Raw genomic sequence first — 57,671 nt, forward strand, 5'->3', positions numbered from 1 at the left:
ACCGATCTGGGCATGAACTGATCCAAGCCCGGTCTCAGGTGCCATCACCTACGCATCCAACAACCTGTCCCACATGTGGGTAGACATCAGATGTCCCACATGTGTCGAGACTGGACAGAGTCTCTGGACTCCTAAAAGACTCACGAGGGGGTGCGGACTTACGCGGGTTAGGACTCGGAGTGCCGACCGCTCTGGATGGCGAATTCGTCGGCAACCATTGCCGCGAGCTCGAGGAAGGCGCGCTTGGTCGGCTTGCCGACCAGTTCGAGGTCGATCTCAGCGCCCTCGGCGAGATGGTCGTCGTACGGCACGACCTGAACGGCCCGGGTGCGGTCGAGGAAAAGCCTGCGCAACTGGTCGATGTCGACCGACGATGCACCTTTCCGGGAGGCGTTCACCACGACGACCGTGCGCTCGACGAGATTGCCGTGACCGTGATGCTCGAGCCAATCCAACGTGGCCGACGCGCTGCGGGCGCCGTCGATCGCGGGTGAGGTGACCAGGACCAGCGAGCTGGCCATGTCGAGGACGCCGCTCATCGCGGAATGCATCAGTCCTGTGCCGCAGTCGGTCAGGATGATGTTGTAGTACGACTGCAGGACCCCGATGGCCGAGCGGTAATCCGCTTCGCTGAACGCTTCCGACACTGCCGGATCTTGCTCGCTGGCAAGGACTTCCAGTCGGCTCGGCGCCTGAGACGTGTGCGCTCGGACGTCGCTGTAGCGGTGGATGTTCGGGTCGTCGAGGAGGTTGCGTACGGTCGAGCGAGTCTGCTTCGGGACGCGGTGGGCGAGCGTGCCCAGGTCCGGGTTGGCGTCGATGGCGACGACGCGATCGCCGCGGAGCGACGCGAACGTCGAGCCGAGCCCGACCGTCGTCGTTGTCTTGCCGACGCCGCCTTTCAGCGACAGGATCGCGATGCGGTAATCGCCGCGGACCGGCTGATTCACGCGGTCGACGAGCTCGCGGTACGCAATATCTGCGTGCGACTCACCGGGGTTGATGTTGCCGCCGGACGCCTTGTGCAGAGCCAGTCGCCATCCGCTGCGCGGTGGCCGCTTCGCTCGTCTGAGCAAGCTCAGATCGTTGACCGATTGCGGCGGCTGCTGTTGGTGCTGCTGCGGGGCGCCCTGCCATTGGCCTTGGTATTGCGGCTGTTGCTGCGGTGGGGGTGCCCACCCGTAGACGGGACCGTTGGGCGGAATATCGGGCGGCGCTTGGTAGCGGGCCGCGACCTGGTCCTCGTGGACCGGCACCCGACGGACCGTTCCATCCGATGCGATCTCCGACTTCTCACGCGAGTAGTGGTCGTTGTCGTAGCCGTCCGGCTGCTGCGGTGTGTAGCTCGACGGAGGGAACGAGCCCTGCGCAACCGCCCATGGGTTCGCGGCCTGTGGTTCCGACCGGGGGGCCTCTTGGGGCACCTGCTGATGCTGCGGCTCGACGTTGTCCGGTCGTCGCCCGACCTGATGCGCTCGCGCAGGAGCCGCGGGTTCCTCGGATTGCTGCGGCTGCAGCCATGGTGGCGTGGCGGGACTGTATTCGTTGTTCACGGCTTTCCCCCCAGGACATTCACGGACGTTTCACTGCGCGCTAGCGGCAATCACGCTAGCATCTTCGCCTCGTTCGTCGCGCTCTCGAAGTGACCGCGCAACGCGGTCGCAACCATCTGGCTAACCAGCGTCGATGTGCCGGAAACGACCTATGAAAGCACGAATGTGATCGTCGTCCACGCCCCGACGTGCACACGGTCGCCGCTGCGCAACGGCGTCGCTACATTGGGAGGTAGGAGGTCGTCACTCGCGTTGAGGCTGGTGCCGTTCGTCGACCCTACGTCGGTCAGCTCCAGTCCGTCCCCGACGATCCGCACGACCGCATGAACTCGGGAAACGCCCGCGTCGGCAGGCGGCACGCTCAGGTCGATCACGGGCGTCACCCCCTGCGAGCGACTGTGCTTGCCGATGAGGAATTCCTCACCTTGCAAGGTGATTCGGCGCTGTGGGAAGTAACTGGGGAAAGCAACGGTATCGGCGTCCGGGCCCTCACGTGCCTGCACTCGGTCGTAGTAGGCGCGATCGGCGTCGATCACCGCAGTCCATTGCACAGTGCTCGCCGACGGACCGCTCGGCGGTGCAGGCAACGCAGAATCATGACCGCAGTCTTCGCAGAATCGACCGACGACTGGGGCGCCGCAAGCTGGACACTCCTTCGCTGCGGTCGGGGCTGGAACGACCGCGGTCGGCTCGGCGACCGGCGTGCTGACCGGCCGGGCAGACATCGGGGTGCCGCACACATCGCAGTAGTCCGTTGCGGCCGAAATGTGGCCTTCCACACAGGTCACCATTACGACTCCTTCGGTTGTGACCGCACTCGCGCCGTCTTGGTCGATCGTGCATCGAGTGCCATCTCGTCTGCGGCCGCAACCTGCCGTCGCAGCCTCACCGTGCCGGTGCGCTCGTCGACCTCGACGACCTTTGCGAGAAGCTTCGCGGTGCCTTCGTTGCCCGACTCCTCGGCGAGTTGCATCGCCCGGCGCAGTTTCGCGGTCGCGGTGTCGTCGTCACCGCTCTTGCGTGCTGCCAAACCCTCTTGGACGACCTGCGCAAGTTCGGCCTGGCCCGTGTAGTGCGCGACGCGGCGACTGATTTTCGCCGACAACTCGGTATCCGCGGTCCACACCGCTTTGATCAGTCCCTCGCCGACCACCTCGTCGCCTGCGACCACGCTGACCCGGGCAGCGAGCTTCTCGCGGCCCGCCGCGGCAGGTTCGACCTCGATCTGAATGTGATAGTCACGATCCTCGGTACCCCAGGCACCGAGCGGGTAGTCGCCGCGCTGAGTTCCGGATTCCGTGCGCCGGGCGGTGAGATCCTCGACCGTCGGCGCGACTTGCTTGACGAAATGAATGCGAGCGCCGACCGGCGTCCAGAGCCGTAGCGTCAAGTCGGGGATCGTCTTGGTCATAGCGACCCGCATCATCGACGCGAAGTCGGCGGCCAGTCCGGCTGGATCGGCGACGATGTCGACCGTGCCGAGCAGCGCGGATGCGATCGGGCGCAGTTCGTCCACGCGCCAGTCGGTACCGACGCCGCGGCAATCGCAGGAGAACTTGCCGGTGGCGAGTTGGATCTGTCGAGCCAGTGCCTCCGGCGTTTCGTGTTCGTTCTTGCCGTCGGTCAGCAGGATCGCATGGGCGAGGGCACCGGGGTGGCGCTCGACGAGCCGACGAGTCAGCTCCAGCCAAGTCCCCATGGCGGTGCCGCCTTTGGGGCGCAGACCGTCGACAGCTCGCAGCGCCTCCGCCTTCGTTGCCCGCGACGCCCGGACCGGGCTGCCACCGATCGGGAAGACCAAGCGCGCCACTTCCGTGCCCGCGATGATGGCGAAGAACGTTCCGTCGGTCAGTTCGTCGATGGCGGCGGCGGTGGCGCGTTTTGCTCCCTCGAACTTTGCGAACGGCGCTTGCATGGAACCGGAGCAGTCGATGGCGATCACCTCGATCCGGTCCGGCGTCGGACCGGCTGGGACCGCGTTCTCGCCACCGTCGATCGTCACGATGGCGTCGACGGTGCCGGTTCCTTCGGCGAGGTAGAAGTTCTGATCGACAGCGACTGAAAAACCTTGCTGCTGTGGGGAACTCATGCTGCCTCCGTATCTTTCGGTGGGATCGGCACGACCGCGACGGTGATGTTGTCTCTGCCGCCCGATGCGAGAGCGAATTCGACGAGAGTCCTTGCGGCAGTGTTCGCGTCGCCGACGGTCGCGATCGTGGCCAAGTCGGCGGCGTTGGGTAGGTAGTTCCACAGGCCGTCGCTACAGACGAGCACCACCCCCGGACCCGAGGTACTGAAGGATTTGACTGCGAAGCTCGGCAACGGCTCCGCACCGGCGTCGGCACCCAGCCATCGGGTGATCATGTGTGCGCGCGGATCGGCCATAGCGGCCTTTTCGTCCGCAACCCCGGCGGTGATCAGTTCCTGCGCCCACGAATCGTCGACCGTCAGCTGCTGTGACGGTTCTGCCGCTCCCTCGGCTGCCAGCCAGTACACGCGGCTGTCGCCGACGTTGCCGACCGTGACGTCGGTGCGGCCACCGCGGGTTGCCAGCGCTGCTGCAGTGAAGGTGCACGACGGCGCGTGTTCCTGATCGGGTGTCGCCACGGCGGTCGCCGCCTCGCCTGCCGCGGCTATCGCTGCGACCATCGCCTCTTCGGCATCTCGCCCGTCCGATAGCCAGGAGAGCAGCGTTTCGACGCCGGCACGTGCGGCTGCTCCGGACGCCGCCTGCGGGTTGTCGGTTGTCGAGACGCCGTCGCAGACGACGATCGCGATTGCCGCAGGTGGCCCGCCTTCCCCGTCGCCGTCCAAGAATCCCGCGGCCCCCGAGTCCTCGTTGCGCGGATGGACAAGGCCGCGGTCTGTGATGAGGGCAATCGGCCCGAGTTCGCGTTCGTCGCGATCGGTCGCGCCACGCAAATGACCGCACACGACGCAGTAGTCGTCGGAGTCGAACGATTCCCCGCCGCATTCTGCGCAGCTCGCACTCACCGGACCGAGCTGCGGAACCAGGACCTGGTGCACCGCCAGTTCCGCGCCGCAGTTTTCACAGAACCGGTCGCTCGTGTGCGCCGGCGTGCCGCACTGCACGCACGCGCGGGCGGTCACAACGTCGTCCGGGGGCGCATGGCGTTGGCACGGTCGACGAGGGTGAAGCGTTCCCAATAGTCCGGCGTTTCGCGCGCGAGGTCGCGGTAGCACCGTTCGATTCCGGTCCGCACTCCTGCTTCGGTCAGGTCGACTCCCAGCAGCCGAATGCCCTGCCTGTTCCTGCCGCCGGAGTGCAGCCACGCGAGCGCTGCGTCGAACACCTTCAACCGAATGGTTGCCCGTCGCCGCGTCGACTCCACGTTGAGTGCCTCGACGCGCGAGCCGGCTTCGCGCAGCAGGTCCTCGTTCAGTTGTTCAGGAGCCAAACCGTCCAGCTGTGTTTCGACGCCGGCGATCTGCGCTTCTGTGAACAGCGATGATGCGGACGGCACCTCGTCCAGGACCTGCGTCGCTCCGGCACGGTCGCCCGCTGCGGACCGTTGCCTGGCCAGACCGAACGCCGTGCTCACGAACGACCGATCGGTCCGCCACACCGCTTCGTAGTACTCGGTTGCCGTTGCTGCGTCGCCCCGAAGTTCGGCGACCGCGCCCAGCGCCATTTTCGGCGCAAGCTCGCCGGGCAGCGCGGTCAGGACGCCGTCGAATTCCTGCTGGGCCTGGTCGAATGCTCCGTTGAGCAGGTCCGCTTGCCCGCGGTACCACGCGATCCGCCAGTCGCCGGGAATGATCTGTTCGAGCCCGTCCAGGCGTGACCGTGCCTCGGCGTGATCGCCCGTTTCCAGCGCCGCCCGCACCAGGCGCAGGGGAATCTCGATCGATTCGACTTTGCCCATCGCGGTCGTGGCGCCACTCGCGGTTTCGAGGGCGTGCTCCAAGTGGGCCGGTTTCGTGCCGCTGGTGGTGGCCAGCAATGCCGCGCCACTGTCGGTGGGATCGACGAGCGGAACTGGGAGCGCGGCGATCACGTGCGCCGGGTCGATGCTCGCCTCAGCACCGGACCCGACGCCGAAGGCCGCACGCTGCGGACTGAAGTACGCGGACATCCCCGGCCGCGGCGTTCCGTCGTTGCGAGCCAAGATCTCCCGCAGGACGCCGGTGAGCTGGTCGGCCATTTCTTCGGTCGATGCAAAACGCGCACTCGGATCGGCGTTGGTCGCACGAAGGATGGCGCGGAACAGCGACGGATGTGTCGCGAACACGGGCACGGATTCGGGGCCGGGGAGTTGCTCGACGAAGTGACCGCGCTCTTGCGGGACTGCGGTCACGAGAACTGCGAGAGTGCGCCCCACCGTGTAGATCTCGGTGGCGACAGTGGGCCCGGTCTCTGCGATCTCGGGCGCTTGATAGCCGATCGTGCCGTAGATCGCGCTGTCCTCGTCGTCCATCGACACAACCGCGCCGAGGTCGATCAGCTTGAGTTGCTCGTCGGTTTGCATCACGTTGTCGGGCTTGAAATCGCAGTACGCGACGCCAAGGGTGTGCAAATAGCCCAGCGCAGGCAACATTTCGACGATGTAGGCCACAGCCTGCTCGGGCGGCAGGTACTCACCGGTCTCCTGGGTGTGGCGCTTGAGAATCTGCTTGAGCGAAGTACCGCCGACGTACTCCATCACGATGTAGCCGACCGCCACTCCGTCGGAACCCTTGTGCTCGACGAAGTTGTGGATCTTCACGATGCTGGGATGCTCGACCTCGGCAAGGAAGCGTCGCTCGGCGACCGCTGCTGCCATCGCATCGGCGTCGCCGGAGTTCAGCAGGCCTTTCAGTACCACCCAGCGGTTGTTGACGTTGCGATCGACGGCGAGGTAGATCCAGCCGAGACCGCCGTGCGCCAAGCAACCGCGCACCTCGTATTGGCCGCCGACGACATCGCCCGTAACAAGCTTCGGGGTGAACGAGAACTTGGTCCGGCAGTTGGCGCAGAAGCCCTCGCTCCGTCCCGGCCGACCGTCCCGCCCACGACCGACCGGGTTACCGCAGCTGCTGCAAAACCGTTTGTTCTCCGCCACTTGCGGATCGACCATCATCGCGGTGGTGGGGTCGACTCGCGGTGCGCGAGGGACATCGACCATCCCCGCACCCAGGTGGCCACGCGAACTCGATCTGGTCGACTTCGACCGGTTGGTTCGGACCGAACGCGACGAGGTGCGGGCCGTCGTCGAGTTGGCAGCCGTTGCCGTCGAGCGCGTCGACGCCTGGGCAGGTGCCGCCTGCGGTGCAGTTCCGCACACTTCGCAGTAGCCGTCGACGACAGTTCCGCCGCAGCCGGGTTCGGCGCAGGTCATCGTGGCCTCCTCATCGATTCTCTTCTCGCGCTGTAGCTTTCGCCGCGATGATGTCTCGCTGTGCGGTGATCGCGCGGGTCGCGGCCTGCAGATCGCATGGGCGACGGGCGAGCAAATCGGCGGCCGTACGGTCTGCGGCGAGGACATCACGGTCTTCGCCCACGCCGAGTCGTGCCGCCTTGGCTTGATATGCCGAATGGCGGCCACGAAGCTCGGCGTGCCGGTCCAGCAGGCCTTGCGCCAGATCTTCGTCGGCGGCCGCTTGGGTCAGTTCGGTCTCGACAGCCTCGCGCAAGCTCTTGATAGCCGCGACGCGTGCCTTCGGATTACCTCGTAACGCAGCAACTTCCGTCAGTCGTGAACGGAGCGATTCGGTGCGATCCGACGGAATCGGCAAGGGGGCGGTCACGATGGATCTGGCGACCTTGTCGCGCGCCTGCGCACCTCGCAACCGCGACTCGGCGATCTCGTTGACCTCGCTGCCGAGCTCGGCGATGGTGCTCGCCCAATGCGCGAGAACCTTTGCAATGCCGTCGAATTCGCTGCATACCCGGCCGACGCGGTCGGCGATGGTGGTGATCGCGGCCTCGACGCTCGGAACCGTCAGCGACAGCGGATCGTTCGCGGACGTATCGAGCAGGTTCGCGATGTCGCGGCTGACCGCCCGCAGCTCGGATGGCGCCGTCGAGCCGTCGGGGTCGACGGACAATGCCGCCGCGATCTTGTCGAGCCGCTTCTGCAACGGGGCAAGCTGGGAGAGCACGAACGAGTTGATCTCGTCGACTGCGCTGACCAATTCGGTGACCGCGGGATACGCGACCTTCATCCGTTCGACGATGTCGGCGATGCCGATGTGCAGAACGGTTTCGGTCGGCCCCATCAGCGACCGTTGCGCCAGCGGAACTGCGGTGCGCTCCAGCTCGAGTGGGCGGTCGCGGAGCAAATGGGTGAGCTCCACGCGGTCCGCGTCGTTCGGTTTCGACCGCCGAGCCCGTACGGTCCGTGCTGATTCGAGGATCGACTTCATTCGTCCGTAGTCATCCCACATCAGAGCCAATGACGCGGCGCAGGGCGCCCATTTCTTCGCCGTGTTTCCGGTCGGCGGATACAGCCGCAAATGGGCGAGCCCCGGGTGTTGATCGAGTTCGACGAGCGAGGCGATGATCCGCTCGAGTTCGGCATTGCGAGCGGACAAGTCGCTGTCGATCTCGATCGACGTCAGGATCGGGTGCACGGTCGTCAATCCTGATATCGCGGAATCGGCGGGCCGGGCGACGGGCCGAGGCTGCCGAGCCTCGCGTTGTAGATCCGGTCCCAAGTGCCGTCGGAACGCATGCGCTCGAGGACGCCGTTCACGAAACGGATTAGGTCTGTCCGCTCCTTCGGGACCCCGACAGCAAAGTTGTCGGTACCGAGCGATTCGCCGACGACGGCAAGGTTCGGATCCTGTGCAGCCAGCCCGAGCAAGATCGGAGTGTCGGTGCTGATCGCGTCGACCTGGCCTTGCTGCAGGAGGACGAGACAGTCGGTGTAGTTCGTCGCGCCGGTGACTTTCGGTGGCTGCGGCAGGCTCAGCAACACCGGTACGACCGTTGTGCCGACGACGACGCAGACCCGCTTGCCTGCAAGGTCCTTCGTCGACGAGATGCCCGACGACTTCGCCGCGAGTACGCGACGGTCGGTGCTGAAATACACCGCCGAGAAGCCGACTCGCTGCCGACGATCACAGGTGGCAGAGAACGTACGGACCACCATGTCGACCTTGCCGTCTTTCAGCGCGGTCTCACGATCGGCGGCGGACAGCGAGAGGAAGTCGATCTTGTCCGGGTCGCCGAGCAGGTCACGGGCCATTTCGCGGGCGAGGTCGATGTCGAAGCCTTCGAGCTGCCCGGTCACGGGGTTCCGGAAGCCGAACAGGTAGGTGTTCTGGTCGACCCCGACTCGCAGCCGGCCGCGGTTGGCGATCTCGGCCATCGTCGATCCCGCAGGCATGGCGCCAGGCGCGGGATTTCGGCCCGGCCGGAGACTGACGTCGGTGTCGCACGTGGAGTCGTCGAGAGTCGTTGGCACCGACGTGATCTCCTGTGCACCCACCGGAGTCGGATTGACCGGACCCACCGGTGGCAGTTCGGACGTCGACGACTCGCAACCGGTGACGACGAGCGCGGCCACGAGCAGCGCGAGCCATCCTGCGCGCCTCGTCATAAGAACTCCTTCAACCGCGGCCACAGCCCGGCAACGACCGCGACGGCAGCAACACCCAGCAACACGAGTATGGCTGTGGGACTCAATGCGAGCCTGCTCCCGGCAGCGTCGACCCGATCGCGCAACTCGGTCCGTGCGTGCGCGATTTCGCCCTGAATCGAGGAGTCCAGCTTGCCGAACTGCGCGGTCGAACCTTCTGGTTCGGCTCCGATCGCCTGCCGCACGGCACCGGCGTAATCGGCTTTGAGATACGCCTCGAGTTGCTTGGCATGCCCAGAGGTCCAGGTGTCGAAGCCATCGGCCGACGCTCCTGCTGCAGCCAACTGCTCGCGCAGCTTGCTGATGTGATCGGCGAACGACTTCTCGATCGGGCCGACGTCGCCCCGGGTGATGAGTTCGAGCGTTTCGTCGGTCCGCGCTTGCTGCGCCAGAATTCTGGCTTGGGCAAGATGGTCGAATTTCGTCGAGCCATCGGTCCGGCTGGCGTCGATGCTGTTGCTCGCCAAAGACATTGCGATGGTGATCCACAGCAGGGCGATCACCGTCGCGATCGCCGCGAGGACCAGCCCGGTGTTGTATCTGCGATTGGTGCGCGTGAACAACAGAAACGACGTTGCCGCCAACGCGACGAGCACGAGGAGTAGCAGAACGATCGTGCTCCACGGATTGGCGGCGATATCGGCTTGGCTGCGAGTGAGGTCCGCAAACTTTGCCGAGTAGAGCTTTTCGGCATTCGGTAGCAACGAGGTCTGCATGAGGGCAGACGCTTCGCGCAGGTATGCGGCGCCGACCGGGAAGCCCTGCCGATTGTTCGCCCTCGCGGATTCGATCAAGCCGGTGTAGGCCGGTAGCCCAGCGGCGATCTGTGCGACCGCGTTACGGGTCTCGTCGTCGCCGGAGCCTGAGGTGGCCGCCGCCAAGGCGGTGGCAGCGTCGGCCAGTGCCTGCTGATACTTGGACCTGACCTGGGGCGACTCGATGCCACCGGACAGAAACGCTGCTGCCGCCGTCGCGTCCGCGGTCGAGAGCGCGGCGTAGAGATTCTGCGCCGCGAATGCGAGCGGTTCGGTGGTGTCGAGAACGTGGGTGCGTTCGGCCTTCTTGTTGTTCAGCTGCGCGGACCCGACTATTCCGGTCACGACACACGCAATGACGAGGATGATGCCGACCCCGCCGATCATGCCCGGGGTGGTGGCCGCGAAACGCCGTAACCAGGCCACTGCGCGGTGCCGGCCCGTCCTCGTTTGCGATCGCGTCACTGTCCCCCTCCCCGAGTGGTCGGTCGTTCAGCCGCGATAGTAATGCGCTAACCCTCGTGAGTCTTTTCGGAGTCCAGGGACTCCGAAAAGACTCACGAGCAGTTCAGCTGGCGCGATTGACCGCCGAAACAACAGCGCGCAGGGAGGCGGTCGTGATCGAGGTTGCGATGCCCACGCCCCAGATCACCTTTTCGCCGATCGCACACTCGACGTAGGCCGCCGCTTGCGAGTCGACGCCGGACGTCATTGCGTGCTCGGAATAGTCGAGCACGCGCACGTCGATTCCGACGGTGGAGAGCGCGTCGACGAAGGCCGAGAGCGGTCCGTCGCCGGAGCCGGCGATCTCGTGCTCTTTGCCATCGATCTTCACGGTGGCCACGATCGAATCGGTCCCGCCGTCGACCTCGGCAGCCTTCACCTGCTGACGAATACGTTCCAGCGGCAGAATCGGGTGCAGGTACTCGTTGGCGAAGACGTCCCACATCGCCTTCGAACTGACCTCGCCGCCCTCACCCTCGGTGATCTGCTGAATGGCGCGCGAGAACTCGATCTGCAGGCGACGCGGCAGCGCCAGGCCATGATCGGCTTTCATGAGGTAGGCGACGCCACCCTTGCCGGACTGCGAGTTCACGCGAATGACGGCCTCGTAGGTGCGGCCGACGTCCTTCGGATCGATCGGCAGATACGGCACCTGCCAGAGCAGATCGGCGACATCGCTGTCTGCCGCGTCTGCGTCGAACTTCATCGCGTCCAGGCCCTTGTTGATCGCATCCTGGTGGCTGCCCGAGAAGGCGGTGTAAACGAGGTCGCCACCGTAGGGATGCCGTTCCGGGACGGGGAGCTGGTTGCAGTACTCGACGGTCCGGCGGATCTCGTCGATGTTGCTGAAGTCGATCTGCGGGTCGACCCCGCGGGAGAACAGATTCAGCCCCAGCGTCACCAGGCATACGTTGCCGGTGCGCTCGCCGTTGCCGAACAGGCAGCCCTCGATGCGGTCTGCGCCGGCTTGGTAGCCCAGTTCGGCTGCCGCAACAGCGGTTCCGCGGTCGTTGTGGGGATGCAGCGACAGCACGACCGAGTCGCGACGGGCCAGATTGCGGCTCATCCACTCGATCGAGTCGGCGTAGCTGTTCGGCGTCGTCATCTCGACCGTCGCGGGCAGGTTGATGATCATCGGGACCGCGGGAGTCGGGGCGATGATCGCGGTGACCGCGTCGCAGACGTCCTTGGCGTAGTCGAGTTCGGTGCCCGTGTAGGACTCGGGCGAGTACTCGTAACGCCATTCTGTGTCCGGGTACTTCGCGGCCTCTTCGAGGCACTTCACCGCGGCGTCGGTGGCGATCTTCTTCACGACCTCGCGGTCGGCGCGGAAGACGACGCGGCGCTGCAGGATCGACGTCGAGTTGTAGAAATGCACGATGACCTTGGGTGCGCCTGCGCAGGCGACGAAGGTCCGCTCGATCAGCTCAGGGCGACACTGGGTGAGTACCTGGATGGTGACGTCGTCGGGAATCGCGTTCTCTTCGATGATTTCGCGAACGAAGTCGAAGTCGGTCTGGCTCGCGGACGGGAACCCGACCTCGATTTCCTTGTAGCCCATCCGGACCAGCAGGTCGAACATGCGGCGCTTGCGCGCGGGGCTCATCGGGTCGATCAGCGCTTGGTTGCCGTCGCGAAGATCGACAGCGCACCACATCGGTGCGCGATCGATGATCTTGTCTGGCCAGGTCCGGTCGGGAAGACCGACCGGCTCGACTTCTTCGGCAAACGGTCGATAGCGATAGGTGGGCATCGACGAGTTGCGCTGGGTGTTCCACGCAGGCTGATCGGCAGGCGCGGGCCGGGTCGGCGCGGTGATCGTGCGCGAACCGGAAGTGAAAGCATCGGCGGGTGACATTGTTTCTCCGTGATGTCGGGCGGACGGGTCGGTCCTCAGAACAGGATATCGACCGGCGCGACAAGACCCCGCGACGGGAAGCCGGTCTGGTCAGACCCCGCCGCGGCGACCGAGGAGAAGCGCCCGCTGCATAGCTGAAAAGTCTACATGCTTGCCGAGGCCGCCCAAATGGATATTGAGACTCGCTTGAGTGAACGGCTGTACACTGGCTAGGTGACCACGAGGCAGGAAGTATTAGCCGCCGCGCGGGTGCGGCTCGACGGACGCGACCCGGCGGGCGTCGGGCTGCGCGAAATCGCTCGGGCGCTGGACATGTCGTCGACCTCGATCTATCGGTACTTCGATTCGATGCACGACCTGCGGACCGCGCTGGGAATGCAACAGCCCAAGCCTGAAGTCCCCGCCGGGTTCACCGACCAGTTCGTCGAGCGAGCCATGAGCCCCGACCGCATTCATTCCGTCATCGCGGATCTGCTCGGTACCTCGCTGGTCATCGGTCCGCTGGCGGTAGGGCCCGGTAAGCGTGGTCGAGCGGTCGCCCGCGGCGTCGTCGGGGATATCGCGACGACTCGTGCGGCAAGGGGATTGGCGGCGAAGATTCCGGTCGGTCTCGTCATCGATATCGAGGTCGGCCGGTTTCAGAAGCGAATCTGCGCGAAAGTCGTGGTCCCGATCGGGATCAGCGCGCGTGTGAAAGACGATCTCACCTTGGTCATCGACGTTGCGAGGCCACATCCGCGAGCAATTTCGGTCGACGTCGACGCGCTCGGTCTGTCGGCTGTCGTCGTCCGCAAGGTCGGCAAAGTCGACGACCTCGTTCGCGCCAACACCCTCGCGCACATCGACGCCGTGCTCGCCAGTCCCGAAGGTAAGGCGGCGACGACCATCGATATCGGCCAGATGATCGACGACGCGTGGGCGGCAGGTGTCGTGTTCGAGCGCCGCGCAATGTAGGTTGACCTCGCACGATTTACTTCAAGGCGAGGGAACCATTGGACAGACGGGCCTTCTTCAAGACCGCAGGCATCGCGGCCGCGTCTTTGGGCGTCGGTCTGAGTAGCCGCGCGGTCGCGCATGGCGACGGTCCGTGGGCGACGCTCTTCCGTGGTTGGGTGCCGGAAATCTTTGCGCCCCTTCCCGATCCGCCTGACCACACCGCTGCGATCGTCATCGGGTCCGGCTTCGGCGGCGCCATCTCGGCGCTGCGCCTCGCCGAGGCAGGCGTCGCGACGACTGTTCTCGAGCGCGGATCGCAGTGGCCGAACGACCCGTGGCGCGAAATCTTCACCGGCGACGATCTGCCGGACGGCCGTGGTTTCTGGCACCGGACGAGCTTCACCGGTGTGACGAAAGTGCCGGTGTTTTTCGAGGACTTCGGCGGCGTTCTCGATTGCACAGAATTCGGAAACATCGACGTGTGGCGCGCTGCCGCTGTCGGCGGCGGGTCCATCATCTTCACGGGCGCGATGGTCGAACCGGAGAAGCGGCATTTCGATTCTGTCTTCCGCGGAGTGGTGAGCTTCGACGAACTGCACAACACGTACTACCCCCGCGTTCGGCAGATGCTTCGCCTGTCGACGATGCCCGCTGACATCTACGGTTCGGACCCGTTCGCTCATTCGCGGGCGTGGGACGACCAGGCGCGGCGCGCTGGCTATCAGCCGCAGCCAGTGGAATCGATCTTCAACTGGGACGTCATCCGAAGCGAGTTGGCCGGTACGTCGCGTAAGTCGGCCACCGCGTCGCGCAGTAACCTCGGCAACTCGAACGGCGCGAAGTTCGACCTCAACCAGAACTACCTCCGGCTGGCGCGCGAAACTGGCAAGGCGGGGGTTTTCCCAGGGCACCGCGTCGATGCGATTGCCCAGGAGCCGGGCGGACGCTACAGCGTCTCGATCACGAAGATCGGCCCGACCGGCGATGTCCAGCGCACCCGCACTCTGACCTGCGACCGGCTCTTCCTCGGCGCAGGGTCGATCGGTACCTCGGAACTGCTGGTCCGTGCGCGGGCGACTGGCGCACTGCCCAACCTCAACGAACACATCGGCGAGGGGTGGGGGACCAACGGCGATGTCGGTCTTGCTCGTGGAGTGACGTCGTTCGGCGGTGGCACCGGCGGTGTGCCGTGCGCAAGCAAGATCACCGACGACCCCGGTCTGCCGACGACGTTGGAGAATTGGTTCATCCCCGGACTTCCAGTCGACGTGGGTGCGCTGGCCTCGCTCGGGATCGTGCTCGATTCGACGCGAGCGCGCTTCGGCTACGACCCGCGCACCGGCCGGGTCGGCCTGGATTGGCCGGCCAACGGTAACGACGCCGCGCTCGAGGCGACGCGCGTGATGAACGACCGGGTGCAGCAACGGTCCGGGTCGATGTTCGACTACAAGCCCATCGGCTACGACGCGAACGCGCGCTTCACCGCGCACCCGCTCGGCGGTGCAGTGCTCGGGTTGGCTACGGACGCATACGGCCGAGTGCACGGCCATCCGGGACTGTTCGTGATGGACGGCGCCGCGATTCCGGGTAGCACGGCAGCCGTGAATCCATCGTTGACCATTTCCGCGATTGCGGAGCGAAACATCGAGGCTATTCTGCGGAGCTGATCGCTACGCGGCGTTTTCCAGACCCTTGCCGGTTGCTTCGATGCGGGCGCGGTACCGCGGTGCCAGATTCGCGCGGGTGAGGTCGCCGTTGTAGTGGGCGCGGACTCGGGGGTTCATGATTGCGCGCCACAGCGGCGGGATCATCGCGTACACGATCATCGTGGCGTAGCCGGCCGGAAGCTGTGGCGCTTCGTCGCACGACCGCAACGTCTGGTAGCGGCGGCCCGGGTTGGCGTGGTGGTCGCTGTGCCGTTGCAGGTGGAACAGGAACACATTGGTGACCAGGCGATCGCTGTTCCAGGAGTGCCGTGGTGCTGTGCGTTCATAGCGACCGTTGGGCAATTGCTCACGCATCAGTCCGTAGTGCTCGACGTAGTTGACGGTTTCCAGCATGGTGAACGCAATGACGGCCTGTAGCAGCAGGTATGGCGCGATCTCGATGCCGAACACGGCGATCAGGGTGCCGAACAGTACGGCGCTCATCGCCCACGCTTGCAGGATGTTGTTCCGGATGCTGAACCACGGCTTGCCCTTACGGGCCAATTGTTCGGCTTCGAGTTTCAGCGCGGAGCGGAAACCGCCGCTGATGCTGCGAGGCAGGAACCGCCACAGGCTTTCGCCATAGCGCGAGGACGCGGGATCGGGTGGGGTGGCGACGCGGACGTGGTGGCCGCGGTTGTGTTCGACGAAGAAATGCCCGTAGCCGGATTGGGCGAGCGCGACTTTGGCGAGCCAACGTTCGTGCTTCTCGGCGCGGTGGCCCAATTCGTGGGCCGCGTTGATGCCGATGCCGGAGATGAGGCCGACGGTGACCGCGAGGCCGATCTTGTCGAGAACAGACAAACCGGTGCCTGCCCAGAGATAGCTGGAGACCAAAAGGCCGGAGAGCAGGATCGGCAGGAACAGGTAAGTGCACCAGCGGTAGAAGCGGTCGTCGGAGATTCGTTCGTAGTCGGATTCGGGCACGTTCGCTCCGTCGTCACCGACCACGATGTCGAGGATCGGGATTGCCACGAAGACGACGAGCGGACCGATCCACCAGAACAATTCCAGGCCCGTAAGCATCACGAGCTGCGAAGGCAGCAAGGCGCATGCTGGTGCGATCAGCCCAAGGATCCACAGGGACCGCTTGCGGTCGCGCCATCCACCTTCGAATCCGTCCGTGCTCATTGCCCGCATCCCTTGAAAATCGTTTGTCCTCGCCGATTAGATAGCCGGTGACGCTGTGAGTGTTACCTAACGACTGGCAACAAAATGGTCTCGACTAGTTGCTGGCGGATAGCGGTTTGGGTCCCCTAAGATCGAATGCGACGTTAGGAGCTCCGGAAATGCAGGACCCGGTCGAAATTGGTCCGTACCCGCGAAAGCCCCCGGTGACGATCGTCGACTGGGCGATGTTGGTTCTTGCAATCGTTTCGGTGATTTATCTGGCGTGGATCACGTTTTGGCACGTCTCCGACGACATTCATCGCACGATCGTCTACGTCGACTACGGAGTCTGTGCGATCTTCGCCATCGAATTCTGCTGGCGATGGCGGCGCGAAGGCTGGGGTTGGCGTTTCCCCGTACGAAACTGGTACGAGGTCCTGGGAATGATCCCTGTGACGAACCCTGCGTTTCGCGGGTTTCGGCTGCTACGCATCGTGGTCGTGCTGGCCCGGTTGGGCCGCGCCGCCGACCGCGCGGTCGGCGATCGCGTGACCGCGGCCGTCGTCAACAAGTTCGTCAACACCATCGTCGACGTCATCAAGCGGCCGATCACCGTCGCCATGCTCGACGAGGTCGCCGACGTCCTTCAGCATGGGCGATATACGACAAACATCGCAAATGCGTTGGAGGAGAATCGAGCCGAGCTCGACGCGATGATCCTCGAGCGCATACGCAAGGATCCTCAGGCTGGAAGGTTGAAGTTCGTTCCGTTCCACGACGACATTGTTCGGATCGCAACCGACACCACATTCCGTATCGTGTTCCAGGTGCTGGAAGACCCGAGGACCGACGAACTGGTCTCCGATCTCGTCCGCGAGAACCTGGATCAGATCAAGGAGTCCGTGCGCGAAAAGGACATCGTCCGCCGCCCCGGTGCCACACGATGACCGCCGCGCAGATCGACGTTGCGCGCGCGTACGTCGACGCTCTGATCACCCACGATGGCGAGTCGGTCGCGTTCGCGCCCGATGCGGTGCGCTACGAAATGGGACTCAAAACTGGGCGGTCGGGTAGGCATTTGCGTCGGAGTTTGTCGCGTGGGCCGCAGTACCGGGTGATTCTCGGAATTCGTGATTTCACGGCGACCGTCGAAGCCGACGTCGTCCACACCGAATATCTGCTGGATGCCGGTTTTCTCGGCCGCAGAATCACAACGGTTAAAGTCGTCGAAGATTTCATTATTCCTGCGGACGATCTATTGATCCACCGCGTCGACGCGAAAATTGGTCGACCGCCCAGATCGTAGAAATGGCTATTCGTTGCTGCCGTGCCGAATCTGCTCGCGTGGATCGGCGAACTTCGTGGTCTCGTAGGCAATCAGCGCGATGGTGACAGCCGTAAGAATTCCGAGCGACACGAGTGCAGGTAGGGCGGCGGCAAGCGGGGTCAACGCAACCAACACGACTGCCGCGACCAGTCTCGGGACCGTGACGGTCCGGACCGCGTACCACTTGAAGAACACCAACGCGAGTAGGTACAGCACGACTCCGCCGTACAGCGAGAACAACGGGATTCCGTACAACGCGTCGCCGAGTTTGTGATGATGCTCGTCGCCGACGTAGCTGAGGACTTTCTTGAGCCCCAGCGACAAACCGATGACCGCTATCACCAGCGGCAGGTGTCCGAACGTGTAGCTGTTGCGGGCGATCTTGATCTGGCGCGCGCCGTCCGCCTGGTCGAGCGCGTGCTCGACGGCTATCGACGTGACGTCGAAGTATGCCCACCACAAGAGGCCCGAGATCGCCAGTCCGAGCATCGTGGCGACGATGATCGGCCACGAGATCGGCAGGGCAGCGACACCGATGCCGATCGATACGATCGATTCCCCGAGCGCGACGATCACGATCAAGCCATGGCGTTCCGCGAAATGGCTTGGTGACCGCAGTCGCCAGTCCTCGCCGGCGAGCATCGTCCCGATGTAGTCGCCGGCAAGAGCGGCCAACCACAGCAACGTCTGCACGGTGCCTTCGGTCTGGGATGCGATCAGCAGCAGCGTCGTACTGATGACGATGGACGGAACCCATTTCACCAACTGGCCACGCAACTGCGGATCCTCACGACTCACGACCCAGAAGAGTGCAAGGTGAACGACGCGGACCACGAAATAGCCGACCGCAAACATCACCGGACCGGACAGGCCGCCAGGAATGTCGTCGAAAGCCTCGGGAATGGTCAGCGCGACAATGAAAGTGGCGCCCATCGCTACGAACATTCCTACCTTGATCACACCTTCGTCGGCGCGAACGATGTTGCCGAGCCATGAGTAGCCAACCCAGCACCACCACAACACGCCCGACACCAGTACGGAGCGGAGCAGATTGACCGCACTGGTGTCGTGGGCGAAGAGGTCGGTGACCTGCGTCATCGCATAAACGAAGACGAGGTCGAAGAAGAGCTCGAGGTTCGAAACGGAGGCTCGTTCCGATGCTGCCTGCACGCGAACGCGTTTGGGGATGCTCACGGCGACAATCGTGCCACTGCGGTTAGGAGGCTTGCGCGGCTTCGTCCTGAATCCAGATCGGGCGCCAGTTGCTGATCTCGTGGAATCGGCGCAGCTCGGCCAAGCCGCTGACCGAACCCAACCAACCTGCGTGTGGCGGGGTTGCCGGGTCGAAACCGCTTTGCACGAAGGTCAAGCGGGTCTTGCCGTTGGAATCGGCGAGTTCCCAGGACGTGACGCCAGCGCCGGTGCCCCAGTCGACAGACAGCTTCTTGTCCGGCACGACGTCGACGACCTTGGCGGCATAGCCGCTCTCGAAGCCGCCCATGGCGTAGCGGCCGCCGGCCCAGGCCTCGATGTCGATCGGGTAGCCGAACCACGCAGTGACCGTCTGGCCATCGATCAACGACTCGTACACCTCGTGCAGCGGTGCATCGATGACGGTTTCGGTGGCCATCGTGGGGTCGGTGAAATCGTGCCGGTAGGTCAGTTCGCGACCTTCCAGCAAGTCGACGAGGTTGGCGATCGCCATGCACCAGAAGGTCTGGAGGACGCCGCGAATGGAGGCGGTGACGTCGAGTGCTTCCGACATGACGAAGTGCGACTGCGACAGCGCGACGATCGTGTTCTCATCGTTCTCGGCTTCGAGCGTGATCTCGACCGTCGTATCGACGCCATCGAGCAGCCAGTTGAATTTCAGTGATCGGTCGTCGACGTGGAGCAGTCGTTGGTGCGGCGCATCGCCTTCCGGCGTGTAGCGGCCCCAGAACTCGAACGTCGTCGGCAGGTCGACGGCAGCCTTCTCGGCGAGCCAGATCTGGAGGGACTCCGGGTTGATCAGTGCATCCCGAACCGCAGGTAGGGGAGCGTTCACGCGGGCACGCAGGATCATCGGTTCAGTCATCGTCTTCTCCCTTTGGGTAGCAAGCCATAGCGACCTTGAAGGCATCGCCCTCGGAGCCGCCGTATTTGGTGAACAGGGCCTGCAGCGCGGACTGCAGGTCGGCCATGAATTGCTGGCGTTGTTCGGGTGGCACCCGAATCTCGCCGGATACGCCGATCGAGGGGAGCTCCGGCCGGGTGCGGTCGAGAGCGGCGACGTCGGCTTGCACTTCTTCCATCAGGTCCAGCAGATAGCCGAGGCTCAGCTCGTCCTGCGCCTTGCGCAGTCCGATCCGACCTACGAGCCGAGGTGACAACCAATACGAGCGGGCGCTCGCTTGGTAGATCCCCTCGTCGATTCCCCGAACCTTGCGTACGGAGACCTGATCGACCAGTCCGGCGTCGACCAACTTCCTGACTTGGTAGTAGACGCGCTGGGGTGTTTGCCCGAGCCGGTTCGCGACGTCGGTGCACGTCCCCGGCTCGGCCAGCTGCCGCAGCACTTCGATGCGTTGCGGCTTGAGCAGGATCTCCGCCTGCTCTAGCTCTTCCAAGTACATGACATCTCTCATAACAAAAATGAGTTTGTACGTAAAAATATGTTTTGTCAATACCGCCTGGGTCGTGCGTCTTTTAGGAGTCCAGGGACTCCTAAAAGACGCACAAGCGCGCCGAGCATGCCACGACTTTGTCGTCCACGATGGCGAAGAATTTGCGGCTGCGGCTGCCTGACCGACGGGCGCCTGCGTGTTCTCGGTAGGCTGATGTGCTGGTGGTACCGCCAGCTTGCAACCTTCGAAAGGGAATCCGCGTGGCTCTCGTCGTCCAGAAGTACGGGGGATCGTCGGTCGAATCGGCCGAGCGCATCCGGCGCGTCGCTGAGCGGATCGTCGAGACCAAGAAGGCAGGCAACGACGTCGTCGTGGTCGTCTCTGCCATGGGAGACACCACTGACGAGTTGCTCGATCTCGCCGAGCAGGTGTGTCCGGTGCCGCCTGCGCGCGAGCTCGACATGTTGTTGACCTCCGGTGAGCGCATCTCGAACGCGTTGGTGGCCATGGCAATTCATTCGCTCGGAGCGGAAGCGCGGTCGTTCACCGGTTCGCAGGCGGGCGTGATCACCACGAGCGCCCACGGCAACGCCAAGATCATCGACGTGACGCCGGGCCGCGTCCGTGCCGCGCTCGACAAGGGCTCGATCGTTCTGGTCGCCGGATTCCAGGGCGTGAGTCAGGACAGCAAGGACGTCACTACCCTCGGTCGCGGCGGGTCCGACACGACGGCGGTCGCGTTGGCGGCGGCGTTGAACGCGGACGTCTGCGAGATCTACTCCGACGTCGACGGCGTCTATACCGCGGACCCGCGCATCGTGCCCAACGCGCAGAAGCTCGCCTATGTCTCGTTCGAGGAAATGCTCGAGATGGCGGCGTGCGGCGCGAAGGTCCTCGGACTGCGCTGCGTCGAATACGCACGGCGCTATCACGTCAAGGTGCATGTTCGTTCGTCCTACACGGACAACGAGGGAACTTACGTATACGGATCGATGGAGGACATCCCCGTGGAAGAAGCCATTCTCACCGGTGTCGCGCACGATCGCAGCGAGGCGAAGGTGACGGTCGTCGGGCTGCCCGACTCGCCTGGCTACGCGGCGAAAGTGTTCCGCGCGGTGGCAGACGCCGACATCAATATCGACATGGTGCTGCAGAACATCTCGAAGATCGACACCGGCAAGACCGACATCACCTTCACCTTGCCCAAGACCGACGGTCCGCGCGCGGTGGAGCAGTTGACGAAGCTGCAGGGCGTCATCGGCTTCTCGAACATCGTGTACGACGACCACATCGGCAAGGTCTCGCTCGTGGGCGCCGGGATGAAGAGTCACCCGGGCGTAACGGCAACCTTCTGCGAGGCGCTCGCAGAGGCAGGCGTGAACATCGATCTGATCTCGACATCCGAGATCCGGATATCTGTGTTGTGCCGCGACACGGAATTGGATCATGCTGTCAAGGCGTTGCACGAAGCATTCGGCCTCGGTGGGGACGAAGAAGTGGTCGTGCACGCGGGGACTGGAAGGTAGGAGAGAACAGTGGGCTTGCGGATCGGCGTTGTCGGCGCCACCGGGCAGGTAGGCGCGGTCATGCGCGCTCTGCTCGAAGAACGGAATTTCCCGGCTGACGAGGTGCGGTTCTTCGCGTCTGCGCGTTCGGCGGGTAAGAAGTTGCCGTTCCGCGGCTCCGAGATCGTTGTCGAAGACACGGAGACGGCCGACCCGTCCGGTCTCGATATCGCGCTGTTCTCCGCAGGGGCGACGATGTCACGCGTCCAGGCGCCGCGGTTCGCGGCTGCCGGTGTGACCGTCATCGACAACTCGTCCGCCTGGCGCAAAGATCCGGATGTTCCGCTGGTCGTCAGCGAAGTCAATCCCGCGCAGACCCGTGACCTGCGCAAGGGCATCATCGCCAATCCGAACTGCACCACGATGGCGGCGATGCCGGTACTGAAGCCGCTCCACGACGAGGCCGGCCTCGTCAGGCTGATCGTGTCGAGCTACCAGGCCGTATCCGGCAGTGGCCTCGCAGGAGTCGAAGAATTGGTCACCCAAGCGCGGGCAGTCATCGACGACGCCGAGAAGCTGGTCCACAGCGGCAGCGCCGTTTCCTTCCCGGAGCCGGTCAAGTACGTCGCGCCGATTGCATTCAACGTGCTGCCGCTCGCAGGCTCGATCGTCGACGACGACAGCGGCGAGACGGACGAAGATCAGAAACTGCGCAACGAGAGTCGCAAGATTCTCGGTCTGCCGGACCTTCTGGTGAGCGGCACCTGCGTGCGCGTCCCGGTGTTCACCGGGCACTCGCTGTCGATCAACGCCGAATTCGAGCGGCCGTTGTCGGTCGAGCGGGCGAAGGAAATCCTGGCGAATGCGCCCGGGGTCAAACTGGTCGACGTACCGACGCCGTTAGCCGCAGCGGGCATCGACGAATCGCTGGTCGGCCGGATCCGGCAAGATCCAGGCGTGCCGGACGGCCGCGGCCTGGCGCTGTTCGTGTCAGGCGACAACCTTCGAAAAGGCGCGGCGCTCAACACCATTCAGATCGCCGAGGTCCTCCTCCAGGCTCGCTGACCGTTCGACGAATTCGCGGCCTGCGAGCACACGTTCGCGTGCGCGTGCCACGAGTTCGTTGACGTCGATCCGGCCCGCGGCGTAGGCGTTCATGTCGTCGAGGGTTTCCTTCGACAGCGCTCCGCCTTCGAGTTCCGTCGCCCGGATGGCTTCGGTGACCGCTTCTTTGCGTGCAATCAACCTGTCACATTCGTCGCAGCTGGCCACTTGCGTCCCTTCCGTTGCGTAAATCCGAGATTATCGGCAGGGACTGTCATCTGAACCGAGGCGCGCGGGCATCGATCATCACAGAACCTTCACATTTTCCGCCGATCGCATCGCGAATCTGCTAGGCGCGTACGGTGTCACCCATGATTCGGCTTGGGAGGGCCGGGGTGTCCTTCTCGTCTGCAGTACTGATAACGGTCGTCCTGTGTCTCGCGGTGCCCGGACTCGGCCGCAGCGAACCCGTCGCCGTGAACTGCGCCCAGAGCCTTGGGCCGTCACAGTCCACCGCAACTCCCGAGTCGGTCGGCATGGACGCCGCGAAGTTGAACGAAGCTATCGCCTTTGCGTTCCGACGGAATCGGTCGAGTGTCCAGGTGTTTCGCCACAATTGCCTGGTCGGCGCCGGCGTGGACAACGCGATCACCGGTGACGAGCGCTGGGCGTTGTGGAGTGTCGCCAAGAGCGTCGTTTCCATGATCACGGGGATTGCCTACGACGAAGGTCGGCTCGGCCTCGACGACTCGATCGGTCAATACCTTCCCGCAGGTTTGGGCGACGAAGCCCATCGCGCTGTGACGATCCGGCAACTGCTCACCGAGACCTCGGGGCTGCGGAGCGCGACGGTGTCCGAGAGTGCTCCCGGCGTTGCGCAAATCGAACCGAACATCGCACTGCAGGCTTTGGCTACACCATTGGTCTACCCACCGGGATCGACGTACGAATACAACCAGCGGGCAGTCGATCTGCTCGTCTACGTCGTGGAACGTGCTGTGGGGGAGAAGTTCTCGTCGTTCGCGCAACGAAAACTGTTCGAACCGCTAGGAATTGCAGAGTCCGACTACTACTGGGCCAGAGACAGATCTCAGAACACCTATGGCTTCTCGTTCATTTTCATGTCGCCGAACGATCTCTCGAAGCTTGGTCTCTTGATGCTGGCAGAGGGATCGTGGGCCGGTCAGCGGGTGCTTTCGTCCAGTTACATTCGGCAAGCGACGACGCCGTCCGAGCGCAACCATTGCCTCGGGTTGTTGTTTTGGCTGGGCGGTCCGGGGTGTAAGGAGCCGGTGAGTGGAGCACCGCCCGACACGTTTGCGATGGCAGGCCTCGGCGGACAGAACACATTCGTGATCCCAAGCCTGGACATCGTCGTGACGTGGACCGGCGTCTTCGGCAACGTGACCGGTCTCGGCTTGCCTGGTTCGATCCAAAATGGGGCCGAACTGACACACAACTTCTTTCGAATCTTGAGCGCGTCGATCACAGATGTAGCGGTTCCCGATCCCGGGCCGTACACCGAGCCACCGGTTCCTGCCGAGGACCTCGGCCCCTTCACCAGCCTCGAGATCACGCTGGGCATATTCGGGATAGGTCCGTACTCGTACCCGGGCTGCGATGTCTTCCACTGTGGGCCCGAACCGTTGGCTCCGCCGTTCTCGGATTGGCTGCGTTCGCTGCCTCGGTAACCCCCCACCCAACCGTGCGCGCGTCTCACCCCGTGAGGGGTAAAAATCACGCACAGTTACAACTCTCGGACTGTGCGTGATTTTCACCCCTGGGGAGGTGAGACGCGCGCACGGAGGGCCCAGACCGTCGCGCCGAGCGCGAAGACTCCGAGACCGATCAGCACCGACCACGCGGGTAGCGAGAACGCCAACACGACGCAGCCGACCGCTCCGAGGACGGGAATCGCCCGCGCGGGTCGCCCTTCGTCGGCGTGCAGCGTCGCGGCGGACGCGTTGGCGATGAGGTAGTAGACGAGCACTGCGAAGGACGAAAATCCGATCGCCGAACGCAGGTCGAGGGTTGCTGCGAGGACGGCCACGACCACGCCGACAGCGAGCTCCGCGCGATGGGGGACACCGTACTTCGGGTGTACGACGTCGAGGGCTCGGGGGAGATGACCGTCGCGTGCCATCGCCAATGTCGTCCGCGAGACGCCAAGGACGAGGGCAAGAAGGGAGCCGGTCGCGGCGACGACCGCGCCGACCGACACGATCGGAGCCAGCCACGCCGCACCAGCTGCAGTGACAGCTGCGCGAAGTGGGTCGGTGGCTGTCGCGAGCCGGTCAGGTCCGAGTGCAGACAAGACAGCGACGGCGACCAATGCGTACACGACGAGGGAAATGCCGAGCGCAATGGTGATGGCCCGCGGGATGGTCCGTTCCGGTTCGACCACCTCTTCGCCGAGTGTCGCGATCCTGGCGTATCCAGCGAACGCGAAGAACAGCAAGCCGGCTGCTTGCAGCACACCGCCTGCATCGATCGCCGAGGTCAGCGAACCTCCGGCATGCGGACCGGCCGCGCACGCGACGACCGCAGCCACCAGCACCGTCAGCACGACTGCGACGATGACTCGGGTGGCCAGTGCGGACTTCTGTACACCCAGGTAGTTGATAGCGGTCACGCCCAACACGGCGATCGCTGCGATCAGATGCTGCTGCTCGGGCCACGCGTAGGCCCCGATCGTCAACGCCATCGCCGCGCACGACGCCGTCTTGCCGACGACGAAGCCCCAGCCAGCGAGATAGCCCCAGAATTCGCCAAGCCGCTCGCGACCGTAGACGTACGTGCCGCCCGATTGCGGGTAGCGACGTGCAAGGCTCGCCGACGACGTTGCGTTGCAGTACGCGACGACTGCCGCGATGGCCAGAGCGATCAGGAGACCTGACCCAGCGGCGGCAGCCGCAGGGGCAAGTGCGGCGAAGATGCCCGCGCCGACCATTGAACCGAGGCCGATCACGATGGAGTCGGTCAGACTCAGCCGTCGCTGCAAAGGCACAGGAGTCATCTTGCCTGGACATGGCGAAGGCCGCCCATCGAGGGTGTGAGGGGCGGCCTTCGAGGTCGACGTCCGCAACGCCTCTCGGCGAGTGGTCGCTCGTGGCGACAAATGGGGTGAGGCCCGGGGGTGCGGGACGTCGACGAATGAGTCAACCAACGATTGGTGAAAACTATTCCGGCCCGGCATTCACAACGATTCCGATGTGGGCGCGGTGGTAAGAGGTGTTTCACAACTCGAGCGGTCTGCCCTACGTTCTTCAGCCATGAGGTTCACGCGCAAACACGTCGTCATCACCGGCGGCTCGAGTGGAATCGGGCTGGCCACGGCGTCGCTGCTTGCGGCAAACGGTGCCGATCTCTCGTTGATTGCACGGCGGCCTGCTGTGCTCGATCACGCGGCTGCCGCGCTCCGGCGTTCGGGCGGGACTGTGCGCACCGCGGCCGCTGACGTCTCACGCCAGGAAGAAATCCAGGGTGCGATCGCCGACCTGGTAGCCGACGGCGGGCCGTGTGATGTGCTGATCACAAGCGCAGGCCAGGCGCGACCTGGCAAGTTCGTCGACTTGGCAGACGATGTGTTCCGGCAGATGATCGAGGTCGACTACTTCGGCACGCTCTACGCGGTCCGTGCCGTTGCACCGCAGATGATCGAGCGCGGCGAAGGGTCGATCACCGCGATCTCCTCGATGACAGGGATCATCGGGACCTACGGCTACACCGCGTACGCCCCAGCGAAGTTCGCGGTCCGGGGGCTGATGGAGGCGCTGCGTGACGAGCTGACCCCGCACGGTGTCCACGTCGGATGCGTCTTCCCGCCCGATGTCGACACACCGCAATTGGCCGACGAGAACAGGTTCAAGCCGGCCGAGACCGCGGCGATCAGCGGGACTCTGAAGCCCATCAGCGCAGACCGGATGGCCGCGTCGATCGTCAACGGCATCGAGGCGCGAAAGTTCACGATCTTCGCCGGCCGCGGCCACGCAGTGATCGCAGGCCTGGGTCCTGCGATCGCACCACTGTGGCGTCGCTATGCCGACCACAAAGTTGCTACTGCGGCAGAGGTGCGGCCGTGACCGAATTTCGAGTCGGTCGCGGCATTTCCGACGTCACCGGTGAGGCTGCAGAAGCGGGAATGCTGGGCTACGGGAAGGCCGAGCAGCGGTCCGACGGTATCCATATGCGTTTGCGATCACGGGCCTTCGTGTTCGCTTCGGGGAACGAGCGGGTACTCCTGGTCGTGAGCGAACTTCCGCTGATGTTCGACAGCATTCACCGAACGGTGCTGGCTCGGCTCGCGGACCGCTTCGGCGGGCTTTACACGGCTCGCAACACCATGCTGACGGTCACCCACACCCACTGCGGACCGGGCGGATATTCGCATCACCTGCTCTACAACACGACGACGAACGGGTTCCGGCCCAAGACGTTCGACGCGACCGTCGACGGCACGGTCGAAGCTGTCGAGCGGGCTCATGCCGATGTCGCCGACGCGATGCTTTCGCTGAATCGAGGGACTCTCGAGAATGCGAGTGTCAACCGATCGAGGGTGGCCTTCGAACGGAACCCGTTGTCGGACAAGGAGTTCTTCCCCGACGCGATCGATCCGCAGATAACCTTGCTCCGCATCGAACGTGAAGGCGGTCTCGCGGGTGCGGTCACGTGGTTCGCGTCGCACAACACGAGCATGACCAACACGAACACGTTGATCAGCTCGGACAACAAGGGTTACGCCGCCTACCACTGGGAACGAGTGGAGCGTGGTGTCGACTACCTCGCAAACATCGAACCGGATTTCATCGCTGCTTTCGCGCAGACGAATGCAGGCGATATGTCGCCGAATCTCAATCTGAAGCCAGGCAGCGGTCCGACCGAAAACGAAGTCGAGAACACCAGGATCATCGGATCTCGCCAATATGACGCAGCTGCGGAACTGCTTGCCGAGCAAGCAGTTCCGTTGACGGGCGGCGTGGACTCCCGCGTGGTCTATATCGATCTGTCCGATGTGGAAGTGGCGCCCGAGTTCGCAGGCGACGGGGCTGTGCACCACACGTCGGGTCCGGCCGTCGGTGCGTCCGCGCTCGCGGGAGCGTGGGCTGATGGCGTCGGTTTTCCGGGATTTCGCGAGGGTGCGAATCCGGTGTTCGACGTCCCGAGCAAGCTTGCGTATGGCGCCTTCAAGCATTTGCGAGATTCTCAGGCGCCCAAAGGGATTGTCCTTTCCGGTTCGACGCTCAACAAGATCCGTCCGCTCGTGGCAGAGCGATTCCCAGTGCAGCTCTTGCGGATCGGTCGTTTGTACTTGGTCGGCATACCCGGTGAGGTGACCATCGTTTCCGGACTTCGATTGCGTCGCACTGTTGCTGAGATCGTCGGCGCGGACCTGGACGACGTATTGGTCGCCGGCTACAGCAACGGCTACTTCCACTACGTCACGACGCCCGAAGAATACGAAGCTCAGCAGTACGAAGGCGGCAGCACGTTGTTCGGGCGCTGGCAGTTGCCCGCATTGCAGCAGACCGCCGCGCTGCTCGCCCGCGCGATGAAGAACAGTCTGCCCGCTCCTGACGGCGTCGAGCTGCCGACGCTGCGCGTACCCAGGTCACGAGTTCCCAAGGTGCCCAACGATGTAACGCCGCCCGAGCGAGCCTTCGGCGATGTGCTGATCGAACCCGGTCCCGCGTGCGAGCCGGGCGCGCAGGTGCGGGCGACTTTCGTCGGCGCCTATCCCGACAACGACCTCCATCGCGGCGGCACCTACCTCGAGGTCCAGCAAGAGACAGCGTCAGGTTGGCGACGAATAGCCGACGATGGCGACTTCTCGACGACGTTCCGATGGTCACGTGACGGCAAGGCGCGGTCGTCGATCGTCGTGACATGGAATGTCCCCGACGGTCAGCCCGCGGGGAACTACCGCATCGGCTACCACGGCGACGCTGCCGGCCCAGGCGGACTGACTCCCTTCACCGGCTTCACGCGGAGTTTCGCTGTCGGTTGAGTTCGCTACGGTGGTCGGCATGCGGATAGCGACCTGGAATGTGAATTCCGCCAAGCAGCGCGTGCCCCGTCTGCTGCCATGGCTCGACCAGCGAAAGCCCGACGTCGTCTGCTTACAGGAGACGAAACTTGCCGACGACGCCTTCACTGCGTTGCTGGGTGACGAGCTCGCGGCGTGAGGCTACGAGTTCGCGTTGGCTGGTGAGGTCCAGTGGAACGGCGTCGCCATCCTGTCCAAGGTCGGCCTGGAGAACATCGAGGTGGGACTCGTTGGCGCACCGGGCTTTCCACACCAAGAAGCACGGGCGGTCGCGGCGACCTGCGGTGGTGTGAAGGTGCATTCGCTGTATGTCCCCAACGGGCGGGAGCCGGATTCCGACCACTATCGCTACAAGCTCGAGTGGCTTGCAGCGCTGCGTGAGGTGGTTCGCGCTGGGCCGACGGACGCTGTCGTGTGCGGCGATATCAACATCGCACCGACCGACGCCGACGTCTTCGATCCCACGGCATACATCGGCCAAACGCACGTCACGCCGCCGGAACGCCAGGCCCTGGCAGATCTACAGGCGCTCGGTCTGCACGACGTCGTCCGCGATCGCTGGCCCGACGAACGCGTCTTCAGCTACTGGGACTACCGCGCTGGGATGTTCCACAAGAACCTCGGTATGCGAATCGACCTGGTCCTCGCGAGCGATCCGGTCGCCGAGCGGGTCCGTGCGGCTTGGATCGATCGACTCGCACGGAAGGGGACAGGTCCGAGCGACCACGCGCCGGTGATCGTCGACCTCGACGAAGCGCCGGACGGCGATATCGGCCCGATGATCCCGCCGCCGTCGGCACCTGCCGCCAAACGCGGCAAGACCAAGCTCCCACAGGCCAAGTAGCCCGTGCGCGCGTCTCACCCTCCCCGGGGTAAAAATCACGCACGGTTGTGGCCGTGAAACTCAGCGCGGGAACGATCCTTTACCGAGTCACCGACGGTGGGCTAGAGGTGCTGCTCGGGCACATGGGCGGCCCTTTCTGGGCACGCAAAGACGAAGGGGCGTGGTCGATTCCGAAGGGCGAATACGTCGACGGCGAAGAACCGCGGGCCGCAGCGGTCCGTGAGTTCCACGAAGAGATGGGGGCTCCGCTCCCCGAGGGCGAACTGGTCGAACTAGGTGCGTTCAAGCAATCGAGCGCAAAACAGGTCATCGCGTTCGCCCTCGAAGCGGACTTCGATGCCGACAACATCGTCAGCAACACCTTCGAGATGGAGTGGCCGCCGAGATCCGGTCGGTTACAAAGCTTTCCCGAGATCGACCGCGCCGCGTGGTTCGACGTCGACACGGCACGCCGGAAATTGGTCAAGGGTCAGGTGCCCATACTCGATCAGCTCACAGAAGTCCGAAAAAGTAGATAGCGCAAGCGAGTATGAAGACGACCACGGTTTCCATCGGTCCTCCCTCCCGGATGTGGGCCTACTTCCATAATCGCCCGGATCCGGCATTTCGCAACAAGCCAGAAGTCGTCTTGCCGAGCCGGCAAATTTGCGGCGACTTCGTGCAGATCAGCACGGCGATTCGCTGTTGACCGGCTGTGACCGATGTCGCACCCGCACGGAATCCATGCGACGATGGCTGGGCTGCATTCGGGTCGACGGAGACCTTCCGTCGCGCCGTATGCCTGTTCTCAATGACGAGAAGGAGACGAACTTGGCTGCCGTGGCCCCGGGTGCTGGTTTCGCTGTGAGCCCTAAGTTGCAGGTCAAAGAGGTTTTTGCGCTCGCACACGCGATCAAGTACGCCGGCCGTCCGATACGTCAGCCCGCGCGTAGCGACGAAGCCAAGGTCCCAGTGCTGATCGTGCCGGGCATCGTCGTCGGGGACTGGTTCATGACGCCACTTCGCCGCCACCTCCGTCGAGCCGGGCACGTCACCATCGACAGCCAAATCGTGTCCAACATCCGCTGCAGCGATGCCGCGCTCGAACGACTGGAGCGCATCCTCGAAGCGGAAGTGGCAAAGCACGGTCGGCCGATTGCGATTGTCGGCTACAGCCGCGGTGGCATGTTCGGCCGAGCACTCGCAACCCGACGACCGGATCTTGTCGCCGGCCTCATCACGCTCGCCTCGCCGCTCATCGATGCGGCGACGGCAGTGTCTCCGGTGCTACTCGGCCCGGTGGGATTGATGGCCCGGTTGAACAGAACGGGATCGTCGCAGCTCATGTCCGACGATTGCCTGAACGGCGAATGCTACGAGCGGACTGCGCTCGAACTCGCCCAGAAGTTCCCGCGCGATATCCCGTTCACCTCGGTGATTTCGAGCGAAGACGGATTCGTCGAGCGCCGCGCGATGCTCGATCCAGACGCCCAGCATGTCGAGGTGCGTGAAGGCCACCTCAGCATCGTCGCGAGCAAAGAAACGTTCCGCGTCATCGACGCATCGCTTGCCGAGATGCACGCAACGAAGCGGGCGCGCCGCGTCGCGTCGTAGCCTCGTACCCACCACGCAAAACTGCCCCTGACCCGGTTTCCCGGATCAGGGGCAGTTCTGTCGTCTCAACCAACGAGTCGGGGTGGCGGGATTTGAACCCACGACCTCTTCGTCCCGAACGAAGCGCGCTACCAAGCTGCGCCACACCCCGTTTTGTAACCTGCGCTAGCTTACAGCAGCTTGCGATGCGGGCCGAATCGCCAGGTCAGGGCGTCTCCGACCGCGCCGCAATGTCAGTCGACGACGCTTCACGGTCGGCGGCGTGTTTGCGAGGCGGAGCCGCGACCAACGTCAGCAGAGTCGCTTCGGGCCTGCAGCAGAAGCGATACGGCGCCCACGGTGAGGTGCCGATGCCTGCCGAGACGTGTAATTGCGTGTGCGCGCCCCACTTCGACGGACCCTTCACGCGGGACCGGTCGAGTTCGCAATTCGTGACGAGCGCGCCGTAGAAGGGCACACACAGCTGGCCGCCGTGGGTGTGGCCCGCGAGGACTAGGTCGTAGCCATCCTCGGCGAACCGGTCCAGTACTCGCGGCTCGGGGGAGTGGGTCAGGCCGAGTCGAAGGTCAGCGACCGGATTGGGTGCCCCGGCGATGGTGTCGTACCGGTCGCGTTTGAGATGCGGATCGTCGACGCCGCCAGTTGCGATGCGGATGCCTGCGACTTCGAGATCGTGGCGGACGTGCGTGAGGTCGTGCCAGCCGCGTTCGGTGAACGCAGCGCGCAAGTCGCGCCACGGCAATGGGTCGCCCATGACCCGCTTATGGTCTTTCTTGAAGTACTTCAGCGGATTCTTCGGCACGGGTGCGAAGTAGTCGTTGCTCCCGAAGACGAACAGGCCTGGCCGCGCAAGCAATGGATCGAGCGCCTGCACGACCGCCGGAACTGCGCGCTGATGGGAGAGATTGTCGCCGGTGTTGATCACGAGGTCCGGCTCGAGCCGGTCGAGTTCGCGCAGCCACTGCTGCTTGAGCCGTTGCCCCGGGGTCATATGAAGGTCGCTGATGTGTAGCACGCGCAGCGACGAGGAACCTGGCGCGAGGACCGGCATGGTCGTTTCGCGCAACGTGAAGGCGTTGCGTTCGACCAACGAGGCGTAACCGACGCCCAGCGCGGCAGCCCCTGCTGCACCCTGCGCGGCGCGCTTGAGGACGTTTCGGTTCACTGGCATCGGTCCAGGATAATTGACCGTTGAAATCCAGGCGCAATCATCGTCTGAGGTCACGTAGCGTTGCGCTCATGGCAGAACTGAAGGCACAACTGCGGACCGACCTGACAGCCGCTATGAAGAACCAGGATGTGCTGCGACGCGAGACGCTGCGGATGATCTTGGCCGCCATTCAGACCGCTGAGGTGTCCGGCACCGCGGCGCATGAACTCACCGACGAAGAGGTCTTGTCGGTATTGGCGAAAGAGTCGAAGAAGCGCGGCGAATCGGCCGAGATCTACACCGAGAACGGCCGCGGCGAACTTGCCGCGAAGGAGCGGGCGGAAGCGCAGATCATCGACGAATACCTGCCCACCCAATACAACGACGCCGAACTGGCCGACGCTGTGGATACGGCAATCGCGCAGGTTGCGGATGTGCTCGGCGAGCGACCGTCGATGCGGCAGATGGGCGCGGTCATGAAAGCGGCTCAGGCACTCACCGCGGGCAAGGCCGACGGAAAGCGCCTTTCGGCAGCGGTCAAAGCTCGGCTCTGACCGCCGCCGAGTGACCTAGCGCGGTGGCGGAATCGGTGGGAACGTCGGCGGTCCGGTCGACGGTCGGGGGCCCGGCGTTTCACTGGGCCGCGGTGGCGGCGAGTTCTTCTGACTGCCGTCGCTGACGTACAGGTTGATCGTCGACCCGGGGATCGCGGACCCGGAGGGCGAGGTGCCGGTCACCGTCCCGCGATTCTGTGCACCCGCGGTCGTCACGACGACGACCTTGAATCCGGCCGAGGTCAACGTCGACGTCGCGGCACCCTGACTCATCCCGGTCACGTCGGGGACCTGAGCGTTCTGTGATCCTCGGACATATTTCTGGTCCAGCGGCGGCAGGACCGGTGGCTCGAAGCTTCCGACCACCGGTTTGATCGCGTTGTACCAGGTTCTCGCGGGTTCGTTTCCGCCGAAGAGGTTGCCGTTACCGCAGTTTCGCAGCGGGAACGAGCAGATCTCGCCGGGTGTCGGCGTATCGCCGTAGACGTACGCGGCCCCGGCGAGCGAATTTGTGAAGCCGAGGAAGGCCGACGACCTGTGCGACTCCGTGGTGCCCGTCTTGCCGGACACGGGGTAGGACCAACCCGCCGCACCGGCAGCGCCCGCCGAGGTGCCAGCGCCCTGGTCGTCCTTGCTCAGCGCGTTTGCGAGGGTGTTTGCCAACCCGGGCTCGACAACCTGCTCACAGGCCTGCTGGGTCAGCGGAACGGCCGCACCATGGCGATCGAAGATCGAATCGATCGGCGTCGGTGGGCACCATTTGCCCGACGAGGCGAGTGTTGCGGCGACGTTCGACAATTCGAGCGGGTTGACCGCCGTCGGACCGAGCGTGAACGAACCGAGATTCTGTTCCTTGACCATGTCGGCGAGGCTCTGCTCGGTGAAGCCCGACGTTCCGGGCAGCGTGTAGGAGCGGAGTCCGAGCCGGATCGCCATGTCGACGGTCGGCGTCACCCCCACCGACTGAATCAGCTTGACGAAGGCGGTGTTCGGTGACGTCGCTAATGCTTCGGTGACCGACATCGGCGACTTGTAGGCACCGGCATTCTCGACACAGTAGGAATCAGCGGGGCAGCCTTTCGCACCGCCGTGACCCATTCCCTTCGCAGCGAAGAATTTGGGAACCTCGAGCGATGCGTTGATGCCGAGACCCTTCTCCATCGCCGCCGCTGTGGTGAAGATCTTGAAGACAGAGCCCGCGCCGTCGCCGACCATCGAGAACGGCTGTGGCTGGACGGTTTCGTGAGCGTCGCCGTTGAGTCCATAGGACCGGCTGCTTGCCATCGCGAGGACCCGATGCGAGTCCTGGCCAGGCTGGATGACGTTCATTACCTCGGCGATATCGGGGAGGGTCGGGTTGGCAGCACCCGCGACGGCAGCCCGCGTCGAATCCTGCACCGCTGGGTCGAGCGTCGTCTTGATCAGGTAGCCGCCCTTGTCGATCTGCTCGCGAGAAAGGCCGGAGTTGACGAGGTACTGCAGCGCGTAGTCGCAGAAGAATCCGCGGTCGTTTGCTGCGATGCACCCACGGGGCAGCCCGCCCGGTTCCGGCAGCACGCCGAGTGGCTGGCTCTTCGCGGTCCGAAATTCGGCGGCCCGGGCCGGAATGTTCTGGATCATGGTGTCGAGAACCGTGTTGCGACGCTCGAGCACACCGTCCGGATTCGTGTACGGGTTCAACTTCGAGCTCGACTGCACCATGCCGGCCAACATCGCTGCCTGGGTGGCGTTCAGTTGCGAGGCATCGATGCCGAAGTAGGTACGGGCAGCGTCCTGGATTCCGAAAGAAGAGTTGCCGAACGGTACGAGGTTCAGATACCTGGTGAGGATCTCGTCCTTGGTGAGCTTCTTGTCGAGGGTCAGCGCCATCCGGATCTCACGGATCTTTCGCGCGGGGGTCGTCTCGATTGCTGCGCGGCGCTCGGCATCGGTTTTCGCGACGACAAGAAGTTGATAGTTCTTCACGTACTGCTGGTCGATCGTCGAGGCGCCCTGCTGAACTTCGCCGGTCGTCGTATTGGTCAGGAAGGCACGGAGGGTGCCCTGCCAGTCGACGCCTTGGTGTTCGGCGAAGCGGCGGTCCTCGATGGACACGATCGCGAGCTTCATCTCGTTGGAGATCTTGTCGCTGGGCACTTCGAATCGGCGCTGGTCGTACAACCAGGCGATCGGGTTGCCTGCGATGTCCACCATCGTCGAGACGGCGGGGACCGTGCCCTCGACGAGCTCGGCGGAAACGTTGTCCACAGTGTCTGCAGCGCGGTTGGAGACGAATCCGAATCCACCGGCTAGCGGGAAGAGGATGCCCGCCAAGAGAACGGCGGCGAGGAGGCAGCTGCCGACCAGCTTGGCGATTGTATTAGTGACCGACACGCTAGACAGACTACGTGGCGCGCAGACCACGAACGAGTCCAAAGCCTTCACGCCGTCGCGGGCGGCGATCTGGGGTCGATCGTGACCCTTCTGAGACTTGGACACTTGTCCGAGAATTCAGGATTTCCTTATGTTTGCTGAAAATCTGCCGCGGTTCCGGAGCCTGTGGACGCGCGTACCAAAAAATTCCAAACTCTGCACTTGCGCCAATGGCTATCTGTTACCTAGATTATCTTCTCAGTGTGATCTCTCTCTCACAGACAACTAAATGTGGTGTAGCTCTCGGCGAGACCTTCGTAGGAACAGGGAAGAACTCGCTCGGCTACGCGAATTTCTTTTGAGCGCCGTTAACTCGGTGTTCGGACTGCAAAGGGGCAAACCGAATGCACATGACCACCCCGATCGCCCGACTGGATGTAGAGCAAGCAGAGGCGCGAATCGCCTGGGTGACCCAAGCCCGATGCAGAGAAGTTGATCCCGACCAGTTGTTCGTCCGCGGTGCTGCGCAGCGCAAAGCAGCGACTATCTGTCGGCATTGCCCAGTTCTGATGCAGTGTGGCGCTGACGCTTTGGACAATCGCGTCGAGTTCGGGGTGTGGGGCGGCATGACCGAGCGCCAGCGACGCGCCCTCTTGAAGCAGCATCCAGAGGTCGAGTCGTGGAGCGATTTCTTCGAGTCTCAGCGGCACCACCAGCCTGCAATGTAATTACTCAAAAATGAGACCGCCGCGTCACTCGACGCGGCGGTCTCATTTGTAATTAGTGGTGAAATGCTCGCATTTCACAATTCTCTGCAACCGTCACTCAGCCGTGCTTTGTGAGTTGATCGGCGACTGCACGCAATGCGTCGAGATCGGTCACCTCGTAAGGCAATGACGGAACGCCGACGATTGCTACCCGCGGATGCGCACCCGTGAATCGCTGCAGCAGATGCGTTTCCCGCTTGTCGGTGAGAGCGCGTTGCGCATGCACGCGGAGAACGCCTGCAGCAAGCACAGTTTCGGGGGTCTGCTCCTCGGCGTCGAGGCGGTCTGCCGCAGTCAGAGCGTGACCCGACGACAGCGAACTCAGCGTCGGGTGCGTCCGGTTGAGCACAAGCCCTGCGAGAGGCATGTTTTCGCTCGACAGACGATCGACGAAGAACGACGCTTCGCGCAACGCGTCTGGCTCGGCCGCCGAGACGACGACGAAATTCGTACCCGGCCTTGATAACAGCTCGAATGTGCGCTGTGACCGTGCGCGGAAGCCACCGAACATGGTGTCCAGCGACTGAATGAAAACAGAAGCATTGCTGAGCATGTCGCCACCGACAATGGTCGACACGCCTTTCAGCGCGAGCCCCATTGCCCCTGTGACGAATCGGCCGAAGCCGCGTCCCGGAGCCATGAAGATGCGAATCATGCGCCCGTCCAGGAAGTTGCCGAGACGCTTAGGTGCATCGAGGAAGTCGAGTGCATTCCGCGACGGCGGTGTGTCGACGACGATCAGATCCCAGATTCCTTGGTCGGACAGCTGGCCGAGTTTCTCCATCGCCATGTATTCCTGCGTACCGCCGAACGACGAAACGGCAGTCTGATAAACAGGATTCGCGAAAATGGACTCGGCTTTGTCCGGCGCGTGCTCGATGACCATGTCGTCGAAAGTGCGCTTCATGTTCAACATCATCGCCTGCAGCTGGCCCTTGACCTCCGGGCCCAGATCTACCGGTTGCGGGTCGTTGTCGAGGTTCTCCACGCCGAGTGCCTGTGCGAGGCGACGCGCCGGATCGATGGTGAGCACCACCGTCTTTCGGCCGTGCTCGGCAGCGCGGAGTGCAAGTGCAGCGGCAGTCGTCGTTTTGCCGACGCCACCCGACCCGCAACACACGATGAGATGCGTCTTGGGATCCTTGAGAATTCGATCCAGCTGGAGTGGTGGAGCTGAAGTAGCCGTCGTCATCGCACACCCTGTTCGGTCAACTTGGCAGCCAATTCGTAGAGCCCGCCCAAATCGACACCTTCGGGCAGGGCGGGGAGGTGCATACGCGCGACATCGACTTTCGCCAATTGCGCGGCGCTGTCGTCTTGTCCCTGCAATGTCGCGGAGTGCTCGATGGTTTCGGTGATAAGTCCTTCGAAATCGCTGTCGGACACCGCGATTCCCACCTTGTCCAGCCCTTTTCGGAGGGCTTCGGCGTCGATCTTTCCTTGCGCCGCTTCGGCTCTGGTTTCTTTCGCCAGGATGCCCTGCGTAGCGCGGTTCACGATCACCGTGCCGACCCGCAGGTCGGCGGCCTTGAGATCCGCGATCGCGTCTGCGGTCTCCTGCACGGGCAGTGCCTCGAGGAGGGTGACGAGGTGAATGATCGTGTCGTCTGAATGCAGCAGCCGGACAACGCCTTCACTCTGAGAGGCAACGGGACCGCCCTTTGCCAGGTCCTGCATTGCCTTCGTCACGTCGAGGAACGACGTGATCCGGCCCGTCGGCGGTGAATCGACGACGACCTCGTCGTACACGCGCTTGCCTGCCTTGTCGACGCGGACCACGCATTCCTTGATCTTGCCGGTGAGGATGACGTCACGAAGGCCAGGGGCCAATGTGGTGACGAACTCGATGGCGCCCATGCGGCGCATCGCGCGACCGGCGAAGCCGAGGTTGTAGAACATGTCGAGGTATTCGAGGAAGGCGTGCTCGGTGTCGATCGGCAAAGCCACGACCTCGCCGCCACCGTCCGCGGTCGCGATCTTGGTTTCGGTCGGCGGCAGCGGCGGAACGTCGAACAACTGCGCAATGCCCTGCCTCCCCTCCACCTCGACGAGAAGGACGCGTCGTCCGCCGGCTGCGAGCGCTAGCGCAAGTGCTGCTGCGACAGTCGACTTACCGGTTCCGCCCTTGCCGGATACGTAATGCAGCCGTGCTTTGGCAGCTTTCGCCGGCCACACGTCTTCTTGTTGAGTCTCAGTTGATGACACGAAGCCGAGCCTATAGCGAGTAGGTGCGGTCGAACACAGCGAACCTGGAATTGACTAGGCCGCGTCTCTCATTCTTCGAGACTCGGCCTAGCGTGCTGGTTGGTCGCTCCGCAAGCTCCGCGACTAGTCTCAGCGCATGACCGAGTTGACCACGTGGGAGTACGCGACAGTTCCTCTGCTGACCCACGTCACGAAGCAAATCTTGGACCAATGGGGATCCGACGGTTGGGAGCTCGTCACCGTGCTGCCCGGTCCGACGGGCGAACAGCACGTGGCGTATCTCAAGCGTCCCAAAAGCTGATGGCGTGGACAGCGCGCCTGGCTGAGCTGGGCATCGAACTTCCGCCGGTCGCCGCCCCGGTCGCCGCGTACATTCCCGCGGTGCAGACCGGCTCGCTGGTCTACACGTCCGGCCAGATCCCGATCGTCGGCGGCAAGGTCGCGTTCACCGGGAAGGTCGGAGCGGACGTGTCGGCCGAAGACGCGAAGGCGGCCGCCAGGATCTGTGCGCTGAATACGCTTGCGGCCGTTCACGATCTGGTCGGCATCGATTCGGTGGTCCGAATTGTCAAGGTCGTCGGGTTCGTCGCGTCCGCGGACGGTTTCACCGGACAGCCCGGCGTCGTCAACGGTGCATCCGAGTTGTACGGCGAGGTCTTCGGCGATGCCGGAAAGCATTCGCGATCGGCCGTGGGAGTGTCCGAGCTGCCGCTCGGAGTTCCGGTCGAGGTCGAGCTCATCGTCGAGGTCGCGCCGTAAGGTTGGGTCATGACGTTGGAGCATCCCGCGTACGGCCAACTCCGCCAGGTCACGCCGACGGCGGCGGTTCTGCTGGCGAACAATCCCGGCAAGATGACGCTCGACGGAACCAACACCTGGATCCTTCGAGCGCCGGGTAGCGATTCGTGTGTCGTCGTCGACCCGGGTCCTCGAGACAAAAGTCACGCCGCAAGGATCGCGGAATTCGGTCCGGTGGCTCTGACTTTGGTGACTCACCGCCACTTCGACCACACTGCGGGCGTCAAGCGGCACGTGAAGCTGACGGGCAGCCCCGTCCGATCTGCCGATCCGAAGTTCCTGCGAGGCTCGGAGACTCCGCTCGCGGCAGGCGAGGTTATCGAAGCGGCGGGTCTGCGCATCGAAGTGCTTGCCACGCCCGGTCACACGGGCGATTCGGTGAGCTTCGTGCTCGACGACGCTGTGCTCACGGGCGACACGATCCTCGGCCGCGGGACCACCGTGATCGACACACGGGACGGCACGCTCGCGGACTACCTGGCCTCGTTAGAGGCGTTGGCTGCGATCGGCGGCGGGCGTCGCCTGCTGCCCGCGCACGGACCAGACCACCCCGACACCGCAGACGTCGCCCGCGCTTACCTGGCCCACCGGCAAGAACGCCTCGACCAGGTCCGGGGTGCGCTGGAGGTGCTGGGTCCGAACGCGAAGCCGATGCAGGTCGTCAGACACGTCTATTCCGACGTCGACAAGAAGCTGTGGCCCGCTGCCCGCAGCTCGGTCAAGGCTCAGCTGGAGTACCTACGCTCGTGAGTCTTTCAGGAGTCTCTGGACTCCCAAAAGACTCACGAGAGTCAGCGGGCTCGTCGGGCCAAACGCTCCGAGTCGGAAATAAGCACGCTCTTGCCTTCCAGCCGCAACCATCCGCGATGTGCGAAATCAGCAAGCGCCTTGTTGACCGTCTCTCGTGATGCGCCGACGAGCTGCGCGATCTCTTCCTGAGTGAGGTCGTGCGTGACGCGGAGCGCGCCACCCTCCTGAGTGCCGAACCGCTGGGCGAGCTGCAGCAACGCCTTCGCCACGCGACCGGGAACGTCGGTGAAGATGAGGTCGGCGAGGTTGTTGTTGGTGCGGCGCAACCGTCGAGCGAGAACGCGAAGCAGCTGCTCGGCGATCTCCGGACGCTGGTCGATCCATTCCTTCAACGCGTCGCGGTCCATGCTCACGGCGCGGACCTCGGTGACCGTTGTCGCGGTCGAGGTGCGCGGGCCGGGGTCGAAGATGGAGAGCTCGCCGAACATGTCCGACGGACCCATGATGTACAGCAGGTTCTCGCGACCGTCCGGCGAACGGCGGCCGAGTTTCACCTTGCCGGAAATGATGATGAACAAGCGGTCGCCGGGTTCACCTTCGTTGAAGATGACATGACCGCGCGGAAAATCGACGGGGTGCAGTTGCTGGCTGAGGGCAGCGACCGCCGACGGCTCGACTCCTTGGAAGATGCCGGCTCTGGCCAGGGCCTCGTCCACGTGTGCTCCTTAAAAGGCAAGGTGTGATGGCAAGCAGTTGATTTCAAGCGCGCGTAACGAAGCGGAGTCTACTGTGCCCGGTACCAACGGTAGTGACATAGGCCACTAGGTACTCGAAGTTTGTGCCCTGGAAAGTTATCAGGAGGGTGTTTTGCGGGCCTCTCAGCTGGCTCGAACGCTCAGCTGGGCACCGGTGCGGGCAGTCCGCTGGCCGGTTCCGCGATTGCGGAGTCGCTGAAAGCGGGCCAGCGCGTCGGGCATGTTGTTCTTTGCTGCAGCTACCTCGGCGTTGATCGTCTTGTCCAGGTATTCCTGGGCGTCGCCTTGTGTGTGAGTGATGCGCCGGAGGCGGACCTCCAGGCGCTCCATAGCCAGCGCGAACAGCATGAGCAACACCGGGAACAGCACCACAGCGAGTCCTTGCATACCGAGGAGTAAACACGGCGAAGGTCTCAGAAGGAACACGGCGCCCGAATTCTTTTCATCTGGGTCCGTACAGTTATGAGGTGCCTGCGACTCACACTTCCGGTAACGGAACCTCTTCGTCCGGCGGCAACCGCGAAGAGACGAAGCTCGGCTTGGTGCGGCGGGCCCGGCGGATGAATCGAAAGCTCGGCGAAGCCTTCCCGCATGTCTACTGCGAGCTCGATTTCACGACTCCGCTCGAATTGGCCGTTGCCACAATACTTTCGGCGCAGTGCACCGACGTGCGCGTCAACGAGACGACGCCTGCGGTTTTCGCGAAGTACTCGACGGCGCGCGACTACGCCGAGGCGGACCGCGCCGAGCTGGAGGAAATGATCAGGCCGACCGGCTTCTTCCGGAACAAGGCGAACTCGCTGATCGGTCTCGGTCAGGCGCTGTTGGCGAACTTCGACGGTGAAGTGCCGCACACCATGGCGGAGTTGGTGACGCTCCCAGGAATCGGTCGCAAGACTGCCAACGTCATCTTGGGAAACGCATTCGATATCCCAGGAATCACGGTCGACACCCACTTCGGCAGGCTCGTCCGACGATGGGGTTGGACCACCGAAGAAGACGCCGTGAAGGTCGAGCATGCGATCGGTGAGCTGATCGAACGCAAAGAATGGACGATCCTGTCGCACCGGGTGATTTTCCACGGGCGACGGGTGTGTCACGCGCGCAAACCGGCGTGCGGCGTGTGCGTCCTGGCGAAAGACTGCCCGTCCTACGGGTTGGGACCGACCGATCCCGTGACTGCCGCCAAGCTGGTCAAGGGCCCTGAGACGGATCACCTGCTCGCACTGGCCGGTCTGTGAGATGACGATGCCCAACGCGGGTCGGTGGGGAATCGCTGCCCTCATCGTCATCGGCGCGTTGGTCGTTGCCCTCTGGCCTCGCGGCGAGCACGACGACCGCGCTGACCAGCCGAGCCCTACTGCCACCGCGGAATCGCCCGAACAACTGCTGCAAGCGCGAACGGAGGCAGCGCTTGCGGACTGTCCAGCGGGCGACCAAGCCGCGTCGGGACCGTTGGCAGGTATCACGCTCGAGTGCCTCGCCAACGGTCGGTCCGTCGATCTCGGGCGAATCCTCGCGGGGCGGCCGGCATTGCTGAATCTGTGGGCCTTCTGGTGTGCGCCTTGCGCCGAGGAGTTGCCCGTGCTTGCCGAATACGCAGCGAAGACGCCCGGCGTCGACGTGCTGACCGTCCACTCCGATGCGTCACAAACGCGTGCGCTCGCGCGACTCACCGACCTCGGCGTCCGGCTCGGCGGCGTCCAGGACGCGGGCGCGAAGGTGCGGGCCGCAGTCGGCGCGCCGAGCGTGCTGCCAATCACGGTCCTGGTCAGGCCGGACGGCACGATTGCAAAGGTGATTGCGAAACCGTTCACCAGCGTGGACGAGATCGCGGCAGCCGTCGAAGCAAATCTAGGAGTAGCGGCATGAGCACCGACGACGTGCCGCCGTGGCTGCACAAGATCGCGAACAACGCGCCGTCCGATCCGCACGGCACAAACCCCGTCATTTCCCGTTTCGCCGAAGCTGACGCTGCTGCGCGGAAAGCGGCGGTACTCGTGTTGTTCGGCGGGTCGCCGGCGTCGGATCCCGCCGCAGCGGGCGGTTTACCCGCCGATGCCGATGTGCTTCTGACGCAGCGCGCGTCGACGATGCGGCAACACCGCGGTCAGGTTGCCTTTCCTGGTGGCGGCAGAGATCCCGACGACGACGGACCCGTCGCCACCGCCCTGCGTGAGGCCCAGGAAGAGACGGGCCTCGATCCTGCAGGCGTTCAGCTCCTGCGCGTCCTGCCTGGCATCTATGTCCCGCCTTCGAAGTTCGACGTCACAACGGTCGTCGCGTACTGGCGCACGCCGAGCCCTGTGCACGTGGTCGACGCGCAGGAGGCCGAGCGAGTGGTCCGCGTTCCCCTACGCACCCTCATCGACCCCGCGAACCGGTTCGTCGTAGTCCACCCCCTCGGCTACCGCGGGCCCGCATTTTCCGTGGACGGGCTCGTCGTATGGGGCTTCACGGGCGGCATACTCGCCGGCCTGCTGGCCGTATCGGGTTGGGAAGTCGAATGGGACGTCAACGACGTGCGTGATCTCGAGTCGACACTCGCTGCGGCCGGTATGGGTGACACTCTTACTCGCACACCCGAGATGGATTCTCCGTCGCTTCGAGGAGCCGACTGAATGACCTCATCGAATTGGCTCGACATCGGCGTTGTTTTGGTCGCCGTACTCGCCGCGTCATCCGGGTGGCGGCAAGGCGCCGTCGCATCCGCGCTGGCGTTCACGGGTGTCGTCCTCGGCGCGGTGGCGGGCATCCTCATCGCACCACACGTGCTCCAGCACGTCGACGAAGGTCGTAGCCGAGTTCTGGTCGGAGTACTGCTGATCGTCACCCTCGTGATCGTGGGCGAGGTCGCAGGGATGGTGCTGGGCCGCGCAGCACGCAGCAGTATGCGTAACCCGGTCGCTCGCACGGTGGACAGCACGGTCGGTGCCGCGTTGCAGTTGGTTGCGGTACTCGTCGCAGCATGGCTGCTCGCGGTCCCGTTGACGGCGTCGTCGCAGCCGCAGGTCGCCGCCGCGGTCCGTGGTTCGAATGTGCTGAGCAAGGTCGATGAGGTCGCTCCCGACTGGATGCGCGGCCTGCCGAACGAGTTCCGCTCGTTTCTCGACACCTCCGGACTGCCCGATGTGATCCCGCGGTTCCGCCGCACACCGATCACATCGGTCGAACCACCCGACGCCAGCGTGTTGTCCAGCCCGGTAGCGAGGGACCTGCAGCAGAGTGTTGTCCGAATCAAAGGCATTGCCCAGAGTTGCCAGCGCGCGCTGGAAGGCTCGGGTTTCGTCGTCGCGAAGGACCGCGTCATGACGAACGCGCACGTCCTCGCCGGAACATCGGGAGTCACCGTCGACACCGCCGACGGACCGTTGGACGCACAGGTCGTGTTGTTCGACCCCACAGTGGACATCGCGATTCTGGCCGTCCCGAATCTCACGGTCGAGGTCGACGGGCAGCAGGTGCGTGGAAAGGTGCTCAGCTTCGCCGACAAGCTCGCCGACACCGGTGACGACGCGATCGTCCTCGGCTACCCCGGTGGCGGCCCGTACACGGCCAGTGCAGCACGCGTCCGCGAGCGAATCGACCTCTCGGGGCCGAACATCTATCGCACCGGCAACGTCGAGCGTGAGGTCTACACGGTCCGAGGGCAGATCAGGCAGGGCAACTCCGGTGGTCCGCTGGTCGACGAGCACGAGCGAGTGCTCGGCGTCGTGTTCGGCGCGGCAGTGGACGACAAGGAGACGGGCTTCGTCTTGACGAAGAGTGCGGTCGAGCAGCAATTGGCTCAGGCTCCGGCTCTGACCGAGACGGTCCCAACCGGCGACTGCATCGTGTAGTCGCAGCTCAACCCTCGTGAGTCTTTTAGGAGTCCCTGGACTCCTAAAAGACTCACGAGCAGCGGGTTACGGGTGGGCTCCCACAAAACGGGCGAGTTCGGCATTGACCTCGTCCGCGCGCTCCTGATGAACGAAGTGGCCTGCACCCGGAATCGCACACAGCTGCCTGTGTGGTGCCCATTTCGTGCATCGGGCAAGCGTGCTGACCAGGATGTAGGGGTCGTGATCGCCATGCAGCTGGATCACCGGGATAGAAATCGGGCGGTCCATCTTCGCCATGAACTTGCGACCGTCCGGCCGCCACTGGCTACGAAACGCCCACCGCTGATACTCCAGCGCCGAGTGCGCGACGCCGGGAATCTGAATCGCGGACCGCATTCGCCTTGCTACGTCGGTGAATTCGGCCGATCGCGGCCACAACGGTCCGGACCTGGTGCGCAGCAGTCGCTCGACTTCGAACCCGTCGTGCTTGATCAGGGACCGCTCCGGTAGCAGCGGGAGCTGGTACTTCAGGAACGACGGCAACCACGCGGACCGCTGCGGACGGTCTCGCAGGACGCCGCGTTTGAGTGCGATCGGGTGAGGGGAACTGACCAAGGCAATGGACCGCACGAGCCTCGGATGCAACACCGCGGTCGCCCAGCAGACCAACCCGCCGTCGGCATGCCCGACGAGGGTGGCGCTCGTATACCCGAGCGCGCGGATCAATCCAGCGATGTCGCCTGCGAGCGTCCAGCCGTCGTAGCCGCGCGGCGGCTTGTCCGAATCGCCGTAACCACGCAGGTCCACAGCGACCGCCCGGTACCCGGCGTCGGCCAAACCGGTCAGCTGGTGGCGCCACGACCACCAGAAGTCGGAGAAGCCGTGCAGCATCACGACAAGCGGAGCCTGCGCCGAGCCGGTATCCGCGATATGGAAGCGGATACCGTTGGCGTGAACGTCACGGTGGGTCCAGGGACCGTCGAATCGAACGGTGGAGGGATCCGGATAGTCCACTAGCTGTTGAGCGCCCCGCTCGCGTGCTTGCCGTCGAACGGTCCGTGTTCGGCTCCGCCGGGCAGCACGAGCTTCGCGTCTTTGAGCGAGTCGATCGTCTTCTGCGGCGCCCGAATCTTGCGCACTCGCAGGAAGCCGAGCAGCCCGAAGAGGATCGCGGTGAACAGCATCAGCAGGAAGACGAGAAGGAACGCCAGCCAGCGCGACATCCACAGCTGGTCGAAAAGCTCGGCGAGGAAGAAAAAGAAGTAGAACGAGCTGAAGAGCAGCACGGTCAACGCCAGGATGAAGAAGACACTGCCTTGCAGGGCTTTCTTGACCTCGCCGGTCACCTCCGCCTTCGCGAGGGCTACCTCTGCGCGGACCAGGGTCGATACCTGCGTCGTCGCGTCCTTGACCAATGCGCCGATGCTTCCCTCGCCGGGAATCTCCACATCGGAGAGCGGAATCGAGGCAATGGTCGTCGGAGCTCCAGAATCGGGCGCGGCGTGACGTCCACCGCTCTTGTCCCGGCCGTTATTGCTCTTCGTGAAGCTCACTTGTCGACCCCTCCGGTGTCCTGGTTCTGCCGGTCATTCCTTTATTGCGTCACGACGCGCCTGGTGCACACGGCCGCGTCGCAACAGTAGCGCCGATCCCATGAGCGATGCGGCTAAAGACGTGACGAGCACCGCAGCTTTTGCGATCTCGACATCACTCTGGTCACCGGCACCCGTCAGCGCGAGTTCTGCTACGAGAAGGCTAACGGTGAAGCCGATTGCCCCGAGCACCGACAGTGCGAACAGGTCCCTACCGACCAGATTCTTCGGGCGCGTCGCGATCCCGAGCTTGATCGCGAGCCAGCTGATTCCGAAGATTCCCACCGTCTTTCCGACGAGCAGGCCCGCGATGATCGCGAGTGAAATCTTGTTGGTGAACAGGTGGCCGAATACCTCGCCGTTCATCGGCACACCCGACGCGAACAGCGCAAACAGCGGAACGCACAGACCCGCGGAGATCGGTTGGATGCGGTGCTCCAAGCGTGTCGCGGGCGCCTCGTATTCGCCCGGATCCTTGCGCACTCGGGTCAGTAGGCCCAGCGCGACGCCGGCAATTGTCGCGTGGATGCCCGACGCATGAACGGCGTACCAGGTGAACAACGCCAGCGGGACGTAGAGAAACGGCGTGGTTATCCGTCGATACTGGGCAAACCAGTAGGTCGCGAAGCAGACCGCGGAGACTGCGAGCCACACGATGGCGATCGATGCGGTGAACAGCACCGCGATCAGCAGGATCGCGAGCAGGTCGTCGACGACAGCGAGGCTCAGCAGAAAGACCCGGGCACCGGCCGGAATCTTGGATCCGGTCATGGCAAGAACTGCCAGCGCGAACGCGATGTCGGTGGCGACGGGGATCGCCCAACCGCGGTCCATTCCGGGAGCGCCGAACCCGATCACTGCGGCGATGACCGCAGGCACCACGACGCCACCACACGCGGCGATGACTGGCAGTAACGCCTTCTTTCGGTCGGCGAGCTCGCCGACCACCAACTCTCGCTTGAGCTCGAGGCCCGCCACAAAGAAGAAAACCGCCAAGAGCCCGTCTTGCACCCATGCGCCGACGCTGAGGTCGAGGTGGATCGCGGAGATGCCGAACACCGTGTCGCGGACCGTTGCATAGGTATCGGCGACAGGCGAATTGGCCCAAATTATCGCTGCTGCGGCGGCGACCAAGAGGATTGCGCCGCCCACCGTTTCGATGCGCAGATAACGCATCAGCTCAGAGCGGAGCGGCTGGATCACGGGTCCCTCTCGGTCGTTGTATTTCCGCTGGCAGGGGTGGGTAATCCGAGCCCTCGGGGGGGTTATCGAAGAAAGCGATTCAACCGAAGATTGTTCTCACGCAAACCTCTACAAGGAGTGGTTCCCATGACCGTTTTGGAATTCACCGAGTACTTCATCCAGATGGCGATGTCCGAAGACGTCGAGATGCTCGACGAAGCCGCGTGAGCCACCCGAACCGTGCGTGAGTTCGGCCCTCAGGGGGCCAAACTCACGCACAGGGGGTTAGCTGCTTCGAATTGCCTCGAATACCTTCGGATCGACCAACGTGGATGTGTCGCCCAGTTCGCGACCTTCCGCAACGTCGCGGAGCAAGCGCCGCATGATCTTGCCGCTGCGAGTTTTCGGTAGCTCCGGGACGATGTGAATCTCGCGCGGTTTCGCGATCGGACTGATGGCTCGCGAAACCTCCGCTTTCAGCTCGTCCACCAAGCCATCGCTGCCGCCCTTCGCGCTGGCCTTGAGGATGACGAACGCGACGATGCCCTGCCCGGTCATCTCGTCCGATGCGCCGACGACGGCAGCCTCGGCAACACTGTGATGCCCGACCAGCGCGGACTCGACTTCCGAGGTCGAGATTCGGTGCCCGGATACGTTCATGACGTCGTCGACGCGACCGAGGACCCAGAAGGCGTCGTCCTCGTCGACTTTTGCGCCGTCACCAGCGAAGTACCAGCCCTGCTCGGCGTACTTCTCCCAGTACGTCGCCTTGTAGCGCTCCAAATCACCCCAGATGCCGCGCAACATCGACGGCCACGGCTGGTCCAATACCAAGTAACCGACCGCCTCGGTCTCACCGAGAGCGATGTCGTTGCCGTCGTCGTCGACGACCTTCGCCGAAATTCCGGGCAGCGGCCCCATCGCAGCGCCCGGCTTGGTAGCGGTGACGCCGGGCAGTGGGCTCATCATGATTGCCCCGGTTTCGGTCTGCCACCAGGTGTCGACGATTGGGACGTTGTCGCCACCGATGTACTTGCGGTACCAGCGCCACGCTTGCGGGTTGATCGGTTCGCCGACCGAGCCGAGCAGTCGGATCGAGGACAGATCGTGCGCCTCGGGGATGGCGTGGCCCCACTTCATGAACGTCCGGACCAAGGTGGGTGCGGTGTAATAGATTGTGACGCCGTACTTTTCGACGATCTCCCAGTGGCGATGCTCGTTCGGTGAATTGGGGGTGCCTTCGTAGACGACTTGGGTGGTCCGGTTGCTGAGCGGTCCGTAGACGATGTAGGAGTGCCCGGTGACCCAGCCGATGTCGGCGGTGCACCAGTAGACGTCCTGACCGGCTTTGTGGTCGAAGACGTAGTGGTGGGTGTAGGAGGTCTGGGTCAGGTAGCCGCCCGTGGTGTGGACGATTCCCTTTGGCTTCCCCGTCGTGCCCGAGGTGTAGAGGATGAACAACGGATGCTCGGAATCGAAAGCCTCCGCAGTGTGTTCGGGTGAAGCCTCGGCCACCGTTTCGTGCCACCAGGCGTCACGGCCTTCGGTCCAGGGGACCTCGACGTTCGTACGGCGCACGATCAGAACGTGCTCGACAGAATGCGGGACGTCGCCGTGGGCGTAGAGCGCCTCGTCGACGGCTTCCTTCAGCGGTGCGGATTTGCCACGTCGCCATTGACCGTCGGTGGTCACGATGAGGCGGGCTTCGGCGTCGTCGACCCGGCTGCGCAGCGCCGAGGGGGAGTAGCCGGCGAAGACGACCGAGTGGGTCAGGCCAAGGCGAGCGCAGGCCAGCATCGAGATGATGGCTTCGGGGATCATCGGCATGTAGATGGCGACGCGGTCGCCGGCTTCCAGACCGAGTTCGGTGAAGTAGTTTGCGGCCCTGGAGACTTCGGCGAGCAGGTCGTTGTAGGTCAGGTCGCGTGAGTCGCCGGGTTCGCCTTCCCAGTGGATGGCGACCTGGTCGCCGTGACCGTCGAGGACGTGGCGGTCGACGCAGTTGTAGGCGACGTTGAGCTTGCCGCCGACGAACCATTTCGCGACCGGTGCGTCGGTCCAGTCGAGGACCTCGGTGAACGGCTCGTGCCAGTGCAGTCGCGCTGCTTGGTCGGCCCAGAAGCCGAGTCGATCGGCCTCTGCAGCGGCGGCGAGTTCAGGTCCGGCGTTGGCAGCCTGCGCGAACTCGGGGGTGGGTGGGTATGCGTCCTGAACCGATTTCTCGGTGTCGGTCATGGCGGCGCCTCTTCCTGGATCGACGGTTCGCGCGTCGAGACGGCGGTTCGCCCCATCCCGAGCGGAATTCCCATGGCCGACGTTAGCCGATGTGACTGGCGTCGCACGCTTCACGTCACGATTGAAGACCGCATACCGCCGGGAAGGCGAGACAAGGACCGTTCAGGTGGCTAATGTCTCCCGCATTCCAACAAGCGGGAGTCGACCGTGAGATTCAGAAAAGTTACTGCGATTGCGGCTACTGCGTTTCTTGCCGTCGGGCTCGGTCTTTCTGCGTGCTCGACCGAAAGCGACGACTGCCCGGACTGCGTGACCACTTTCGCAGGCGAGCCGCAACATCCACTGTTGCCGTCCAATACGAACGAAAATATGGGCGGGCGAGTAGTCGACCGGCTGTGGGCGGGCCTTCGCTATTACGACGCGGACGGTGGCGTCCACGACGAGGTCGCGGAATCCATCACCACGACCGACCAGAAGAACTTCACGGTCACGATCAAGCCGGATTGGAAGTTCACCGATGGTTCGGCGGTGACAGCCAAGTCGTTCGTCGACGCCTGGAACTACGGCGCGCTGAGCACGAACGCGCAAGTGCAGAGCTATGCATTCGGGCAGATCGCCGGCTTCGACGAGGTGAGTGCCGAGAATCCGACGGTGCAGACGATGTCCGGACTGAAGGTGACCGGCGACCGCACTTTCACCATCGAATTGAAAGAGCCGTCGATCGATTTCGCGCTGGGCCTCGGCTATGCGCCGTTCTATCCGCTGCCGGAGGCGGCGTTCAAGGACATGAAAGCGTTCGGTGAGAATCCGATCGGAAACGGTCCGTACAAATTCGTGAAGTGGGACCACAACACCGCCATCGATCTTGTGCCGAATCCGGACTACAAGGGCGGCCGACCCGCGAAGAACAAGGGTCTGCGATTCAAGATGTATCAGTCGCTCGAGACGGCGTACGCCGACTTGCTGGCGGGCAACCTGGACACCCTCGACACGATTCCCGACAACGCGTTGTCGACGTACAAGCAGGATCTCGGCGATCGCGCGATCACCAAGGCCACTGCGCAGAACGCTCACATCGGAATTCAGCCGACCACCGCACACTTCGCGGGCGCGGAAGGAGTCTTGCGGCGCAAGGCAATCTCCATGTCGATCAACCGAGAACAGATCGCGCAGAACATCTTCCACGGCACTCGGGTGCCTGCCCGCGACTTCACGTCCCGCACCCTTCCTGGTTTCGTCGACAATCTTCCCGGCACCGAAGCGTTGACGTACAACCCGGAGGAGGCCAAGCGAGTGTGGGCGCAGGCAGACGCCATCGCGCCGTGGAGTGGAACGTTCGAGATCGCCTACAACGCCGACGGCGGCCACCAGGCATGGATCGAGGCGGTCGCGCACAGCATCGAGAACACACTCGGCATCACAGCCACCGGCAGTTCCTACCCTACGTTCAAGCAGATTCGCGACGAAATCTCTGGCAAGACGATCGGCAAGGCCTTCCGTTACGGCTGGCAGGGCGACTATCCGTCGATGCTGCAATTCTTGACAGCGCAGTACATCAGCACCTCTGAAACCAATGACATCGGCTACAACAATCCCGAATTCGACCGGTTGATCGCGGCGGCTCAAGGCGCGCCGACGCTCGAGGAGTCGTACAAGATCATCGCGCAGGCACAGACTTTGCTGCTCGCCGATATGGCCGACGTTCCGGTGTTCGATTACATCGCAGCCGCAGGGTTTTCGGCGAAGGTGCGTGCCGGACTCGCCTGGAACGGGCTTTTCGACTACGAGAATATTGCTCCGGCGTAGGAGCGGGCAGTGGCCTGGTACATAGTCCGTCGGCTGCTGCAGATGGTCCCCGTCTTCCTGGGGGCCACGCTGCTCATCTACGCGATGGTTTTCCTGATACCGGGTGATCCGATCGCGGCACTCGCCGGTCCGCGAAAGCTGACGCCGGCCGTGGAGGCGCAATTACGCGCGCGCTATCACCTGGACCAGCCGTTCTTCACCCAGTATCTGCTGTACCTCAAAGGCATCGTGACCTTCGACTTCGGCACGGCGTTCTCGGGCCGACCGGTCCGCGACGAATTGGCCCGAGCCTTCCCGATCACGATGAAACTCGCGGTGATGGCGGTGGCGATCGAGGGTGTGTTCGGCGTCGTCTTCGGCCTGATCGCGGGCCTGCGCAAAGGCAAGTGGTTCGATTCGGTGTTGCTGGTCGTCAGTCTCGTCATCATCGCGGTCCCGATCTTCGTGGTGGGCTTTCTCGCGCAGTACTTCCTGGGCATCAAATGGGGGGTTGCGCCGGTGACCGTGACCGGGAAAGCGACTGTCGGCGAACTCCTGGTCCCGGCATTCGTCCTCGGGTCGCTGTCGTTTGCCTATGTGCTGCGGTTGACGCGAAATTCGGTGGCAGAGAACCTGTCCGCCGACTTCGTCCGTACCGCAACGGCGAAAGGACTGTCGCGCCGACGCGTCGTGACCGTGCATGTGCTGCGGAACTCGATGATCCCCGTCGTCACGTTCCTCGGCGCCGACCTTGGGGCGTTGATGGGCGGCGCGATCGTCACCGAGGGAATCTTCAACATCCCCGGCGTCGGCGGCACGTTGTACCAAGCGATCGTGCGCGGCGAGCCGCCGACAGTGGTGTCCTTCGTGACGGTCCTCATCGTGGTCTTCCTGCTGGCGAATCTTCTCGTCGATCTGCTGTACGCGCTACTCGATCCGAGGATTCGCTATGCCTGAGGGGCAGGAGTATTTCGTCGCACCACCCGACGAGGTCGAGGTGCTCGCGACCGACCGGGTCGTCGAATCGGGAAAGCCGACGAGCATCTGGACCGACGCGTGGCGACAGCTGCGCCGGAACCCGTTGTTCGTCGTCGCGGCCGCACTGCTCGTGTTCATAGCGGTCGTCGTGGCCTTCCCCGGTCTGTTCACCGATCTGAATCCGCGTTACTGCCTGGGCGATCACAGCATGGCGCCGCGTACCGACGGGCATCCTTTCGGCTTCGATCTGCAAGGGTGCGACGTCTACGCCCGTACGATCTACGGCGCTCGCGCGTCGGTGTTCGCGGGGGTCGGCGCCACCACGCTGTTCGTCCTGATCGGAGGCACCCTCGGCGCCCTCGCAGGGTTCTACGGCGGCATTCTGGATTCGATCATTTCGCGGGTGGCCGAGATCGTGTTCGCACTTCCGTTGATGCTCGCGGCAATTGTCTTGATGCAATTGCTCGATTCCCGAACGATCTGGACCGTCATCGTGATTCTGGCGTCGTTCTCGTGGCCGCAGGCGGCGCGGATCGCGAGGGGAGCGGTCATTCAAGCGAAAAGCAGCGACTATGTACTTGCGGCAAAAGCGCTGGGCGTCTCGCGCTTTCGGACGTTGATACGCCATGTGGTTCCAAACGCCGCAGGCCCGCTGATCGTCGTCACGACGATTTCGCTCGGAGTATTCATCGTCGCCGAAGCAACATTGTCCTACCTCGGCGTCGGGCTCCCGACAACGGTCGTCTCGTGGGGCGGTGACATCGCGACTGGGCAGAAGGAGATCCGTCGGTCCGCGATCTTGTTCTATCCCGCAACAGCTTTGGCCATTACGGTTCTCAGCTTCATCATGCTCGGCGACGCCGTCCGAGATGCGCTCGATCCGAAGGCGCGGAAAAGGTGAAGCCGCTGTTGGAGATTCGCGGTCTCAACGTCGACTATTCGTCGGAGGGGACGTCGACCTCGGCGGTCTGCGACGTCAACCTGACGGTCTATCCCGGGCAGACGGTCGCCATCGTCGGTGAGTCCGGGTCGGGTAAATCGACTACCGCACACGCCATAATCGATTTGCTGCCGGGCAGCGGCAGGGTGACGTCCGGCTCGATCGTGTTCGACGGCGAGGACCTGTCGGCGAACAAGCGCGTTGCCGCCGTACGCGGCAAGGAGATCGGGTTCGTGCCGCAGGATCCGATGACGAATCTGAACCCGGTGTGGACGGTCGGTTTTCAAATTGCCGAGACCCTTCGAGCCAACGGCGTCGCCAAAGGCAAGGCTGCAAAAGAGCGCGCTGTCGAACTGCTCACCGAAGCGGGGATGAACGACGCGCCACGACGCGTCAAGCAGTATCCGCACGAGTTCTCCGGCGGCATGCGGCAGCGCGCGCTGATCGCGATTGGACTTGCGTGCCGACCCAAGCTGCTGATCGCCGACGAGCCGACCTCAGCGCTCGACGTCACGGTGCAGCGCCAGATCCTCGATCACCTCGATCGGCTGACCGACGAACTCGGCACCGCGGTCCTGCTCATCACACACGATCTAGGCCTCGCCGCCGAGCGCGCCGAACATGTCGTCGTGATGTATCGGGGCAGCGTCGTCGAATCGGGTCCAGCACAACAGATTCTGCGGGATCCACAACATGAGTACACGAAGCGATTGGTCGGCTCGGCGCCCTCACTGGCATCGCAGCGGCTGTCCTCGGTGTTGGCGCGTAGGGAAATTCGCGACCAAGCAATCGAGGTGGCGCAACAAGTCGCCGAGGTCGACACCCCGGACGTCGTTGTTGCGCAGAGCTTGACAAAGAAGTTCAAGATTCGCGGCGGCGCTCCGTGGAGGTCGACGGATTTCGCCGCCGTCGACGATGTCAGCTTCGCGATCAAACGTGGCACCACACTTGCGCTGGTTGGGGAATCCGGCTCTGGGAAGTCGACTGTGGCGCAGATGGTGCTTGGGCTGTTGGAGCCGACGTCGGGGACGGTCACGTTCGAGGGCGCCGACGTCGCGAAGCTCGACACCAAAGCGGCGTTCGCGTTTCGACGCAAGGTCCAGCCGGTCTTCCAGAATCCGTACGGCTCGCTGGACCCGATGTATTCGATCTATCGGACCATCGAGGAGCCACTGCGCACACACCGAATCGGCGATCGCAAGACCCGCGAGGCGACGGTCCGGGATCTACTCGACAAAGTGTCGCTGCCATCGACGGTCATGCGTCGTTATCCCAACGAACTGTCCGGCGGTCAACGGCAACGCGTCGCGATTGCTCGTGCCCTTGCGCTGCAACCCGAACTCGTCGTGTGCGACGAGGCTGTCTCTGCATTGGACGTGCTGGTCCAAGCGCAGATCCTCACATTGCTCAACGACCTGCAGGCGGAACTCGGCTTGTCATACCTCTTCATCACCCACGATCTCGCCGTGGTCAGGCAGATCGCGGACGACGTTGTGGTGATGAGCAACGGGCAGGTCGTGGAGGCTGCGTCGACGGTGTCGGTGTTCGACAATCCGCAGGAGGATTACACGCGCAGATTGCTCGATGCGATTCCTGGCAGGGCGGCGCTTCGCGCGTTGTGAGTCGACGACGGTAGCGTCAGCGGCCGTGAACAATCCTTTGGGTCCACTTGTCGCGCTGCCGGGCGTGGCAGAGGCAGCCGACCGTGCGCGCGAGGCGCTGGCGGCCGTGCACATGCACAAGGCCAACCGCCGTGGCTGGCAGGCGACGGCAGCGGAGGCAGCGGTGCGAGCTGGGCGCGCATCCGCTGCGATCGATGGCGGTCCGTCCGAGCTGCCCGCAGACGGACAGGTGACGAACCCGGTGCTTGCTGGATCGTTGCGGGTCGCCCAAGCATTGGACGGAGATTCGCTGCAGATACTTGTCGGTGTCTGGCGTCGCGCGCCTCTCCAGGCGCTCGCACGGTTGCATTTGCTCGCCGCGGCCGATCTCGCAGAGGGCGATGCAGCGCTCGGAAGGCCACGTGCAGACCCCGGAATTGCCGAGCGACTCTCGCTTCTGGCCGACATCGTGCTCGACGGCTCCGCGCCTGCGCCGGTCATTGCGGGGGTCGTACACGGAGAATTATTGGCTCTTCGCCCATTCGGTTCTGCCGACGGCGTAGTCGCCCGTGGAGCGTCGAGGCTGGTCGCAGTGGCGTCAGGGCTCGATCCGCACAACCTGGGTGTACCTGAAGTCGCGTGGCTGAAAGACAGGACCGGATACAGCGCAGCAGCCGCCGGCTTCGCCTCGGGTGATCCGGTCGCTCTTGGCGCATGGCTGAACCTGTGTTCGGAGGCGTTCGAGGCTGGCGCACGCGAGGCAGTGTCGATCGCGAACTCGGTTGACGGGTAGCTGTTCCGGCGCTGATTCAGCCCGAACATAAAAAACGGGCGGTGCTGCCGATTGCTCGACTTCACCGCCCGCTAACAAGGACTACCCGGTTACCAAGCGTGCTAGGTGGGTTGTGTGGTTGGCCTCGGCGTCAATCCGACCTTCGCTGGTTCATCCCCGCAACCTGTGCGAGGTCCTCGCCCGCGAAGACCCGAATCACGCAGGCCCACAACGCTTCTGCCCTTGTCGCGGCGCGCTCCGCGTGGGTGCCTGGTGCCCTTGCTGGGAATCCCGGTTGGGAGATCGGCCCTTCTCTTCTGGCCCGATCTTGGCCGCCCGTTCTTCCGTAACTCATTTGTACTCTGTGACCCCGCTCACATCAAGGGGAACTTCCTGAGAGTGTCGTAAGTCAGCGTTTGCGGCGTAATAGCCCGTATGTCACCGCGCCGGCGAGGAGGGCGCTGAGCCCCACTGCCGCAGTCGCTGCGACGGTGGTCGACGAGGGTGCCTGGATACGCGCGCGCAGCGACACGGGATTCGAGAACGTCAGAATCGGCCAGCCACGGCTGGCGGCCTCCTTGCGCAAGTTGCGGTCCGGATTGACGGCAGTGGGATGGCCGACGGCCTCCAGCATCGGCAGATCTGTAATCGAATCGGAGTACGCGAAGCTGGCTGCGAGGTCGTAATTCTCCGACACTGCAAGACTGTTGATGGCCTCGACTTTGCCGGTGCCGTAGCAGTAGAACGAGAGCTCGCCGGTGTACTTGCCGTTTTCGACAGCGAGCTTGGTTGCGGCAGTGTGCGTGGCGCCGAGGGCTTCGGCGATCGGTGCGACAACCTCCTCGCCCGAGGCCGAGACGACGATGATGTCGTGGCCGCGAATCTTGTGATCCGCGATCAGGTCTGCGGCTTCGGCAAAGATCAGCGGGTCGACGATGTCGTGCAGAGTCTCGGCGACGATCGCCTTGACCTGGGCCACATCCCAGCCTGTGCACATGTTCGCGAGGTGGGCGCGCATGCGTTCGACCTGGTCGTGGTCGGCGCCCGATAGCAGAAACAAGAACTGGGCATAGCTGCTCTTGAGCACAGCTCTGCGATTCAGCAACCCCTGGTCGAAGAACGGCTTGCTGAATGCGAGGGTGCTCGACTTGGCGATTATCGTTTTGTCGAGGTCGAAAAAGGCTGCGATGCGTGTGCCTGTGGTCTCAACTGAGCTTTGCGCCGTCACGGCTACAGGATATGCATGCGACCGAACTTGGCGTTTGTCCAGTTGAGGGCATTGCAACTCCGAGAGAACTTGAACTTGCAATCAGGGCTGGGTCCGGGTGTAGTATTGCGGACACCTGGACATGTTCCAGGCGTGTTCAGCCCGACCCCCCGGGGCTGAACCCGACGGCCCTCGCCTCCTCCCCCCCTGGCGAGGGCCGTCCTCTATTTCGGGGTAGGTCCGATTCCCGTCGCTGAGACAGCGAAAACGCATGTGGGAGTGGCGGTTACCGCCTTCGTGTTGGTTTGGATCGTGCCTGATGCCGACCTCTCGAGGGCTCCGATGACTTCGTGTCAGTTTGGTACGGCAGTACCGAGAGTTATCCACAAGGGCGGAGTTATCCACATTCGCGCGGTACCCCCTTTCGCGGCTCTCGGCAGTACCCCAAGCTCGACTCCATGGACCTCGACCAGGCTGTCAGCCGACCCACCCCACGGGTCGCGATGCTCGTGCACGACGCAGACCTCCGCGGCGAAATACGCCGGATCGCGGCTGCCGCAGATGTGGTTCTCGACGAAATTGCCGGCGCCGTCGGTCGCCAGCTCTGGCAGGCACCGCATGTCGTTGTAGTGGACACGCCGACGGCGCAATCTCTCATCCTCGACCGCATGCCGCGTAGGCGCGGAGTCGTATTGGTGTGCTCGAGTAGCCCCGATCTGAACGACTGGGAGACGGCGTCGGCGCTCGGCGCCGAGCATGTGATCGGCCTTCCCAAGCAGGAATTCGAATTGGTCGAAGTGTTCGGCGCCCGATCTGACGCCGACACGGGTGGCGGACCCGTGATCGCGATCGTGGGCGGCCGCGGCGGTGCGGGTGCGTCGACGTTCGCAGCGGCGTTGGCCGTCTTCGGAGCATCGACGCGATATCGGGCGGACACTCTGCTGATCGACGTCGACAGTGCAGGCGGCGGGATCGATCTGTTGCTCGGTGCCGAGCACGTTCCGGGGTTGCGGTGGCCCTCACTGGTCCTAGAGGGTGGTCGCGTGTCGCCGGTCGCGCTGCACAACGCATTGCCTTCTGCTGCGCCTGGGCTGACGGTGCTCGCCTGCGGGCGTGGCGAATTCGCGCTGGACCCGAATCCCGCGGCGGTGTCCGCAGTGATCGAAGCGGGCAGCAGTGCAGGCAACCTCGTCGTCGGCGACGTGCCGCGACGCCCGTCCGACGCGGGGGATGCCTTCCTCGATGCGGCGGATCTGGTCG

General features: G+C 63.9%; 52 protein-coding genes, 1 tRNA gene and 1 pseudogene (1 of these 54 running past the window's edge). 27 read left to right on the forward strand and 27 right to left on the reverse strand.

What is annotated here, in order from left to right; all coding sequences use genetic code 11:
• Positions 1 to 167: 167 nt before the first annotated feature.
• From FGL95_RS17405 to leuA, 9 genes are all read right to left on the reverse strand, one after another.
• The gene (locus FGL95_RS17405) at positions 168 to 1,553 is read right to left on the reverse strand and encodes a nucleotide-binding protein (RefSeq protein WP_169589145.1); all 1,386 of its coding nucleotides are present in this window, start codon (positions 1,551 to 1,553) and stop codon (positions 168 to 170) included.
• Between the two features lie 149 nt (positions 1,554 to 1,702).
• The gene (locus FGL95_RS17410; RefSeq protein ID WP_169589147.1) at positions 1,703 to 2,344 is read right to left on the reverse strand and encodes an FHA domain-containing protein; all 642 of its coding nucleotides are present in this window, start codon (positions 2,342 to 2,344) and stop codon (positions 1,703 to 1,705) included.
• The gene (locus FGL95_RS17415) at positions 2,344 to 3,642 is read right to left on the reverse strand and encodes a vWA domain-containing protein (protein WP_169589149.1); all 1,299 of its coding nucleotides are present in this window, start codon (positions 3,640 to 3,642) and stop codon (positions 2,344 to 2,346) included. Before FGL95_RS17415 ends, FGL95_RS17410 begins: the two co-directional genes overlap by 1 nt.
• Entirely contained in the window at positions 3,639 to 4,664 is a 1,026-nt protein-coding gene (locus tag FGL95_RS17420) for a double zinc ribbon domain-containing protein (RefSeq protein WP_420838058.1), read from the reverse strand. Before FGL95_RS17420 ends, FGL95_RS17415 begins: the two co-directional genes overlap by 4 nt.
• Positions 4,661 to 6,892, reverse strand: a complete 2,232-nt coding sequence (locus FGL95_RS17425; protein ID WP_169589151.1) for a serine/threonine-protein kinase — start codon at positions 6,890 to 6,892, stop codon at positions 4,661 to 4,663. The genes FGL95_RS17420 and FGL95_RS17425 overlap by 4 nt, the downstream gene beginning before the upstream one ends.
• A gap of 10 nt (positions 6,893 to 6,902) precedes the next feature.
• Entirely contained in the window at positions 6,903 to 8,126 is a 1,224-nt protein-coding gene (locus FGL95_RS17430) for a hypothetical protein (RefSeq protein ID WP_169589153.1), read from the reverse strand.
• 5 nt (positions 8,127 to 8,131) lie between these two features.
• Entirely contained in the window at positions 8,132 to 9,097 is a 966-nt protein-coding gene (locus tag FGL95_RS17435) for a glutamate ABC transporter substrate-binding protein (RefSeq protein ID WP_169589155.1), read from the reverse strand.
• The gene (locus FGL95_RS17440; RefSeq protein ID WP_338079905.1) at positions 9,094 to 10,356 is read right to left on the reverse strand and encodes a hypothetical protein; all 1,263 of its coding nucleotides are present in this window, start codon (positions 10,354 to 10,356) and stop codon (positions 9,094 to 9,096) included. Before FGL95_RS17440 ends, FGL95_RS17435 begins: the two co-directional genes overlap by 4 nt.
• Before the next feature lie 103 nt (positions 10,357 to 10,459).
• The gene (leuA, locus tag FGL95_RS17445; protein ID WP_169589157.1) at positions 10,460 to 12,253 is read right to left on the reverse strand and encodes a 2-isopropylmalate synthase; all 1,794 of its coding nucleotides are present in this window, start codon (positions 12,251 to 12,253) and stop codon (positions 10,460 to 10,462) included.
• A gap of 213 nt (positions 12,254 to 12,466) precedes the next feature.
• Here leuA and FGL95_RS17450 point away from each other — a divergent pair, with 213 nt between their 5' ends.
• Both FGL95_RS17450 and FGL95_RS17455 read left to right on the forward strand, forming a co-directional pair.
• A complete protein-coding gene (locus tag FGL95_RS17450; protein WP_169589159.1) occupies positions 12,467 to 13,207 on the forward strand; it encodes a TetR family transcriptional regulator in 741 nt (246 codons plus the stop codon).
• Positions 13,208 to 13,245: 38 nt separating this feature from the next.
• Positions 13,246 to 14,856 carry a GMC oxidoreductase gene (locus FGL95_RS17455; protein WP_169589161.1) on the forward strand — a complete coding sequence of 537 codons (1,611 nt, stop codon included), beginning with the start codon at positions 13,246 to 13,248 and terminating at the stop codon, positions 14,854 to 14,856.
• A gap of 3 nt (positions 14,857 to 14,859) precedes the next feature.
• Here the strand turns inward: FGL95_RS17455 and FGL95_RS17460 are convergent, their stop codons facing one another.
• A complete protein-coding gene (locus tag FGL95_RS17460) occupies positions 14,860 to 16,035 on the reverse strand; it encodes an alkane 1-monooxygenase (protein WP_169589163.1) in 1,176 nt (391 codons plus the stop codon).
• 149 nt (positions 16,036 to 16,184) lie between these two features.
• Between FGL95_RS17460 and FGL95_RS17465 the strand changes: the two genes are divergently transcribed.
• Both FGL95_RS17465 and FGL95_RS17470 read left to right on the forward strand, forming a co-directional pair.
• On the forward strand, positions 16,185 to 16,952 hold the full coding sequence (locus FGL95_RS17465) for an ion transporter (protein ID WP_169589165.1): 768 nt from the start codon (positions 16,185 to 16,187) through the stop codon (positions 16,950 to 16,952).
• Positions 16,949 to 17,311 carry a DUF8021 domain-containing protein gene (locus FGL95_RS17470; protein WP_169589167.1) on the forward strand — a complete coding sequence of 121 codons (363 nt, stop codon included), beginning with the start codon at positions 16,949 to 16,951 and terminating at the stop codon, positions 17,309 to 17,311. The genes FGL95_RS17465 and FGL95_RS17470 overlap by 4 nt, the downstream gene beginning before the upstream one ends.
• 6 nt (positions 17,312 to 17,317) lie before the next feature.
• Here the strand turns inward: FGL95_RS17470 and FGL95_RS17475 are convergent, their stop codons facing one another.
• Genes FGL95_RS17475 through FGL95_RS17485 form a run of 3 tightly spaced genes read right to left on the reverse strand, consistent with a single transcriptional unit; the run spans position 17,318 to position 19,947 of the window.
• Positions 17,318 to 18,526: a low temperature requirement protein A gene (locus tag FGL95_RS17475; RefSeq protein WP_169589169.1), complete on the reverse strand. Its 1,209-nt coding sequence runs from the start codon at positions 18,524 to 18,526 to the stop codon at positions 17,318 to 17,320.
• Between the two features lie 22 nt (positions 18,527 to 18,548).
• On the reverse strand, positions 18,549 to 19,409 hold the full coding sequence (locus FGL95_RS17480; protein ID WP_169589171.1) for an SRPBCC family protein: 861 nt from the start codon (positions 19,407 to 19,409) through the stop codon (positions 18,549 to 18,551).
• The gene (locus FGL95_RS17485) at positions 19,402 to 19,947 is read right to left on the reverse strand and encodes a winged helix-turn-helix domain-containing protein (RefSeq protein ID WP_240963118.1); all 546 of its coding nucleotides are present in this window, start codon (positions 19,945 to 19,947) and stop codon (positions 19,402 to 19,404) included. Before FGL95_RS17485 ends, FGL95_RS17480 begins: the two co-directional genes overlap by 8 nt.
• 251 nt (positions 19,948 to 20,198) lie before the next feature.
• On the opposite strand from FGL95_RS17485, the gene FGL95_RS17490 reads away from it, so the two are divergent.
• Both FGL95_RS17490 and FGL95_RS17495 read left to right on the forward strand, forming a co-directional pair.
• Positions 20,199 to 21,464 (forward strand): aspartate kinase, encoded by a 1,266-nt coding sequence (locus FGL95_RS17490; protein ID WP_169589175.1) that lies wholly within the window; start codon positions 20,199 to 20,201, stop codon positions 21,462 to 21,464.
• Between the two features lie 9 nt (positions 21,465 to 21,473).
• Positions 21,474 to 22,508, forward strand: coding sequence for an aspartate-semialdehyde dehydrogenase (locus FGL95_RS17495; RefSeq protein ID WP_169589176.1), 1,035 nt, complete (start codon positions 21,474 to 21,476; stop codon positions 22,506 to 22,508).
• Here FGL95_RS17495 and FGL95_RS17500 read toward each other — a convergent pair.
• A complete protein-coding gene (locus tag FGL95_RS17500) occupies positions 22,434 to 22,688 on the reverse strand; it encodes an antitoxin VbhA family protein (protein ID WP_206072022.1) in 255 nt (84 codons plus the stop codon). The two genes, FGL95_RS17495 and FGL95_RS17500, sit on opposite strands and share 75 nt — an antisense overlap.
• A 170-nt stretch (positions 22,689 to 22,858) precedes the next feature.
• Here FGL95_RS17500 and FGL95_RS17505 point away from each other — a divergent pair, with 170 nt between their 5' ends.
• Positions 22,859 to 24,178, forward strand: a complete 1,320-nt coding sequence (locus FGL95_RS17505) for a serine hydrolase domain-containing protein (protein WP_169589180.1) — start codon at positions 22,859 to 22,861, stop codon at positions 24,176 to 24,178.
• A gap of 83 nt (positions 24,179 to 24,261) precedes the next feature.
• On the opposite strand, the gene FGL95_RS17510 is transcribed toward FGL95_RS17505, so the two are convergent.
• Positions 24,262 to 25,503, reverse strand: a complete 1,242-nt coding sequence (locus tag FGL95_RS17510) for an APC family permease (protein ID WP_169589181.1) — start codon at positions 25,501 to 25,503, stop codon at positions 24,262 to 24,264.
• 256 nt (positions 25,504 to 25,759) lie between these two features.
• Here FGL95_RS17510 and FGL95_RS32395 point away from each other — a divergent pair, with 256 nt between their 5' ends.
• The 5 genes and pseudogenes from FGL95_RS32395 to FGL95_RS17530 all read left to right on the forward strand — a co-directional run bounded on the left by FGL95_RS32395 (position 25,760) and on the right by FGL95_RS17530 (position 30,967).
• Positions 25,760 to 26,569 carry an SDR family oxidoreductase gene (locus FGL95_RS32395; protein ID WP_240963119.1) on the forward strand — a complete coding sequence of 270 codons (810 nt, stop codon included), beginning with the start codon at positions 25,760 to 25,762 and terminating at the stop codon, positions 26,567 to 26,569.
• On the forward strand, positions 26,566 to 28,491 hold the full coding sequence (locus FGL95_RS17515) for a neutral/alkaline non-lysosomal ceramidase N-terminal domain-containing protein (RefSeq protein ID WP_338079906.1): 1,926 nt from the start codon (positions 26,566 to 26,568) through the stop codon (positions 28,489 to 28,491). The genes FGL95_RS32395 and FGL95_RS17515 overlap by 4 nt, the downstream gene beginning before the upstream one ends.
• Positions 28,492 to 28,510: 19 nt before the next feature.
• Positions 28,511 to 29,374, forward strand: a pseudogene (locus FGL95_RS17520) (exodeoxyribonuclease III).
• 47 nt (positions 29,375 to 29,421) lie between these two features.
• Positions 29,422 to 29,892 carry an NUDIX domain-containing protein gene (locus tag FGL95_RS17525; protein ID WP_169589185.1) on the forward strand — a complete coding sequence of 157 codons (471 nt, stop codon included), beginning with the start codon at positions 29,422 to 29,424 and terminating at the stop codon, positions 29,890 to 29,892.
• Positions 29,893 to 30,151: 259 nt separating this feature from the next.
• A complete protein-coding gene (locus tag FGL95_RS17530; protein WP_169589187.1) occupies positions 30,152 to 30,967 on the forward strand; it encodes an alpha/beta fold hydrolase in 816 nt (271 codons plus the stop codon).
• A 77-nt stretch (positions 30,968 to 31,044) separates the two neighbouring features.
• Here FGL95_RS17530 and FGL95_RS17535 read toward each other — a convergent pair.
• Positions 31,045 to 31,118, reverse strand: a tRNA-Pro gene (locus FGL95_RS17535).
• Positions 31,119 to 31,172: 54 nt separating this feature from the next.
• Positions 31,173 to 32,138 carry a metallophosphoesterase gene (locus FGL95_RS17540; RefSeq protein ID WP_169589189.1) on the reverse strand — a complete coding sequence of 322 codons (966 nt, stop codon included), beginning with the start codon at positions 32,136 to 32,138 and terminating at the stop codon, positions 31,173 to 31,175.
• Positions 32,139 to 32,206: 68 nt separating this feature from the next.
• Between FGL95_RS17540 and FGL95_RS17545 the strand changes: the two genes are divergently transcribed.
• The gene (locus FGL95_RS17545) at positions 32,207 to 32,671 is read left to right on the forward strand and encodes a GatB/YqeY domain-containing protein (RefSeq protein WP_169589191.1); all 465 of its coding nucleotides are present in this window, start codon (positions 32,207 to 32,209) and stop codon (positions 32,669 to 32,671) included.
• Between the two features lie 15 nt (positions 32,672 to 32,686).
• Here the strand turns inward: FGL95_RS17545 and FGL95_RS17550 are convergent, their stop codons facing one another.
• On the reverse strand, positions 32,687 to 35,026 hold the full coding sequence (locus FGL95_RS17550) for a transglycosylase domain-containing protein (RefSeq protein WP_169589785.1): 2,340 nt from the start codon (positions 35,024 to 35,026) through the stop codon (positions 32,687 to 32,689).
• A 401-nt stretch (positions 35,027 to 35,427) separates the two neighbouring features.
• Here FGL95_RS17550 and FGL95_RS17555 point away from each other — a divergent pair, with 401 nt between their 5' ends.
• Complete coding sequence (locus FGL95_RS17555; protein ID WP_169589192.1) at positions 35,428 to 35,751, forward strand: WhiB family transcriptional regulator; 324 nt, start codon at positions 35,428 to 35,430, stop codon at positions 35,749 to 35,751.
• Between the two features lie 97 nt (positions 35,752 to 35,848).
• Here FGL95_RS17555 and bagB read toward each other — a convergent pair whose 3' ends face one another.
• Complete coding sequence (gene bagB / locus FGL95_RS17560) at positions 35,849 to 36,982, reverse strand: ArsA family ATPase (RefSeq protein ID WP_169589194.1); 1,134 nt, start codon at positions 36,980 to 36,982, stop codon at positions 35,849 to 35,851.
• The gene (bagA, locus tag FGL95_RS17565; RefSeq protein WP_169589196.1) at positions 36,979 to 37,995 is read right to left on the reverse strand and encodes an ATPase BagA; all 1,017 of its coding nucleotides are present in this window, start codon (positions 37,993 to 37,995) and stop codon (positions 36,979 to 36,981) included. Before bagA ends, bagB begins: the two co-directional genes overlap by 4 nt.
• 136 nt (positions 37,996 to 38,131) lie before the next feature.
• Between bagA and FGL95_RS17570 the strand changes: the two genes are divergently transcribed.
• The 3 genes from FGL95_RS17570 to FGL95_RS17580 are packed head-to-tail and all read left to right on the forward strand — an operon-like array spanning position 38,132 to position 39,543.
• A complete protein-coding gene (locus tag FGL95_RS17570; RefSeq protein WP_169589198.1) occupies positions 38,132 to 38,296 on the forward strand; it encodes a Sp36 family protein in 165 nt (54 codons plus the stop codon).
• Positions 38,296 to 38,754 (forward strand): RidA family protein, encoded by a 459-nt coding sequence (locus FGL95_RS17575; RefSeq protein WP_169589200.1) that lies wholly within the window; start codon positions 38,296 to 38,298, stop codon positions 38,752 to 38,754. The genes FGL95_RS17570 and FGL95_RS17575 overlap by 1 nt, the downstream gene beginning before the upstream one ends.
• A 9-nt stretch (positions 38,755 to 38,763) precedes the next feature.
• A complete protein-coding gene (locus tag FGL95_RS17580; protein ID WP_169589202.1) occupies positions 38,764 to 39,543 on the forward strand; it encodes an MBL fold metallo-hydrolase in 780 nt (259 codons plus the stop codon).
• 41 nt (positions 39,544 to 39,584) lie between these two features.
• Here the strand turns inward: FGL95_RS17580 and FGL95_RS17585 are convergent, their stop codons facing one another.
• Together FGL95_RS17585 and FGL95_RS17590 are read right to left on the reverse strand one after the other, a co-directional pair.
• Positions 39,585 to 40,259 (reverse strand): cyclic nucleotide-binding domain-containing protein, encoded by a 675-nt coding sequence (locus FGL95_RS17585; RefSeq protein ID WP_169589204.1) that lies wholly within the window; start codon positions 40,257 to 40,259, stop codon positions 39,585 to 39,587.
• 162 nt (positions 40,260 to 40,421) lie between these two features.
• Entirely contained in the window at positions 40,422 to 40,685 is a 264-nt protein-coding gene (locus FGL95_RS17590) for a hypothetical protein (RefSeq protein ID WP_169589207.1), read from the reverse strand.
• A gap of 173 nt (positions 40,686 to 40,858) precedes the next feature.
• Here FGL95_RS17590 and nth point away from each other — a divergent pair, with 173 nt between their 5' ends.
• From nth to FGL95_RS17610, 4 genes are read left to right on the forward strand one after another with little or no spacing between them, the layout of a single operon-like run.
• Complete coding sequence (nth, locus tag FGL95_RS17595; RefSeq protein ID WP_169589786.1) at positions 40,859 to 41,539, forward strand: endonuclease III; 681 nt, start codon at positions 40,859 to 40,861, stop codon at positions 41,537 to 41,539.
• A gap of 7 nt (positions 41,540 to 41,546) precedes the next feature.
• Positions 41,547 to 42,170, forward strand: a complete 624-nt coding sequence (locus tag FGL95_RS17600; protein ID WP_169589788.1) for a TlpA family protein disulfide reductase — start codon at positions 41,547 to 41,549, stop codon at positions 42,168 to 42,170.
• On the forward strand, positions 42,167 to 42,919 hold the full coding sequence (locus FGL95_RS17605) for an NUDIX hydrolase (RefSeq protein WP_169589209.1): 753 nt from the start codon (positions 42,167 to 42,169) through the stop codon (positions 42,917 to 42,919). The genes FGL95_RS17600 and FGL95_RS17605 overlap by 4 nt, the downstream gene beginning before the upstream one ends.
• Positions 42,920 to 44,137 carry a MarP family serine protease gene (locus tag FGL95_RS17610; protein ID WP_169589211.1) on the forward strand — a complete coding sequence of 406 codons (1,218 nt, stop codon included), beginning with the start codon at positions 42,920 to 42,922 and terminating at the stop codon, positions 44,135 to 44,137. It abuts the gene before it with no gap.
• 66 nt (positions 44,138 to 44,203) lie between these two features.
• On the opposite strand, the gene FGL95_RS17615 is transcribed toward FGL95_RS17610, so the two are convergent.
• The 4 genes from FGL95_RS17615 to acs form a co-directional block, all read right to left on the reverse strand.
• Entirely contained in the window at positions 44,204 to 45,133 is a 930-nt protein-coding gene (locus FGL95_RS17615; protein WP_169589213.1) for an alpha/beta fold hydrolase, read from the reverse strand.
• A complete protein-coding gene (locus FGL95_RS17620; RefSeq protein WP_338079927.1) occupies positions 45,133 to 45,591 on the reverse strand; it encodes a phage holin family protein in 459 nt (152 codons plus the stop codon). Before FGL95_RS17620 ends, FGL95_RS17615 begins: the two co-directional genes overlap by 1 nt.
• A gap of 114 nt (positions 45,592 to 45,705) precedes the next feature.
• Positions 45,706 to 46,914, reverse strand: a complete 1,209-nt coding sequence (gene nhaA, locus FGL95_RS17625) for a Na+/H+ antiporter NhaA (protein ID WP_169589217.1) — start codon at positions 46,912 to 46,914, stop codon at positions 45,706 to 45,708.
• 264 nt (positions 46,915 to 47,178) lie between these two features.
• Positions 47,179 to 49,128, reverse strand: a complete 1,950-nt coding sequence (gene acs / locus FGL95_RS17630; RefSeq protein ID WP_169589219.1) for an acetate--CoA ligase — start codon at positions 49,126 to 49,128, stop codon at positions 47,179 to 47,181.
• 207 nt (positions 49,129 to 49,335) lie between these two features.
• On the opposite strand from acs, the gene FGL95_RS17635 reads away from it, so the two are divergent.
• From FGL95_RS17635 to FGL95_RS17655, 5 genes are read left to right on the forward strand one after another with little or no spacing between them, the layout of a single operon-like run.
• The gene (locus FGL95_RS17635; protein ID WP_338079908.1) at positions 49,336 to 50,934 is read left to right on the forward strand and encodes a peptide ABC transporter substrate-binding protein; all 1,599 of its coding nucleotides are present in this window, start codon (positions 49,336 to 49,338) and stop codon (positions 50,932 to 50,934) included.
• Between the two features lie 9 nt (positions 50,935 to 50,943).
• The gene (locus FGL95_RS17640) at positions 50,944 to 51,870 is read left to right on the forward strand and encodes an ABC transporter permease subunit (RefSeq protein WP_169589221.1); all 927 of its coding nucleotides are present in this window, start codon (positions 50,944 to 50,946) and stop codon (positions 51,868 to 51,870) included.
• Positions 51,863 to 52,792, forward strand: coding sequence for an ABC transporter permease (locus tag FGL95_RS17645; protein ID WP_169589223.1), 930 nt, complete (start codon positions 51,863 to 51,865; stop codon positions 52,790 to 52,792). The genes FGL95_RS17640 and FGL95_RS17645 overlap by 8 nt, the downstream gene beginning before the upstream one ends.
• Positions 52,789 to 54,453, forward strand: a complete 1,665-nt coding sequence (locus FGL95_RS17650; RefSeq protein ID WP_169589225.1) for a dipeptide ABC transporter ATP-binding protein — start codon at positions 52,789 to 52,791, stop codon at positions 54,451 to 54,453. Before FGL95_RS17645 ends, FGL95_RS17650 begins: the two co-directional genes overlap by 4 nt.
• 25 nt (positions 54,454 to 54,478) lie before the next feature.
• Complete coding sequence (locus FGL95_RS17655; RefSeq protein WP_169589227.1) at positions 54,479 to 55,225, forward strand: oxidoreductase; 747 nt, start codon at positions 54,479 to 54,481, stop codon at positions 55,223 to 55,225.
• A gap of 388 nt (positions 55,226 to 55,613) precedes the next feature.
• On the opposite strand, the gene FGL95_RS17660 is transcribed toward FGL95_RS17655, so the two are convergent.
• Positions 55,614 to 56,432, reverse strand: a complete 819-nt coding sequence (locus FGL95_RS17660; protein ID WP_169589228.1) for an HAD-IB family hydrolase — start codon at positions 56,430 to 56,432, stop codon at positions 55,614 to 55,616.
• Positions 56,433 to 56,869: 437 nt separating this feature from the next.
• On the opposite strand from FGL95_RS17660, the gene ssd reads away from it, so the two are divergent.
• Positions 56,870 to 57,671, forward strand: partial view of a septum site-determining protein Ssd gene (gene ssd / locus FGL95_RS17665; protein WP_169589230.1) — the 5' portion only. Its footprint extends 308 nt past the window's final position; the window shows 802 of its 1,110 coding nt (coding positions 1-802); it begins with the start codon at positions 56,870 to 56,872; its stop codon lies off the right edge, out of view.

It is taken from the genome of Antrihabitans stalactiti, from assembly GCF_012932915.1.
Classification (GTDB): Bacteria; Actinomycetota; Actinomycetes; order Mycobacteriales; family Mycobacteriaceae; genus Antrihabitans; species Antrihabitans stalactiti.

Coding starts and splice junctions, on each gene's coding strand:
- FGL95_RS17410 (WP_169589147.1), bottom strand. CDS start 2,344: ATGGTGACCTGTGTGGAAGGCCACATTTCGGCCGCAACGGACTACTGC.
- FGL95_RS17415 (WP_169589149.1), bottom strand. CDS start 3,642: ATGAGTTCCCCACAGCAGCAAGGTTTTTCAGTCGCTGTCGATCAGAAC.
- FGL95_RS17425 (WP_169589151.1), bottom strand. CDS start 6,892: ATGACCTGCGCCGAACCCGGCTGCGGCGGAACTGTCGTCGACGGCTAC.
- FGL95_RS17435 (WP_169589155.1), bottom strand. CDS start 9,097: ATGACGAGGCGCGCAGGATGGCTCGCGCTGCTCGTGGCCGCGCTCGTC.
- leuA (WP_169589157.1), bottom strand. CDS start 12,253: ATGTCACCCGCCGATGCTTTCACTTCCGGTTCGCGCACGATCACCGCG.
- FGL95_RS17460 (WP_169589163.1), bottom strand. CDS start 16,035: ATGCGGGCAATGAGCACGGACGGATTCGAAGGTGGATGGCGCGACCGC.
- FGL95_RS17465 (WP_169589165.1), top strand. CDS start 16,185: ATGCAGGACCCGGTCGAAATTGGTCCGTACCCGCGAAAGCCCCCGGTG.
- FGL95_RS17470 (WP_169589167.1), top strand. CDS start 16,949: ATGACCGCCGCGCAGATCGACGTTGCGCGCGCGTACGTCGACGCTCTG.
- FGL95_RS17480 (WP_169589171.1), bottom strand. CDS start 19,409: ATGACTGAACCGATGATCCTGCGTGCCCGCGTGAACGCTCCCCTACCT.
- FGL95_RS17485 (WP_240963118.1), bottom strand. CDS start 19,947: ATGTACTTGGAAGAGCTAGAGCAGGCGGAGATCCTGCTCAAGCCGCAA.
- FGL95_RS17505 (WP_169589180.1), top strand. CDS start 22,859: ATGATTCGGCTTGGGAGGGCCGGGGTGTCCTTCTCGTCTGCAGTACTG.
- FGL95_RS17510 (WP_169589181.1), bottom strand. CDS start 25,503: ATGACTCCTGTGCCTTTGCAGCGACGGCTGAGTCTGACCGACTCCATC.
- FGL95_RS32395 (WP_240963119.1), top strand. CDS start 25,760: ATGAGGTTCACGCGCAAACACGTCGTCATCACCGGCGGCTCGAGTGGA.
- FGL95_RS17530 (WP_169589187.1), top strand. CDS start 30,152: ATGCCTGTTCTCAATGACGAGAAGGAGACGAACTTGGCTGCCGTGGCC.
- FGL95_RS17540 (WP_169589189.1), bottom strand. CDS start 32,138: ATGCCAGTGAACCGAAACGTCCTCAAGCGCGCCGCGCAGGGTGCAGCA.
- FGL95_RS17545 (WP_169589191.1), top strand. CDS start 32,207: ATGGCAGAACTGAAGGCACAACTGCGGACCGACCTGACAGCCGCTATG.
- FGL95_RS17555 (WP_169589192.1), top strand. CDS start 35,428: ATGCACATGACCACCCCGATCGCCCGACTGGATGTAGAGCAAGCAGAG.
- bagB (WP_169589194.1), bottom strand. CDS start 36,982: ATGACGACGGCTACTTCAGCTCCACCACTCCAGCTGGATCGAATTCTC.
- FGL95_RS17570 (WP_169589198.1), top strand. CDS start 38,132: ATGACCGAGTTGACCACGTGGGAGTACGCGACAGTTCCTCTGCTGACC.
- FGL95_RS17575 (WP_169589200.1), top strand. CDS start 38,296: ATGGCGTGGACAGCGCGCCTGGCTGAGCTGGGCATCGAACTTCCGCCG.
- FGL95_RS17580 (WP_169589202.1), top strand. CDS start 38,764: ATGACGTTGGAGCATCCCGCGTACGGCCAACTCCGCCAGGTCACGCCG.
- FGL95_RS17590 (WP_169589207.1), bottom strand. CDS start 40,685: ATGCAAGGACTCGCTGTGGTGCTGTTCCCGGTGTTGCTCATGCTGTTC.
- nth (WP_169589786.1), top strand. CDS start 40,859: ATGAATCGAAAGCTCGGCGAAGCCTTCCCGCATGTCTACTGCGAGCTC.
- FGL95_RS17600 (WP_169589788.1), top strand. CDS start 41,547: ATGCCCAACGCGGGTCGGTGGGGAATCGCTGCCCTCATCGTCATCGGC.
- FGL95_RS17605 (WP_169589209.1), top strand. CDS start 42,167: ATGAGCACCGACGACGTGCCGCCGTGGCTGCACAAGATCGCGAACAAC.
- FGL95_RS17610 (WP_169589211.1), top strand. CDS start 42,920: ATGACCTCATCGAATTGGCTCGACATCGGCGTTGTTTTGGTCGCCGTA.
- acs (WP_169589219.1), bottom strand. CDS start 49,128: ATGACCGACACCGAGAAATCGGTTCAGGACGCATACCCACCCACCCCC.
- FGL95_RS17645 (WP_169589223.1), top strand. CDS start 51,863: ATGCCTGAGGGGCAGGAGTATTTCGTCGCACCACCCGACGAGGTCGAG.